Origin of the sequence: Planctobacterium marinum, assembly GCF_020687805.1 — a bacterium.
Classification (GTDB): domain Bacteria; phylum Pseudomonadota; class Gammaproteobacteria; order Enterobacterales; family Alteromonadaceae; genus Planctobacterium; species Planctobacterium marinum.
On record NZ_JAJEWQ010000012.1, the window covers coordinates 1 to 43,372 of the forward strand.

General features: G+C 46.1%; 41 protein-coding genes and 2 pseudogenes. 13 read left to right on the forward strand and 30 right to left on the reverse strand.

The features are described from left to right. Nucleotides 1–300 precede the first annotated feature (300 nt). From LJ740_RS22705 to LJ740_RS22735, 7 genes are all read right to left on the reverse strand, one after another. Nucleotides 301–681, reverse strand: coding sequence for a hypothetical protein (locus tag LJ740_RS22705; protein WP_229531432.1), 381 nt, complete (start codon nt 679–681; stop codon nt 301–303). A 102-nt stretch (nt 682–783) separates the two neighbouring features. Further along, nucleotides 784–1,197 (reverse strand): hypothetical protein, encoded by a 414-nt coding sequence (locus LJ740_RS22710; RefSeq protein ID WP_229531433.1) that lies wholly within the window; start codon nt 1,195–1,197, stop codon nt 784–786. Nucleotides 1,198–1,310: 113 nt separating this feature from the next. After that, on the reverse strand, nt 1,311–1,670 hold the full coding sequence (locus LJ740_RS22715; RefSeq protein ID WP_229531434.1) for a hypothetical protein: 360 nt from the start codon (nt 1,668–1,670) through the stop codon (nt 1,311–1,313). 121 nt (nt 1,671–1,791) lie between these two features. After that, nucleotides 1,792–2,121, reverse strand: coding sequence for a hypothetical protein (locus LJ740_RS22720; protein WP_229531435.1), 330 nt, complete (start codon nt 2,119–2,121; stop codon nt 1,792–1,794). A gap of 424 nt (nt 2,122–2,545) precedes the next feature. Further along, the gene (locus LJ740_RS22725; protein ID WP_229531436.1) at nt 2,546–2,965 is read right to left on the reverse strand and encodes a hypothetical protein; all 420 of its coding nucleotides are present in this window, start codon (nt 2,963–2,965) and stop codon (nt 2,546–2,548) included. Nucleotides 2,966–3,073: 108 nt separating this feature from the next. After that, entirely contained in the window at nt 3,074–3,523 is a 450-nt protein-coding gene (locus LJ740_RS22730; RefSeq protein WP_229531437.1) for a hypothetical protein, read from the reverse strand. Between the two features lie 112 nt (nt 3,524–3,635). Continuing rightward, entirely contained in the window at nt 3,636–3,947 is a 312-nt protein-coding gene (locus tag LJ740_RS22735) for a hypothetical protein (protein WP_229531438.1), read from the reverse strand. A gap of 246 nt (nt 3,948–4,193) precedes the next feature. Here LJ740_RS22735 and LJ740_RS22740 point away from each other — a divergent pair, with 246 nt between their 5' ends. Next, nucleotides 4,194–5,165, forward strand: coding sequence for an integron integrase (locus LJ740_RS22740; protein ID WP_229531439.1), 972 nt, complete (start codon nt 4,194–4,196; stop codon nt 5,163–5,165). A gap of 177 nt (nt 5,166–5,342) precedes the next feature. Here LJ740_RS22740 and LJ740_RS22745 read toward each other — a convergent pair whose 3' ends face one another. After that, the gene (locus LJ740_RS22745) at nt 5,343–5,960 is read right to left on the reverse strand and encodes a hypothetical protein (RefSeq protein WP_229531440.1); all 618 of its coding nucleotides are present in this window, start codon (nt 5,958–5,960) and stop codon (nt 5,343–5,345) included. A 139-nt stretch (nt 5,961–6,099) separates the two neighbouring features. Between LJ740_RS22745 and LJ740_RS22750 the strand changes: the two genes are divergently transcribed. Then, nucleotides 6,100–6,894: a Rossmann-like fold-containing protein gene (locus tag LJ740_RS22750; RefSeq protein WP_229531441.1), complete on the forward strand. Its 795-nt coding sequence runs from the start codon at nt 6,100–6,102 to the stop codon at nt 6,892–6,894. A 12-nt stretch (nt 6,895–6,906) separates the two neighbouring features. Here LJ740_RS22750 and LJ740_RS22755 read toward each other — a convergent pair whose 3' ends face one another. Then, nucleotides 6,907–7,446 carry a hypothetical protein gene (locus LJ740_RS22755; RefSeq protein WP_229531442.1) on the reverse strand — a complete coding sequence of 180 codons (540 nt, stop codon included), beginning with the start codon at nt 7,444–7,446 and terminating at the stop codon, nt 6,907–6,909. Between the two features lie 183 nt (nt 7,447–7,629). Between LJ740_RS22755 and LJ740_RS22760 the strand changes: the two genes are divergently transcribed. Then, the gene (locus LJ740_RS22760; protein ID WP_229531443.1) at nt 7,630–8,160 is read left to right on the forward strand and encodes a DUF3750 domain-containing protein; all 531 of its coding nucleotides are present in this window, start codon (nt 7,630–7,632) and stop codon (nt 8,158–8,160) included. A gap of 61 nt (nt 8,161–8,221) precedes the next feature. On the opposite strand, the gene cspE is transcribed toward LJ740_RS22760, so the two are convergent. The 16 genes and pseudogenes from cspE to LJ740_RS22840 all read right to left on the reverse strand — a co-directional run bounded on the left by cspE (nt 8,222) and on the right by LJ740_RS22840 (nt 24,745). Then, on the reverse strand, nt 8,222–8,431 hold the full coding sequence (cspE, locus tag LJ740_RS22765) for a transcription antiterminator/RNA stability regulator CspE (RefSeq protein WP_229531444.1): 210 nt from the start codon (nt 8,429–8,431) through the stop codon (nt 8,222–8,224). Between the two features lie 282 nt (nt 8,432–8,713). Then, complete coding sequence (locus LJ740_RS22770) at nt 8,714–9,652, reverse strand: Dyp-type peroxidase (protein ID WP_229531445.1); 939 nt, start codon at nt 9,650–9,652, stop codon at nt 8,714–8,716. Nucleotides 9,653–9,726: 74 nt separating this feature from the next. After that, a pseudogene (gene ggt / locus LJ740_RS22775) lies at nt 9,727–11,407 on the reverse strand (gamma-glutamyltransferase). A gap of 298 nt (nt 11,408–11,705) precedes the next feature. Continuing rightward, nucleotides 11,706–12,971 carry an ammonium transporter gene (locus tag LJ740_RS22780; protein ID WP_229531446.1) on the reverse strand — a complete coding sequence of 422 codons (1,266 nt, stop codon included), beginning with the start codon at nt 12,969–12,971 and terminating at the stop codon, nt 11,706–11,708. A gap of 19 nt (nt 12,972–12,990) precedes the next feature. After that, entirely contained in the window at nt 12,991–13,329 is a 339-nt protein-coding gene (gene glnK, locus LJ740_RS22785) for a P-II family nitrogen regulator (RefSeq protein WP_229531447.1), read from the reverse strand. Nucleotides 13,330–13,561: 232 nt separating this feature from the next. Beyond that, nucleotides 13,562–14,590, reverse strand: coding sequence for a M28 family peptidase (locus LJ740_RS22790; RefSeq protein ID WP_229531448.1), 1,029 nt, complete (start codon nt 14,588–14,590; stop codon nt 13,562–13,564). Next, entirely contained in the window at nt 14,577–15,734 is a 1,158-nt protein-coding gene (locus LJ740_RS22795; RefSeq protein ID WP_229531449.1) for a tetratricopeptide repeat protein, read from the reverse strand. The genes LJ740_RS22790 and LJ740_RS22795 overlap by 14 nt, the downstream gene beginning before the upstream one ends. A gap of 95 nt (nt 15,735–15,829) precedes the next feature. Beyond that, complete coding sequence (locus LJ740_RS22800; RefSeq protein ID WP_229531450.1) at nt 15,830–16,336, reverse strand: DUF2244 domain-containing protein; 507 nt, start codon at nt 16,334–16,336, stop codon at nt 15,830–15,832. Beyond that, nucleotides 16,323–20,882: an EAL domain-containing protein gene (locus LJ740_RS22805; protein WP_229531451.1), complete on the reverse strand. Its 4,560-nt coding sequence runs from the start codon at nt 20,880–20,882 to the stop codon at nt 16,323–16,325. The genes LJ740_RS22800 and LJ740_RS22805 overlap by 14 nt, the downstream gene beginning before the upstream one ends. Nucleotides 20,883–20,992: 110 nt before the next feature. Continuing rightward, a complete protein-coding gene (locus LJ740_RS22810; protein WP_229531452.1) occupies nt 20,993–21,244 on the reverse strand; it encodes a S24/S26 family peptidase in 252 nt (83 codons plus the stop codon). A 25-nt stretch (nt 21,245–21,269) separates the two neighbouring features. Further along, nucleotides 21,270–21,770 (reverse strand): superoxide dismutase, Ni, encoded by a 501-nt coding sequence (gene sodN / locus LJ740_RS22815; RefSeq protein ID WP_229531453.1) that lies wholly within the window; start codon nt 21,768–21,770, stop codon nt 21,270–21,272. Next, nucleotides 21,760–21,993, reverse strand: coding sequence for a hypothetical protein (locus LJ740_RS22820; protein ID WP_229531454.1), 234 nt, complete (start codon nt 21,991–21,993; stop codon nt 21,760–21,762). The genes sodN and LJ740_RS22820 overlap by 11 nt, the downstream gene beginning before the upstream one ends. Then, the gene (locus LJ740_RS22825) at nt 21,987–22,469 is read right to left on the reverse strand and encodes a DUF2753 family protein (protein ID WP_229531455.1); all 483 of its coding nucleotides are present in this window, start codon (nt 22,467–22,469) and stop codon (nt 21,987–21,989) included. The genes LJ740_RS22820 and LJ740_RS22825 overlap by 7 nt, the downstream gene beginning before the upstream one ends. A 1-nt stretch (nt 22,470) precedes the next feature. Further along, nucleotides 22,471–23,847 (reverse strand): class II fumarate hydratase, encoded by a 1,377-nt coding sequence (locus tag LJ740_RS22830; RefSeq protein ID WP_229531456.1) that lies wholly within the window; start codon nt 23,845–23,847, stop codon nt 22,471–22,473. Nucleotides 23,848–23,876: 29 nt separating this feature from the next. Further along, the gene (locus LJ740_RS22835) at nt 23,877–24,230 is read right to left on the reverse strand and encodes a hypothetical protein (RefSeq protein ID WP_229531457.1); all 354 of its coding nucleotides are present in this window, start codon (nt 24,228–24,230) and stop codon (nt 23,877–23,879) included. An 11-nt stretch (nt 24,231–24,241) separates the two neighbouring features. Further along, nucleotides 24,242–24,745 carry a hypothetical protein gene (locus LJ740_RS22840; RefSeq protein ID WP_229531458.1) on the reverse strand — a complete coding sequence of 168 codons (504 nt, stop codon included), beginning with the start codon at nt 24,743–24,745 and terminating at the stop codon, nt 24,242–24,244. A 215-nt stretch (nt 24,746–24,960) separates the two neighbouring features. On the opposite strand from LJ740_RS22840, the gene LJ740_RS22845 reads away from it, so the two are divergent. The 4 genes from LJ740_RS22845 to LJ740_RS22860 all read left to right on the forward strand — a co-directional run bounded on the left by LJ740_RS22845 (nt 24,961) and on the right by LJ740_RS22860 (nt 28,540). Continuing rightward, the gene (locus LJ740_RS22845) at nt 24,961–25,770 is read left to right on the forward strand and encodes a ferredoxin--NADP reductase (RefSeq protein WP_229531459.1); all 810 of its coding nucleotides are present in this window, start codon (nt 24,961–24,963) and stop codon (nt 25,768–25,770) included. 75 nt (nt 25,771–25,845) lie between these two features. Beyond that, nucleotides 25,846–26,229 (forward strand): YbaN family protein, encoded by a 384-nt coding sequence (locus tag LJ740_RS22850; RefSeq protein WP_229531460.1) that lies wholly within the window; start codon nt 25,846–25,848, stop codon nt 26,227–26,229. Nucleotides 26,230–26,474: 245 nt separating this feature from the next. Beyond that, entirely contained in the window at nt 26,475–27,191 is a 717-nt protein-coding gene (locus tag LJ740_RS22855) for a response regulator transcription factor (protein WP_229531461.1), read from the forward strand. Further along, on the forward strand, nt 27,188–28,540 hold the full coding sequence (locus tag LJ740_RS22860) for a HAMP domain-containing sensor histidine kinase (RefSeq protein WP_229531462.1): 1,353 nt from the start codon (nt 27,188–27,190) through the stop codon (nt 28,538–28,540). The genes LJ740_RS22855 and LJ740_RS22860 overlap by 4 nt, the downstream gene beginning before the upstream one ends. A gap of 70 nt (nt 28,541–28,610) precedes the next feature. On the opposite strand, the gene LJ740_RS22865 is transcribed toward LJ740_RS22860, so the two are convergent. Next, the gene (locus tag LJ740_RS22865) at nt 28,611–28,997 is read right to left on the reverse strand and encodes a DUF6746 family protein (protein ID WP_229531463.1); all 387 of its coding nucleotides are present in this window, start codon (nt 28,995–28,997) and stop codon (nt 28,611–28,613) included. Between the two features lie 308 nt (nt 28,998–29,305). On the opposite strand from LJ740_RS22865, the gene LJ740_RS22870 reads away from it, so the two are divergent. After that, the gene (locus LJ740_RS22870) at nt 29,306–31,357 is read left to right on the forward strand and encodes a TonB-dependent receptor domain-containing protein (protein WP_229531464.1); all 2,052 of its coding nucleotides are present in this window, start codon (nt 29,306–29,308) and stop codon (nt 31,355–31,357) included. 22 nt (nt 31,358–31,379) lie between these two features. After that, nucleotides 31,380–32,507: a PepSY-associated TM helix domain-containing protein gene (locus tag LJ740_RS22875; RefSeq protein ID WP_229531465.1), complete on the forward strand. Its 1,128-nt coding sequence runs from the start codon at nt 31,380–31,382 to the stop codon at nt 32,505–32,507. Nucleotides 32,508–32,530: 23 nt separating this feature from the next. On the opposite strand, the pseudogene LJ740_RS22880 reads toward LJ740_RS22875, so the two are convergent. The 3 genes and pseudogenes from LJ740_RS22880 to typA all read right to left on the reverse strand — a co-directional run bounded on the left by LJ740_RS22880 (nt 32,531) and on the right by typA (nt 36,794). Next, nucleotides 32,531–34,370 (reverse strand): annotated as a pseudogene (locus LJ740_RS22880) (ABC transporter ATP-binding protein). 19 nt (nt 34,371–34,389) lie between these two features. After that, nucleotides 34,390–34,794, reverse strand: a complete 405-nt coding sequence (locus LJ740_RS22885) for an MAPEG family protein (RefSeq protein WP_229531466.1) — start codon at nt 34,792–34,794, stop codon at nt 34,390–34,392. 155 nt (nt 34,795–34,949) lie between these two features. After that, the gene (typA, locus tag LJ740_RS22890; RefSeq protein ID WP_229531467.1) at nt 34,950–36,794 is read right to left on the reverse strand and encodes a translational GTPase TypA; all 1,845 of its coding nucleotides are present in this window, start codon (nt 36,792–36,794) and stop codon (nt 34,950–34,952) included. Between the two features lie 495 nt (nt 36,795–37,289). Between typA and glnA the strand changes: the two genes are divergently transcribed. From glnA to glnG, 4 genes are all read left to right on the forward strand, one after another. After that, complete coding sequence (glnA, locus tag LJ740_RS22895) at nt 37,290–38,699, forward strand: glutamate--ammonia ligase (protein ID WP_229531468.1); 1,410 nt, start codon at nt 37,290–37,292, stop codon at nt 38,697–38,699. A gap of 164 nt (nt 38,700–38,863) precedes the next feature. Then, nucleotides 38,864–39,358, forward strand: coding sequence for a DUF4124 domain-containing protein (locus tag LJ740_RS22900; RefSeq protein ID WP_324255650.1), 495 nt, complete (start codon nt 38,864–38,866; stop codon nt 39,356–39,358). Nucleotides 39,359–39,439: 81 nt separating this feature from the next. After that, complete coding sequence (gene glnL / locus LJ740_RS22905) at nt 39,440–40,504, forward strand: nitrogen regulation protein NR(II) (RefSeq protein ID WP_229531470.1); 1,065 nt, start codon at nt 39,440–39,442, stop codon at nt 40,502–40,504. After that, nucleotides 40,501–41,910, forward strand: a complete 1,410-nt coding sequence (gene glnG / locus LJ740_RS22910) for a nitrogen regulation protein NR(I) (protein ID WP_229531471.1) — start codon at nt 40,501–40,503, stop codon at nt 41,908–41,910. The genes glnL and glnG overlap by 4 nt, the downstream gene beginning before the upstream one ends. Nucleotides 41,911–42,491: 581 nt before the next feature. Here glnG and tuf read toward each other — a convergent pair. After that, nucleotides 42,492–43,372, reverse strand: an 881-nt coding sequence (tuf, locus tag LJ740_RS22915) for an elongation factor Tu (RefSeq protein WP_229531250.1), incomplete at its 5' end; no start/stop codon positions are given.

Below are 43,372 nucleotides of genomic sequence, written 5' to 3' on the forward strand. Positions count from 1 at the left end.
GGTGTCACGGCGGAACAAGTAAGGTCAGCTCTGCTTATTCAGCGAATAAGTAATCTACGGATACCAGCATGACAACCGACGACATTACTGCCTCATTCGGTGCGTTAGCTCATTTAATTTGAGAAAAAATAAGCTAATTATGGGCCGAGAAAATGCCAAGGAAGCGCTCGGTTCTGATTGACAAAAGGAGTCATACCAACGTCTAAATTAAAGGGCAAATACTTGTTGGCTATACTGCCTGAGGAACGAAGGTCAGCCAACGAGTATTTGTCCATGTTTAAATTTTCTTGTTAGGTGCTTTCACTGAACACACCTTTTAAGCTGCCAATCAGTCAACTGTATCGATTCGTTTTGATTGTGCCTTTCGTAATCGTAGACTTCCCACCCTTTCAGACCTAACGCACTCAAAACTGAAATCGGATGGTTTATCTTGGCTCCAAAGTAATCTTTAAACTCCTCTGGAGTATTTCCTGATATTGGCTGGAAGTCATACCACGTAATAGATTTTTCCTGATCACTCCAAATCGCTGTGAAGTTAACTCTTTTAACTTCATCATCCTTTATTACTGAAGCAGAACTCAAACTTAAGCTGCCGTATTCGAATACTTTACAGCTTTCTGGACCGCTGCAGCCGAATAAGAAGCTACAGGAGAGAGCTAGTAATAAAACCTTGTGATTCATCCTTGCACCTAACACCGCAATAAACGGCGAAAATTTATTGGCTATAATGCCCCAGAAACGAGGGAGCAGCCAATGGATTTTTGTCCGGATTGATTGTATTTGTTATATGCCATTACTTTGCTTATTGAACATAAACCAATAGGTAATCGCCACAATAACTGAACAATAGGCATAGAGAAACAGAACTCCAAACTCAGCTTTCGTCACCAGCAGGATTGTTAATGTGGGGAACAAACTTACGGGCAACAGTAAACTGAGTTTGAATTTATTGATACGTTGCAGCAATAGCGCGATTGGCAAGCCGTAGATAAACGTCAAAACTACAGCAAATATCCAGCCCACAAAAGCCACAATAACCCCAACATCTACTAAGTCAGTTGATGAAACAACTTCATTTGTAGCTAATGCGTAAAAGAATAATAATAGGTACAGAAAAAACACCGCAGGAAAGACAGAAAATGGAGCAATAAGGACCGCTCGAATATTTTTTCGGGTTGTTAGGCTAAATGTCTTCATAGCATATAACGGTTAATTAAAGGGCAAAGACTTGTTGGCTATACTGCCTGAGGAACGAAGGTCAGCCAACGAGTATTTGTCCAAGTTTAAATTTACTTGTTAGGAGTGTGCCTTTAAGTATTGAAATTTACTTTATATCGCTTGCCATTACATCGGAAAAATAGTGTGTCTATTCGCTCTTCTTTTCCTTCATAAATCAATATATGTTTGGCTTGGTATTCTTCTGCGTCTACGTGATTAAGTATATTTTTGACGTCTGTCTTTATCATCGACCAAACATGAGACAGGTTGCAGCTTTCTAAACCAGTTAAAGTTAGCTTAGTCTTGGTATTTTCTTCGATACCCATGAACGTCATTTCTACACCGAGTTTACTTAAATTAGATTTTTCAATTATTTCATCATTGTAAATTATCACGGTAGCCCAAGATTGGAAGAAAAATAAGCAACCCAAGCTTAATAACAACTTTTTCAATGAAGCTCCTAACGGCCCGGTTAAACGAGCATAAAAACGTTGGCTAAACTATGTGAGGCACGAACACAGCCAACGTTTTTGTGTCCGTTTTGAACCGATTGTTAGAGCCAACCACAGTTGATTAGAGAAGCAAGTTTACATAGAAAATTATTAACGCAACAATTAGTGAAAACAAACCTCTGCAAATAAATATTATCGGTTTCTCGGTGAATCTAATCGTTATTCCGAACATAAAATATTCAGCTGTTACAGCTCCTGCAACAAAATCTAAAAAGAAGAGTGCAGCGATCCCTAAGGGAAGCATTTCACTGAAAAAACTATCTCTGTCTAATACTTCAGTAATGTGTAATATTTCACCACAAACCAAAAAAGCAATAAACAAAAGATAAATTACGAATCTACTTCTGTCATTTGTCTTTTGCTTTTCGAAAAAGTCGCTTTCTTCTTTCAAGGTAATTGGCTCTAACGCCCAGCGTACGCGACGCAGTGTAGCAGCGAAGCTGCGAAACGGAGGTCGCGTACCGCTGTTTGTTAGCTGAACTGATTAAGTTAAACACAACCATACCAAACCAATTTACTTTAACAGCCCTCAGGCTGCTGGACCAAATACCCGTTAGCGATAAGCACTACCTACCAACTTTGAACCGTACGTCAGTACGGCACAAGGATCTTGAAATTTGAAATGAGCACCATGATCCATTGTGCTTTTTGGGGAATCCAATTTCGTTGAACCCGCCTTAGCGGGCGCAATTATTTTTGCTTACGCTAAACCATTTTTTGCAGCTAACGCCCCAAGCAGGGGCAAGTACATGCAGGCTAAAATACGGAACGAAATGACGGGAGCCTGTATGTAATTGTCCCGCTGACTTGGTTTGTTATATGCTTTTTGCGCAGCCATTTACAACCAATAATTGATTAAAGTACCTTACCAGCTGCCAGTGTTTTTCTGGGGCACTGTCTAAATGCCCCATACTTGAAACACTAACGTTATTAATTTCGGCTGATAGTTTAAATACCACTCCGTCCATTCTGCCTTCCGAAAAATACTTAGGTTCCCAACTAATGATATCTGCCTCTTTGAAAAACTTTAAAGTGTGAGCAAGCGTATCTTCTGAAATCACACTAGAACACAGAACCGATTCACTTCCATCTTTAAACGCAGTGAGTTTTAGCGAGCTTTCAGAATAGGTAAGTAGTAATTTATCCCTATAAGAACCAATCTCATAGGTAACTTGATCTGCTTGTGTAAAGTACGACGAGCAAGCCAAAATAGGAAGAAGAAGCAATCTTTGCATAGGCATATAACTACTAAATTAAAGGGCAAATACTTGTTGGCTATACTGCCTGAGGAACGAAGGTCAGCCAACGAGTATTTGTCCATGTTTAAATTTTCTTGTTAGCTGCTAGTTAAATTTCAATTCAACTTGTTCTTTTAGCTCTTTCTCAAGGTGAGAATTGACGTAGATATTTTTCAAAAACCATTCACCTGTCGGGGCATACAATGTGAATGAAACTTCAACAGGGCCTGTGTCGTAGTAAAAAGCACTTTTTACGTACTTGTAGTTTGGGCCAAGACTACTTACTGAAAATATTCCGAAACTATGCAACTTACCCTCATTAACCCTAAATGACTTCAAGTTGCTAATTGTGCCGCTCGCTTGTTCTTTAAACTGATCCTCATCAACATCATAACCGAGTATTTTGTAAGCTCTTATCATGGGCTTGACTACAGCGTCTTCTTCTTTGCCCGCTTTAACTTTCTCAAAGAATTCTTTGATTATGATTTCATATTCATTTCCATAACCTGAAGCAGATAAAAGCAGTGCTATTGCGAAAATTATTTTTTTAGTCAAAACATGTTCCTTTTGCAGCTAACTGCCGCAATAAACGGCGAAAATTTATTGGCTATAATGCCTGAGGAACGAAGGTGAGCCAATGAATTTTTGTCCGATTTGATTGCACTTGTTAGGTACTTATTGCCTGAAACTTCCTTTTAGAATTTTCGTAGAGTGCAAACCCCAAAATAGTGCCCACAGGGAAAAAAGGCATAAAACAAAATCCTACAATCCTAGACGCAACCCTTCCCTTATTTGATTTAATTTTGCATGCATAGGCAATTGTAAAATGTAAAGAAGGAAAGATAACTGTAGTAAGAGGTAAATACACTTTTCCTGACTCAGTTAGGTCTGCAGTGAAGGTTGGAATACCAAAAAGAAAAAAGCTTAGTAACCCAAGCCAAAAATGAATTTTTGCTAAAAGAGGATAATTAGCATCCATCAAATAAAGTACCTAACAATTTAATATCGACCCAACGGGTCGTTTTTCTTCCAGCCGCAGGGTCGTTTTCATTCTTTTGCGAATTGATAACAAATTTATCCAAACAATACCAGCTATGGGCTGCAATAAACTTAGCGCTGAGTCAGATTGCGCCCAAAACGACCCGTTGGGTCGTTTTCTTGACTATAGGAGAAAACCATCAATACTGTATATAAATACAGTGCATTTTTTAAAAACTTTAATATCATGAAAACCCGCTCCCCCTATTTAAACCTGGTCGCTGATTTTATGCTGACTAAACAATACTCTTTGCGTTCTATCGATACCTATTTGAAATGGATTAGTGGATTTATCCATTTCCACGATAAGCGTCACCCCACCTCAATGGGCGACAATGAAGTTACTCTATACCTGGATTATTTGGTACTGGAAAAAAATGTGTCGCCAAAAACTCAGGCTACAGCACTAAATGCGCTGTCTTTTTTGTACAAACACATCGTAAAGCAAGAACTTTCGCTGAACTTGTCATTTATCCGCAGTCTACGGCAACCCAAATTACCCATAGTCATGACACCAGATGAAGTCAAATTACTGATGTCTTTTTTAGACAAGCACTACTATTTAATTGCGGGCTTGATGTATGGCAGTGGATTGCGCGTGATGGAAGCTGTGCAATTACGGGTTCAGGATATAGATTTTGATTATAAATGTGTTCGTATCTGGCATGGTAAAGGGCTTAAGCATCGTGTGGTTACACTGGCGGTTGAGCTTATTCCGATGCTCAGGAACCAAATAGTGCAAGCCGATGAGTATTTACAGCTCGATCTTAAAAATGAACACTATGCAGGCGTTTGGATGCCAAACGCACTATCCAGAAAATACCCTGCCGCCAATAAGTCGTTGGCCTGGCAGTATTTGTTTCCTTCAAGACAACTTAGCGCAGACCCTGCAACAGGTGAAATAAGAAGGCACCACTTTCATCCAACAGGTGTCAGAAAAGCCATTAAAAAAGCGGCGGTATTAGCAAACATAGAGAAACCAATTACTCCCCATACGTTGAGGCATTCATTTGCCACCCACCTCCTACAAAGTGGTGCGGACATCAGAACAGTGCAAACACAATTGGGTCATTCAGACGTTAAAACCACACAAATCTACACCCATGTTTTGCAACAAGGTGCAAATGGAGTAACCAGTCCACTGAGTAGAATATTGTAGCTGCAATAGTCAGCTTTAGACATACGCTATTCAAGACTTAATATCTACTTCAGTCGATAGATTACTCTTATAATCAACTGTTCTGCCGAATAAAAACCGTGAATGCATAACAACTTCCGTACACTTTAAATCGTGAACGATCTTGAACAACCAGAAAAACTGTATTTTAACTGTCGCTTATAAACAGGCCAGGCTAATAAAATCTTCTCTGCCAAATAGTTGCTCGTATTTGCTTTGCAGATAGCGCGTTTTTGATATCCATTCATTGGTGAGGCTGAGCAACTTTATCTGTGAAAAGGTGGGGTCATCATTGAATGTTTGCCCGGAGTCAAACAAGGCTTCATTCAGCCGATTAATTACCGGTTGATAACTGTCTTTCTGAAAATCAATAACGGCGCCAATTTCGGTGGCAAGCTCAAAATTGGCGTGTAGCATATAACCCGACTCCGCCGCTAATGACCAGGCAGAGTAACGCAATGATTCCTGCACTAACATTTGCTCCAGATTAGCCAGTGACAGGTTAGCCGCTTCGCCCCGTTGGGTAACCGCCACGACTGCATTGATGCTGGCTAACAAGCCTTTTTGCTTTGGCAAATATCCCCGTTCGATCAGCACCTGGTTAAAGCTCAGTTCCGATTTCACATTGCACATGGCAATCTGTGTTCGTTCTTCGATGTCTTTGGCTTCGTCCCAATCCTGTAACGCAAAGGCCAACAGAATACTGGCGCCGATAAACGCCGACTCTACAAAAATAGCACGCCATTTAATAGATCTTCCTACTTGCAGTTGTAACATGGTCGCATCGACTTCCTTATGACGGTGGTTTTGGCGTTGGGTAATGATAACCGCATTTCGCGATTTAGATAAAATTTTCCATAAGTTGTTATAATCGCTTCCCGGTAATTTTATCTCATGGCAATACAGACTTTTCCTTATGCATATTCAGGCAACATGGCGGGTACTCACCATTGGTGACGGTGATTTGTCTTTTTCGGCGGCACTCGCCAGACGCTGGCCCACCCTTAAGATAACCGCCAGTGTGTTAGATTCGGAACAACAGCTGCGCGACAAGTATCAACTCAATGCCATTGATACACTGCTGGAAGCCGGGCAACGGGTAATGTTTGAAGTTGATATTACTCAACCTGACAGTTTGCGGGATAAATTAAAGGCGTCATTTGACGTTACTATTTTTCAGTTCCCGTTAGTTCCCAATGCCGGGCCTCGTCGCCCCGGTCAAAGCTGGCATCAGGGGGAAGACAGTAACCTGTTAAACCGGAAATTGCTCAACGCCTTTTTACGCTACTCACAACATTATTTGTTGGCATCAAACGGGGCCAGACTGAGCTATATCACGTCAAAAGATGTAAAGCCCTATTGTGACTGGAATATTGAGTGCCTGGCAGAGCCCGGCAGTTTCAGACATATAGGACAGATGCCATTTATACCGGGTGAATTTCCGGGTTACCGTATACGCAATGTCGATCGCGATAAACAGGTTAAAAGTACAGCCGCCATCACCTATGCGTGGTCAGACAGCCCCCAACCACAACTTCATCGATATCTCACAGCACCGCCAGAAGCCGCGCCACAATATTGTGAATTGTGCCATATCGGACCGGTAACAGACGCTCAGGACTGGCAGAACCATCTCAACTCCCGTCAACATCGACGCCGTGCAGGATATCAGCAAGCCTGGCAAGACTATTTAAACGCTACCGACAAATAGCCCCATGAGCACCTATCGCGACGGGGCTGCCGCGAGAAAACGTTCATTGCGCTCACTGCCAATAACGGCTTCCATCGGACGCAATACAATCCAACCATTGATATAGATACCTTCCGGCCGGCTGGCATCATATACGATACCTTCATCCACCCATTGATTGAATTCAGCCCGGCTCACCTGCAGGCTTTCCTTGTTGAAATAATTGTAATTTAACACGGCGTCAAACTGCACATGTTTATCCATAGAAGCGGGTTTATTATGGCCGTAATTACCCCGAACAAAGCTCAACTGGGTTGCTGAGATATTTGTCACCCGTAGTGGCACATAGCGGAATTTGTAATCTGATGCTGGGTTTATTCGGTAATAGTCCACCAAATAAAAGTCATTCACCAGGGGTTGTTGGGCGATTTCCATCCGTTGACTGTGCAGATATTCAGTTATCCCCCAATAGACCAACAGAATAAGCGCAATCACCAAAAAGTCTGAAAATGTCTTAAACCAACTCAACCGATCTGTTTTAGCGTGAGGTGGGTGAACTACCATCGCATTCATGTTTCTCTCCCTGAATATAGTGACCTGTGTTTACTGCTTCACTATAGCTGCTTTTTCACCTGGCACAATCTTTGTACTGTAAACTGACCGTTTTTGGCTGCAGTCTGTCGAGTTTGTCTTGGTGTTTGTAAGCCAATTTGTTACAACGCAACGACACATATTATCTGCAAATGTCGGTGAACGATGAAGTTAAAGCTGATTTTAGTTGTTGCACTATTCGCGCTGTTGTCTTGTTCCGGAAACAACTGGAGGACAGCAAGCCGTGCCCCCGCAGGAATTGCTGTCAATCCGATGTTGCATACTGATGCCGTTATTGAGTTTTACGCCGCCGACGCCTATAGCTGGCGTGGCTGGTTCGCAGTACACAGCTGGATAGCGATAAAAGAAAAAGAAGCAACAGAATATACTGTTTATGAAGTGGTAGGTTGGCGCACCAGACACGGTCAACCGGCATTGCGTCAATACAATACGATTTCTCCGGATCGCTACTGGTATGGCGCAAAACCGGAAAAGTTCTATCATCTGACCGGGGAAAAAGCAGAAACCCTGATCCCTCAAATGCGTGAGGCCATTGCGCAATATCCCTGGGCCAACGAATACACTTTATTTCCAGGTCCAAACAGCAATACCTTCCCGGCCTGGGTGGCTAAGCAGGTACCGGATCTGCAATTGCAAATGCCCTTCAGGGCGATTGGTAGCGGTTACGCAAATTAATCTGCCCCCAAAAACAAAAAACGCAGCCTGTGCTGCGTTTTTTATCAGAATCCGTTACGGATTAAAGTACAACAACTTCTGCTGCCTGAGGACCTTTCTGACCTTCTTGTACTTCAAATTCTACGCGTTGACCTTCAACCAACACTTTGAAGCCTTCAGATTTGATGGCGCGGAAGTGTACGAATACGTCTTTACCGCCTTCTTCTGGAGTAAGGAAACCGTAACCTTTGTCTTCGTTAAACCACTTAACTGAACCTGTCAATTTAGACATAAAAATAAACCTATAAAAATATTAAATTTTGACGCAAATGCGCCGGTAGAGCCTTGTTTAATTACTAATTTGGAATTGCTGAAGGTACATGGTCGCCAAACAATGTTTGACGGGTAAAGCAGAACTTAAGCGGATAACAAAAATATAACTGACCAAAGGCCGACCTTGATAATAGCACTATAAGTACCTGGAAGCGAAGAGAATTTTGTTTAAATATGCACTGCGCGGACCTGCGCATTACTGAACTGCCCGGAAGAATAAATCAACAAGCTGTAATCGCCCCTAAAAATGGGAAGGCGGAATTTTGCCCAGGCGCTTAATAAAATCAACAGAGGGAGCGAAATACGCGGCTCCGGTCTCCGGTGTGGTAAAGTCCAGCAACTTATCGTAAGTACCGGTTTCATCACCGAAGATCATACTTTCCAGCATTTTAGTAAACGGACGGCTACTCTTGCAGCAGGAAACAAAAAACAAACCTTGCACCTTCATGTTGCCGTAAGGCATGCTTTGCCGCAGAATTTCAAGGCTGTTGCCTTCGTCATCCTTAATACTGGTTCGTTTGCTGTGTGCAAAGCGCGCTTTTTTATGCGCCAGGAATTCCACATCATCGGACTTAGTGCGCCCCATGATTTTTTCCTGCTCCTCCACCTGCAACTGATTCCAACGATCCAGGTTGTGCCGGTAACGTTGCACATGAATGTAACTGCCCCCGGTAAAGCTGGGATCTTCATCCCCTACAATAGCCACATCTAACTTTTTCATGCCTTTGGGGTTTTCAGTGCCATCGACAAACCCGGTAAGATCCCGACCATCCAGATAGCGAAAGCCTTTGACCTGCTCCACCAGCTCTACATGCAGTTTTAACAGCTCGTAAACTTCAACGCCAATGGCATGACAAATGTCGGCCCGATCGGCTCTTATCTGGATAAACAGATCACTGGGCACAACCGGTGCGCTGCGATCTTCACAGGACATATCAGGAAACGGAGCCAGTTCCAGCGGTAATTCACCGGGGTAAAGTTCCATCCAGTAATTGCTACCGATGGCGACGACCCCGGAGATCATGGCTTCGTAGTGCTCTTCATCATAATGATTGAAGATATTCAGAATTTTAGCCAACTTTTCACGGATAAGATCGTCTTGTTCGTCAGTAACATTGAACATCAAATACAAGGCGTGCAGATTCGGTTCTGCGCAGATCCCTTTTTGTGCTTGTGGCATTAAAAATCCTGAATAAAAAGCGATAGTTAAGAATATCGCAAAACCGCTGAAGGGTGAACAATTGCTTTAACAGGTTAATAACCTGCGGCCTGTCCATCTTTGCGACTCTCTGACGCACCATAATACACGCCGGTTTTCAGATCTTTCATTATCGCCTGATAGCCGCCAAACCAACCCGAGACTTCCTGCAAAGTATGCCCTTTGCGGATCAACGCTCGTCGTGCCTCAGCAGAAAAACCATTTTCCAGGCTGACAAATCCCCCATCTTTCATCATCTCTCCCGTGGGCTGACTGGAGCCACTGTGCAAGATTCTGGGAGCGTCACCGGCTTCCTGTAAATTCATGCCAAAGTCGATCAGGTTCATGATCACCTGAGCATGCATCTGAGGTTGGGCACCGCCCCCCCATGACACCAAAGCTGATCCAGGGTTTGCCATTACGGGTAACAAACGCCGGAATAATAGTATGAAACGGCCGCTTACCTGGCGCATAGGCATTGAAATGGTCTTCCTGTAAAGCGAAGAGTTCGCCGCGATTTTGCAACACAAATCCCAGGCCGGTTGGCGTCATACCCGAGCCCATACCGCGATAGTTGCTCTGAATTAAAGACACCATGTTGCCGTCTTTATCGGCGGTGGTCAGATAAATGGTATCGCCTTCATACGGACCTGCATCATAGCGTTTTGCCGCTTTATTCATATCAATCAGTTGACGACGCTGCAGACCGTATTCTTTGGAGATCAACATATCAATGGGTTGCTTATTAAAGTCCATATCAGAATAGAATCTGGCACGGTCTTCAAAGGCCAGCTTTTTGGCCTCCACAAAGGCATGAACGTATTCTGGAGTAGCAAAGCCCATTTCTTCAACATCAAACAGTTCCATCACATTCAGGATTTGCAATGCGGCGATCCCCTGGCCATTCGGGGGGAGTTCCCAAACGTCGTAACCGCGATAACTGGTAGACAGCGGCTGCACCCATTCAGACGTGTGCGAGGCTAAATCCTCATACTGTAAAAATCCCCCCTGCTCTTTCATATAGGCCGCAATAATGCGGGCAATATCGCCCTTGTAGAACGCGTCCCGACCACCGGTCGCGATTTTTTCGTAGGTAGCAGCCAACGCCGGATTGGTAAAAATGTCACCTTTTGCCGGGACTGCACCATTGACATGAAAGATATCGTTAAAACCGGGATAATGACCGATTCGGGATTCATTGAGTGCCATGTAATGGGCTATCAGTTCTGTCACCGGGAATCCATTGCGGGCATATTCAATTGCCGGGCTTAGTAATTCGGCCATGGGAAGGGAGCCAAATTTGTCGTGCAATTGATACCACCCATCAACGGCACCGGGCACAGATACCGGTAGTGGTCCAAAAGAAGGAATTTTATCTAATCCCAAAGTTTTAAAGTGACTTAATTCCAGTGATTGCGGTGAACGTCCGGAGGCATTGAGTCCGTGTAACTTTTTGGATTTAGCGTCCCAGACAATCGCAAATAAATCCCCACCGATACCACATCCGGTCGGCTCCACCAGCCCCAGCATGGCATTGGCTGCAATGGCCGCATCAATGGCATTGCCCCCTGCCTTTAAGACATCCAGTGCCACCTGCGTTGCTAACGGCTGACTGGTAGCCACCATGCCATTTTGGGCTATTACCTCTGAACGGCTGGCAAAATGTTTGCCGGTGATCCGGTCAAAACCATGAGCAGTGAAGCTAAAAACAAGCAAAGAAACACAAAATGACAACAATAATCTGGACTTTTTCAAGACAGGCTCCCGAACAGAAGTGAATTGTTTATGGCTATATCAGAGCCTGTTGCGTTTTGCACTATGAGCTTGGGTCAACAGGCACTCATACCATACTACAGGATCTCTGCTTTCAACAATGACCCAAATAAAAAGCCCCGGTAAAACCGGGGCAAAAAGGGCATATAGCATATGAAGCTATTCGGGGATTTTCCCCGGTTCCAATTGGAACGCTGTGAGAGCGATTCGATTTTTTAACGCATCGCTCGAATTTTTATTATTCAGCTTTTGAGCAGTCCGGTTAGCTTTTAACCGTAAAATCTGGGTAAGCTTCTAAGCCACAGTCCACTTTATCCAGACCTTCGTACTCTTCTTCTTCAGAGACACGGATACCCATCACGGTTTTCAGTACAAACCAGACGATGAAGCTGGTAACAAATACCCAGAAGAAAATAGTCAATGCGCCAATGATTTGGCCGCTGAATGTTGCGCCGTCATTAGTCAGAGGTACAACCAACAAACCAAACAGACCCACACTACCGTGAACCGAAATAGCACCTACCGGATCGTCGATTTTTAATTTGTCCAGACCAACGATAGAGAAGACCACAATTAAGCCACCTACTGCGCCAATTAAAGTTGCTTGCAACGCAGATGGTGTTGAAGGCTCAGCGGTAATGGCTACCAGACCAGCCAATGCACCGTTTAGCGCCATCGTCAGGTCAGCTTTCTTGAACAACACTTTCGCCAATAACAAGGCCGCAATTGAACCACCCGCAGCCGCCGCGTTAGTGTTCAAAAACACCATGGCTACAGAGTTAGCGTTAGCGATATCGCCCAACTTCAGTACGGAACCACCGTTAAAACCGAACCAGCCCATCCAAAGAATGAATGTGCCTAAGGTTGCTAACGGCAGGTTAGCACCCGGGATTGCATTAACTTTACCGTCTGCGCTGTATTTACCTTTACGCGCACCTAACAGAATTACACCTGCCAGCGCTGCTGCGGCACCTGCCATGTGAACAATACCTGAGCCGGCAAAGTCAGAGAAACCTAAATCACCCAAGGTGTACAGGCCAAATACAGATTGACCACCCCAGGTCCAGCTACCTTCCATCGGATAGATAAAGCCAGTCATGACGACAGCAAACAGCAAGAATGCCCAGAGCTTCATACGCTCAGCCACTGCACCAGATACGATGGACATGGCTGTGGCAACAAATACAACCTGGAAGAAGAAGTCAGAGGCACCAGAGTAGATTGAACCACCTTCAAAACCATCTTCGCGACTGGCGAAATCAGATAAGGTTGAGGCAACGTCTACATCCTGAATACCGGATAAAAACAGTGAACCGTCATACATGATCATGTAACCACACACCAGATACATGGTGCAGGAGATCGCGAACAATGCGACGTTTTTAGTCAAAATTTCAGTGGTGTTTTTGGCGCGTACTAAACCCGCTTCCAGCATGGCAAAACCGGCTGCCATCCACATAACCAGGGCACCACATACTAGAAAGTAAAAGGTGTCCATTGCATATTGTAAGTGAAATGCTTGTTCCATTATTGTCTCCTGGTGTTATTTAGATAGCATCGCTATCGGTTTCACCGGTACGAATACGAACGGCGTGTTCAAGATCGAAAACAAAGACTTTACCGTCTCCAATTTTCCCGGTTTTAGCAGCGTTAACTATCGCTTCAACCAAGCGTTCTACCTGATCATCTTGTACAGCAATTTCAAGTTTCACTTTCGGCAAAAAATCTACCTGGTATTCGGCACCACGATACAATTCCGTGTGGCCCTTTTGACGTCCAAAACCTTTCACTTCTGTGACGGTAAGGCCGTCTATTCCGATGTCCGAAATGGCTTCCCGGACATCATCAAGCTTGAATGGCTTGATAATGGCACTGACTAATTTCATAAATTTGCTCCCCAATTTTGGCTAATTTAAAGCGGTGTGTTCCACGAAAAGTTGTTATCAAAAGCTATGCCAGAGAAAATATCCTTTAATATTCAATAACATAAACTTAAAGAGGAATAATTATCCCGCCCTATTCGCACCATTTTAGTGCAGCATTATTTTTTAAGATACAGATTGGTGCAAAAATGCAGAGGTAAAAACAGCGGAAAAAGGGACAGTGGGATTGCACGGCTTATTTGGGATGACTGAAGTGACTATCCACTGCCACCACCAGCTGCCACGCGGTTTCCACTACGCCGGTGTAGAATGGCCTGGACAACTTATCGGGGGTGTCGTAAATCGTATGGTAATATTTGAAATCTTTGACGCCAAGATACAACCAGGCGATATCCTGCTGGGCGAACTCCCAATGATCACTGGCTTTGCGCCAGTCAATTCGGTAACTGCGATCATAACTGCGACTTACTCTGTCCATGCCGGTTTCGGCACATATCGGGGCGTTGCCTAACACCCGCTCCACGGCGGGTTTGATCTCCGGAAACCAGCGGGTTCCGGCCACATAGAGCGTCCAGTTGCGACCCGGTTGTGCCAGCATATCCATATTGATGTTCATTAAAATATCCGCATGTTCCGGAATTCCCTGCTGCACAAACGCCGCAGCGCCATACAGTCCGGCTTCTTCATAGTCAGTGGCCAGAAACAGTATCGAATGATGACTGCCCGTCTGACTCAGCTGTTGTGCAATATAAATCAACGCGGCAACCCCAGAGGCATTGTCATTGGCACCAAAGTGTATTTTGCGCCCTTGCTTTCCTAAATGATCATAGTGGGCAGATAACACCAGAAACTTATCCGGCTTATGCTGTCCTTTGATTTGCCCGATAACATTTGCACCTTCGGTACGGGTAAACAACCCCGGAGGGGTAAAGGTATGAAACCAGGAAGCAGTCTCCTCAGAGTTATCCTGGCCTTGTTTCTGTGGCAATGGTACAAGACCCGACTCCTGATAGCGCCGGGCAATGTACTCTCTCGCCAGTTGAGCGCCTTCGGTGCCGCTTTTTCGTCCTTGCATCGCGGCACTGCTCAAATGTACCAGATCCTGCCATAATGCCTGCTGTTGTGGACTAAAACCATTGGCATTGACTCGACTAGTATCAACCCGACAGTCCTGTCCTGCGTTGACCGGCGAAGCCATAATCAACAGTACAAAACAGCCACTGATTGTCCGTTGCAGTAAATTAACCAGATTACAGTTTGGCAAACAAATCCATCTTGTGCTGATAATGATCTTTGAGATCATCAATGTTGGTTTTTCTTCTGGCCCGTTGCAAATAACGCAACGCCTGTTCCACATCCCCCATCAGTGCATGCACTTTTGCCATGCCGAAATAAAACTCGTGATGCGAAGCATCTAATCTGATGGCTTTTTTATAGTGAGACATGGCCGCGTGATAATTACTGGCTTCTAACTCCTGTTCCCCTAAATTGTAATGGTAATACGGATTAGAAAGTCGACGAGTTTCCACTTTTGCCAGCAGTTCTTTGGCTAACGCATAGCGCCCCTGATGTTGGTGCAACACAGCCAGATTTTCCATGATCGTCAGATTGTCCGGATTGAGTTTCAACGCTTCGTGATAGGTATTTTCCGCCCAGTCGTAATGCCCTGTCATGCGGTATAAAATGCCCATGTTTGCCCACGCATCCTGAAACTGCGAGTCAGTACTCACTGCCGCCCTGAAATAGGCGTAGGCCGTCAGATAATCAGATTTCAGTAAGGCATCAGCGCCTTTGTTGTTGTAAAACATGGATAACACGCGGTTTTTCCTGACCGATCTCGACGGGAAGTACTTCTTCGGTGAAAAGGGATCAAAATCCACCACCATGGTATTGCTTTCTGCATAGACAATCGACGACTGCTCTTCCATCTCAGAAATACGCAAATTGATGTGGCCATTTAACAGACTGAAACCATTTTTGCGGGTCCAATATTCGGGGATTTCAATTTCTCTGAAGGTAACGGTAAACCCCGCTTCCCGTGCCAGAGAATAAGTCATGATAGACAATGAAAGGCAGTTCGCACTGCGATTAATAAAGGTTTCCCGCGCGGTTGTATTGGCGCTGTTATCGTAAATCATATTAAAGCTGGACCGGTCAAATATCGCACTGATCAGCTCTTCAATAGAACCGGAGCGATCACGTTTGCTTTGTATATCAAAAACAAAACGTTTGGCTTCGTCGCTCAGCTCAAAGATCTCAGACTCGGTTTCCACCGGTACGCTTTCGTAACCGGAAAAGGATATATCCAGGAAGTGGGGATTTACCTGAACAGCGGATTGTTGCGTGGTCTGGCAACCGCTTACAAACAAGAGAACCAGCACCAACGGCAGAAGATTTAACACGCGCATAGAGCACCTCCTACTTTTTTAACCTTAGTCCAATTCGGTGCTCCTCTCAAGGTTGTTGAACGTATAATTCTCCTGATTCATCGCGTCCAGACACGCTAAAAAGGCATTGAGATTAACGCCTTTTTTTGCCGTAACTGAATACCTTCAGTTCGCATGATTTTAATGAGTTTCGTCAGGTCTTCCAGATTCAGGAACTCGCCCAGCCTGACCTGCTGACGAGCATCTTTGAGAAACAGCGGAAAAACATCTTCCGGATGAGTGGCGGGATATTGAATTAATTCGGCCAATTTTCTGTTGAGCAACAGTTGTCGTTTTACCGACGGAAAACCAGATTGAAACGAAATGTATTCGCTGTTGAGCAAGACAATTTGTCGCTGGTAAGTTGCTCTGGATACCAGATAAGTCAGTGCCAACAACAATCCCACTTCCAGGCCGGCAAACGGCAGAATCAGCCAGGCCCCCAACACAAACCAGACCAGCGCGATACTGAGGCAAAATAGTGCGATCGCAGACACTATGATCAAACTTTGTCGCCAGCTCAGGGAACGGTTAGGCGTTAAGGTGAGCTGCACTGTGCCAGGCAGGCGCTTAAGTTTCACCATGGCTGAGATTAGCTTGCAAATACCCGTCAAACTCGGCCCGGCCCATCGGTCTGGCATAATAGAACCCCTGGAAAAACTGACAGGTACGGGTCCTGAGAAACTCACTGTGCTGCTCGGTTTCTACACCCTCAGCCACCACCTGCAAACCCAGGTTTTGTGCCAGCCCAAGAATCGCCTCCACAATGGTTTCGTCTTTCTTATCGGTTCCAATGCCCGCTACGAAACTGCGGTCCAGTTTGACAATGTTAAGGGGCAAGCGTTTTAAATACGCAAAAGAGGAATAACCCGTACCAAAATCATCCAGCGAAAGTTGCACCCCCAATGCCTGAAAACGCTCCATGGTAGTAATGGCTTTTTCCGGGTGAGACATCAGGGCACTCTCAGTCACTTCAACTTTTAACGCCGAGGCCGGTAAGCCAAACTCATGCAGTAGCGAAACCATGCCTTCCGCCACCCCATCCTGCTCAAAGTGGGTAACGGACAAATTGATAGACAGGTAAAAGTCGGGAATGTTGGTGCGCCAGTGTTGCGTATCTGTCAGTCCGCGTCTTAAGGCGTCGTTAGTCATGGGGATGATCAGGCCAATCTGCTCGGCCATAGGGATAAAGACATTTGGCGGTACAATGCCGTCTTTGGTGACCCAGCGCAGTAACAGTTCTGCCCCCACCACCTGGCCGGTATTCGCGTCTAATATGGGTTGATAATAATTGACGAATTCCTGGCTGGCATGGGCCCGTTTGATCAACGATTCTTTTTGCAGGCGATTGCGCACCTCGGTGTCCATAGACTCAGTATAAAAGTGATAGCATTTCCCGGGGTCCTTTTTAGCGTGGAACATGGCGATATCTGCGTCCCGCAACAAATCTTCCGGTAACCGGGCATCACTGGGATACAAGGCAATACCAATACTGGGCGTAATACTGACACTGTGCTCGCATAACTCGATAGGTTCGGCGATACAGGCACTTAACTCCAAAGCGACTTCGCCGACATGTGATACATTTTGAAAAGACTCCAGCAGCACCACGAATTCGTCGCCACCTAATCGCGCCACAGTATCCTGCTTGCGCACCCGTTCTTTTAAACGATTAGCAACCACCTGCAGCAATTTGTCGCCATAGTCATGTCCCAATGAATCGTTGATCTGTTTGAACCTGTCCAGATCCACAAACAACAATGCCAGGGTGTTGCGATTGCGATCCGCCACCTGAATGGCGTGCTCGATGCGATCCAGTAATAACGTCCGGTTGGGTAACAACGTCAGGGCATCGTAATTGGCCAGCAGTTTGAGTTCTTCCTCTGCATTTTTCTGCTGAGTAATATCGGTAAAAATCACCACATAATGATTTTTTTCTCGATTTTCGATACTGATCAAACTGATATTGATCAGCACCTGGCACCGGCCTTTGTCTCGTACTTCGATACTATCCTCACCGTGCCAATGCTCACCTATCCCCATCTGCTCCATGATCTGCCGGTATTTACGCATCTTGCTGCCCAAACCTCTGAACACGTCATCACCCAACGAGATCTGACTTTCAGGTGCATAGTTAAATGCCTTGTAAAAGGAATTATTCGCCATCACACCGTTAAAATCTGAGTCAATGATTAGCACCCAGTCCTTGGTATTGCGAAAGGCTTCGCCAAACACCAGTGCACTGGCGGCGGCTGTTTGTGCCTCATTCACATCCGTGAACAGCCCGGAAATGAGTCTCGGTTGACCGTTGGGGTTTCTCTCTAAAATTTGGCCAACATTGCGAAACCAGTGATAGCTATTGTCAGCCTGTCGCATGCGATAGGTAAAGGTAAACGCATCAACGGAGGCTGAATCAAACAGCGTTTTCCACTCCCGCATAAATTCTGAGCGATCATCTGGGTGAATTTTCAGACAATGCTGCCGGAAGGTTTGCTCTTGCTTACCTGCGTCGTAACCAACAATCCCTACATAGCGAATTAACCGGTCTTTGTCACTCCATTCCCAGGGTTCGCTCTGACTGGATTTTAACGCCAGTCTCAGGCGCTGCTCACTGTCCACCAGCTCTTTGTTCATCGCCAGAATAACGCGTTGTTTAATGCGTCTGCGATAGATAAAGGCAGCCAGTATGCATAACAGCAACAAAACGTAACTCAATCTGGCCCAGGGCGAATTCCAGGGAGCATAGGCGACATTCAGAACTATTTTACTGGGTCTGGTGGAAAAACCGGTTACCGGTGAGATTGCCCGGACGGTAAATTCGTAGGTGCCGGAAGCCAACTGTGAAAAACGCGCCTCATTGGCGTAGGTGAGTGGATATTCCGTGAGTTCCCTGCCTTGCAGCGAATACTGATACTGCACCTGCTGTTGCTGTTCAAACCCCAGGGTCGAAAAACTGATGTGAATGCCGGCATCATTGTAATCCAGCTCAAACACTTGCTCAGCAAGGTTGCTGAAGGTAACCGGCGTGTCGCGATTTGCGATGTTAAAGTCATCAATTACCACCTGCTTGTGAGGATCTGTCCCCACCCCGATATTATCCGGGTTAAAAAGCGTAATGCCTTTTACACCGCCATACACCATTTGCCCGGAGCGTAGTTTTTTCCAGGCTCCGCCGTTATATTCGAGGGCTGCAAGGCCGTAAGACAAATCAAAGTTCATCAGATGGGCATTGTCCAGGCCCAGATTAAAAATTCCCCGATGCGAGCTAAACCAGACGCGCCGATTGCTGTCCTGCAACAAACCATAGGCCACCCCAATACCGGCAGACTTCAGGTGATTGGTTTGTTTCGCCAAGCTAAAATCTTCGTAATTTAAGGCCACCAACCCCTGGCTGGTAAAACTGAACCAAACCAGTCCGTTTTGTGGGTCCAGCGTCCAGCTGTCCACATAAACAAACTCCTGCGGAGAATAGTTTTCCAGCTCATATATCAGCCGGGGTTCGAAACTTCGGGTATCCACGCCCCAAATTTGCCCTGAAACACTCAATATCATGGTATCAGTACCGGGAATTTCACCGATAAAACCAAAGCTGAAATACGGATTAATCACCACTTTGAGATTCGTTAACTCGGTCAGTGTGCCGCTGTCCGGCATGTACAGGTAAAAAGAGTCCAGAGTGGAAAGCCAGATACGTTCTTTTGAATCCACAAATAAAAACGACTGCTGATCAGCAAATATGGCGCGCTGTTTTTCATCGGCTAACCGCACCGGAATTTGTTGTTTAGCCAGAAAATCAAAGCGTTTGATACCTTCACTGGTAGCCAGCCAAAGTTCATTTTCAGCGCGTTGTTGTATCTGATATACCTGTGACAACAGACCTTCCTGGTCATCCACCATAAACCAAAACTCACTGGTGTTTTGGTTCAGATCCAGGTGAGTCAGGCCATTAGAGGTCCCCAACCAAAGCTGATTAGGCGAGGTCTCTTCAATATCCCAAACCTCGTTACTACTCAGTATTTTTTGACCACGACCACTGTTGTAATAATTGCTAAACGCCTCGGTTTTGGGATTCCATAAATACGCCCCGCGCGCATTGGAGGCTAACCAGTAATTTTGGTTTTTATCTCTGAATAACTTAATGATCCGATCGTTATAAATATCCTGATTGGAATTAGAAAATTGCAGTAACGTCTCCCGTTGTAAACTATCCAGATCAATGGCCAATAACCCTTTGTTTGAAGCGGCAAGGATGCGCTCATCTTCCAGTATCAAATCATGAAACTGCAGATTCGGGACTAAGGGTTTTACGAACAGCTGTTGGCTCTCTCCTTCCCCTGCAGAAAGCAATTGTTCGTTTTCCAGTACGAATAGTCCATTGGCTGTCGCAACCCAAAGGCGGTCGTATTTGTCTTTCACCAGTTGCCGAACCCTTTGCTGGTATACATTGGATTGTGAAGACGAGGCGACAGTGACAAACTCAATAGCCTGAGTACTGCCGTTATTTGCGGAGTATCGCACCAGTCCTTTATTGGTGCCCAGCCAGATATCCCCTGCGATATTGGCACTACTGGTGATAAATTGTTCATCCACAAAATTCTCCAGTTCCTGCGGCTCTTCAGAAAACTGCTGTTGTGCATGCGAATAGCTCAAAATACTGTTTGAAGTAAAAAACCAGGTGCTATTGGTTTCTTCATCGCTATGAAAGGTCAATACATCTCTTTCATAATCTTCAGCACTGGCCCAGTGTAGCTGCAATTCGTTAGTACTGGCATTGAAGCTATAGAGCCCGTGTTCAGAGACTGATATCCAATAAAGGCCGGTTCTATCCTGGGTGACAAAATAAATGTAGGCGCCGTTAAAAGAGGCAGATGAATGTTCAAAAGGGCGCACAGAATAGCCGTTGTAAACGTTAAGCCCCTCGGCTGTGCTCAACCAGATAAACCCCGTTTTATCCTGAAAAAAGTGATTAATTGTGCCCTGGCTTAACCCTTCTGAAGTGGAAATTCGCTGTAACGTCGCTGGTGTTGCTGCGGTAAAATGATGTTGTTCAGAGGCGAAACCTGACAGAGAAGATAACAGCAACCAGGCAGCGGTGAGTTGCCATCGACAAAGCAAACGTTTAAAAACCAAAAGGGGCAATCCTGATATCAAAGAATCTATCAGCAAAGAATAGTAAAAATTTGGCAATTATCCCATTCAATTTAGGTTGATCGCCGGTAAAAGTCACAGGCTATTCCGGCTTACTGTTTTTTAGCAATCCTGAAGAGCAGTTTACCCATGATGTGTTGGCGGGCAACTTTACCGATTTTATCGCTACTGATGCTGCGGGTATCATCGCCTTTGAGCATCACCCCCTGGCTATCAACACTGGCTACGCGTTTAATCAGCATTCCCAGATGTTCATGCTGAATCACCACCACATCATTGATGTTGATCCTGAAAAAATGACGCAAGATAACGATAAAGTCACCGGGTTTACAGGTAGGCGTCATGCTGCTACCTGTCACTTTCAGGATTTTAATCAAGCCTGGGGTACACAACTTGTTCGTTGGGCAGATAAGGCGATGTGGTGATAAAGGTTTCCACACTCTTGGTCTGCCAATACATGGCTGCAAACTGATTCACCAGTTCCAGTAATTTTACGCCATTGTCGCGTTGAATGGATTGTTTACAGGCCGAACCGGCCAGCATGATGCTGTGCACTAACTGATGAACGTTTGGGTGAGCGGTGATTTGTGGTTCTTTAAAATAATCTCCCCAAATCACCACGACTTCGTCCTTCACCTTGGCTGCGTGCAATTCTTTTTCTTGCACCAGGCGGGTCAGCTTTGCCTGCTCATCCAAACTCAGGCTGTCTTTGTCTGACAGTTCGCCAATCAGATCCAAAAATCGAACAACACTGAGAGCGGCAAACTGTGCAATGGCCGGATCATAGACTTTACAGGGAATATCGCAATGGGCTGATACCCGTTCAAAACCGCAAAGCTTGTCGATTAAATCGAGCGTGTTATACAACATGATTTCCCTCCTGAGCATTGCCTCTGGTCTGCACAGATTTTTCCGTGAAGAAGTTGATTAAGCCGAAAAGCACTGCGATCAAAGTAATGAAAAATGTTGCCAACAACGCATAGTGATAGAGATCGGCACTCCAGTGACTATGGTCATGTCCGGCATGCGCAAAAACATGGGGAGCGATAAAAAGCAGGCACAATAAGGACAGCTTTCCGAGGAACTTTAACATAAGAACTCCTTTCGGTATTGATTAGATAATTCCGCCATTTGGTGTAAATGACCAGCTTGAAATGATTGGGGATGCTCCTTTTTATGCAGCATTAATGCTGTATAAGTTCGCCTCGCACCCCAAAAGGCGATGTCCTGGTTCTGCTCCGACTGATGCGATACGGAATGAATCAGTTGCATCATCTTTTCATGAACGCTTAATAACTCGCTGAGACACTGATTTGGTTGTTCCAACGCCAGATAACAATCAGCCAGATTGTGATAGCTGACGATGACGGCCATGATTGCCATTCGAAAATCACTGTAGTTATCCTGCAACCTGGTGGCGAGAGAGATGGCCTGCTGATAGCGCGCAATTGCGATACGGAACTCCTGAGCCTCAAAGTACTCATTGCCTTGTCGTATAACGAATTGCCACTCTTCGTACAATTCCTCCGGGTTCGGATACAATGCTCGCGCTGCAGTCGCCATCATCATCTTAGCCTCCTTTGGTCAGTTTCTTAGGTGATAACATTTCTTGTAATTCAGTTACCGAAAAGTCTGTTTCTTCAGCGGCGACATCGACTACGGGTCGCCCCTGAGCATAGGCTTTCTTGGCAATCTCAGCGGCTTTGTTGTAACCAATAATAGAGTTGAGGGCTGTTACCAAAATGGGATTCCGATCTAGTGCATGATTTAAGTTATCCTCATTTATGGTAAAGCCCTCAATAGCCTTGTCTGCCAGTAATACCGCACTATTACTGAGCAGTTGTATGTTTTGCAGCAGGTTGCTGGCGATCATCGGCAACATCACGTTCAGTTCAAAATTACCCGATTGCCCTCCCACAGTGATCGCGGTGTCATTACCAATAACCTGAGCACAGGCCATGGCCACCGATTCGGGCACCACCGGATTGACCTTGCCCGGCATAATGGAAGAACCCGGTTGCAACGCCGGTAAGGCGATTTCCCCTAAACCGGCGAGGGGGCCAGAATTCATCCAGCGTAAATCATTGGCGAATTTCATCAGCGTGACTGCAATGGACTTAAGAACACCGGAAATGGTCACTACGGTATCTTGTGACGAAATCAGCGGGAAAAAGTTACCCACGGTTTTAAACGCCACATCCGTTTTGGTTTCCAGCAATTGGCAAAACGTTTTGGCAAATTCCGGGTGGGCGTTAATTCCCGTGCCTACTGCTGTGCCCCCCTGCGCTAACTTGTGGAGCGACGGCAATACCGCTTCCAGGTTGCGCAGTTGTTGTTCAACCTGATTTGTCCAGCCAGTTAGCACCTGCCCCATCGTCACCGGCATAGCATCCATTAAGTGCGTTCGGCCAGTTTTACAATGATGCCCCACCTCTTCAGCTTTACTTTTTAAGATACGACGTAAGTGTAATAAAGCGGGTAGTAGTTGATTGTTGATTTCCAGGGCCGCACTGACGTGAATGGTCGTGGGAATGACATCGTTGCTGCTTTGCCCATAATTAACATGGTCATTGGGGTGAATGGCCAACTCCGAGTCAGCACTTGCCACCCTGGCTATTACTTCATTGGCATTCATGTTGCTGCTTGTACCCGAGCCGGTTTGAAACACATCAACGGGAAAATGACTCATTAAATCCGCTTGTGCGAGCAAGCTTAGGCAGGCTTTCTGAATAGCTTCAGCCTGCTTTTCGGTCAAACCACCCAGGCGACCATTGGCCTCCGCCGCCACCTGCTTTACCAACAAAAGCGCTTTGATAAACGGTTCAGGCATCCGGCAACCACTGACCGGAAAATTATTGATCGCTCTTTGGGTTTGCGCGCCGTACAGGGCATCAGCAGGCACTTCAAGTTGGCCCATACTGTCTTTTTCAATGCGTTTACCGCTCATTGAATTACTTCCTTTACACTGTTCATCATTTAACTAAAAAAATACTGTCCGAGGCAGTTTACCTCTCGTTGCAACCTGAGCACCTGACGACGACGTCCTTCGCAATTGGCCAGCTGTTCAAGGGCGAGCATTGGCTTGTAAATCACGTCCAGACAACAATGACGCCAGTGTTCTGCCAGATAGGTATCACAAATGACCTCCAGTAAATTGTCCGCCACCCGGTGCAGGATGTTGATTTTCTGCTGCTGGCAATTTGACTCTTCAACTAATTTATCAGCCATCGCAATGTAAGCGTCCAGCAAGGCAGGGTTGTCAGGCTGCAAGCCGTGTCGAATTTCTTTTTCCATGGCCGAGAACGCCAGGTTGAAACATATTTCAGCCATTGCACATCAACCTAATGCATTGCAACGCTGCGTTGTGAAGCCGGTATAGGCATCAGATAAAATCGGAAGAGTTCCGGTTTTTGCAGTTGTGCAATACACTGACTCACATATTCATAGGCGTCCGATGTCGGATCTAACTGTTCCACTGACGTTTTCAGGGTTTCTACCGCCTGTTTGCAGACATGCTCCGCACATACCTTTTGTTTCAGGCTGCGAAAACAATTGTCGAGCAATACCGTGAGGCAACCAAAGCGGGTAACTAACGTACTGCGCTCCCCTGTATATAACTCTAGCAATATTTCCACGGTTTCCCAGGCGCAACCAATCAGTGGCAACGCTTCCTGATACTTATGATGCTCAAGTAAAAACTCGCCTTTCAATTGCATTTGTTCCAGCGACGCCAGCGCCTCCTGGGAGTTAAAATATACCCAGTCCCGATGATGGGGGCACAAAAAGCGCAACTTTGGATGGCTTTGGTTGTGTGTGTTTTTTTCTGAATAGTCTTCCAGCAACATGGTATTTTTTGCCTTACTTAAAAAGAATCACTTGCTTTGTTAGGTATTATCCTGGATCATTTGGCAACACATTGCAAATGATAACCATTATCATTATTATTTTAAATTGTTATCTATTTGTTAAGTTTAAGCATGAAAAGTTCTTAAAACTCGAATTTGCCCCAATAAGGTGAAAAGGACGTATCAGGAACACTTATTAAAAGAGGACAGGTTGAATGCGGAATATGATCAAGGCTGAAGTTACAAAAGTTCATCACTGGAACGATACATTATTTAGTTTCAACACAACCCGGGACGACGCCCTGACCTTTGAAAATGGCCAATTTGTGATGATTGGACTGGAAGTTGAAGGGAGACCACTATTGCGCGCTTACAGTATTGCCAGTGCCAATTATGCGGAAGAACTGGAATTTTTCTCCATTAAAGTTCCTGATGGCGCTCTCACCTCCCGCTTGCAAAACATTCAACCGGGTGAAGAGATCATGATGACGATTCGCCCAACCGGCACCCTGGTCGCAGGCCATCTGTTGCCGGGCAAACACCTGTATTTACTGTCTACCGGAACCGGATTGGCCCCATTTATGAGTGTGATTCAGGATCCCGACATCTATGAGCAGTTTGACAAGGTTATCCTGGTACACGGTACCCGTTGGATTTCAGAACTGGCCTATCAGGATAAAATCACAAGAGAATTGCCAAACAATGAATATTTTGGCGATATCATTCGGGAAAAACTCGTCTACTACCCGACGGTAACCCGGGAGAATTATCAATTTAACAGCCTGAATATTCCCGGTGGTGAAACCCCTCATGAAGGTCGCATTACGGATTTACTTAGCAGTGGTAAGTTGATGAAGGATATCCATATGCCATCGTTAAATCCGGATACCGACAGGTTTATGCTTTGCGGGAACGACGCCATGTTGCAGGAACTGATGACATTGCTGGACGGCTGGGGATTTAGCAGAGCAACTTCCCGCCGGCAAGGAAGCTATGTGATTGAGCAAGCGTTTATCGAGAAATAATGCCAGGACTCTGTACTTTTTCTCAATTCAATCAGTGATAAACTTAGCGGATGATGGCCACCAGGACCTTTTCACATGCCGGTGCAGAAGCTGAAAAAACTGACTTACATTCTCCTTGGGTGGTTGTGTATCACCCTGGGAGTAGTAGGCGCATTCCTTCCGATTTTACCCACCACGCCCTTTCTGATCCTGGCACTGTGGTTGTTTGATCGCAGCTCTCCCCGCTTTCACAGTATGCTATTGAATAACCGCTGGGTGGGCGGCTCATTGCGCCAGTGGCAAGAAAGTAAAACCATATCCAGCAAAACGCGTGGCAGAGCGATTGCCATGATCCTGCTTACTTTCTCGGTGTCTGTTTACCTGGTAAAACACACCTGGCAATTACAGATTATGCTGATCGCACTCTGTATTCTGCTACTCGTTTTACTCACCCGGATCCGGATTCAGGAACATCAATAGCACGATAAATCACTAAAGACAGCCGCCAATTGCCACAAAAATGCCTGTGTGTTAAATTCAACCTCCAACACAAACATAAATAACAATCATTATCACTTTTTAGCAGGCAGCGTGCTTTTGTCCGCGAAACAGTGTTTTCCCTGGCGACTTCCGTGAATTCCTGATTGATCGGATAGCAGCGATAAAAAGCGTTAGGCGTTGCCGGCTAAACGCAACGATTTTGATAATTTATTTGAGAACACACCATGACTCTGTTACCTACATGCGACGACCTCAACAGAACCACGCCCAAGATTCTGGTGGTAGAGGATGATAAATACCTGAATGATGAGCTGAAGCAATTGCTTTCTGATTCAGCGTACCAGGTGGACCAATGTCATGATGGTGAAGAAGCGCTGAGCAAGGCATTAGGTGAAAGTTACCACCTGGTGTTACTGGATTTAATGCTGCCTGTCAGAGATGGTTTATCTATGCTCAATTTGCTGCGTAAAACCGACACGACGCCTGTAATGATTGTTTCCGCCAGGCACGCAGAGCAGGAACGCATTCAGGGACTAAGTGCCGGAGCCGATGACTACATGGCAAAGCCGTTTAACAAAGAAGAATTGTTGCTCAGGGTGGATGCCATTTTAAGACGCACTATGAGACCAAAAGCTGTTGAAGAGCAGGTGCTTAGCCACCAGAATTTAACCCTGAATAAAGCCCAGCAGCAAGTTGAAATTAATCAGCAATCAGTCACTGTCACCCCAACGGAAATGGGGTTGCTCTACATGCTGATACAAAACCGCGGAGAAGTATTGTCTAAAGCATATCTTTATCAAACCGTGTTTCACCGTCAATACAGTCAATATGACCGCAGCCTGGACATGCACATCAGCAAGCTCCGGCGCAAACTCACCGCGGCTGGCTGGGATGGCAGCTGTTTACAAACGGTACATGGCAAGGGTTATTGTTTGCAATGACGCGCACACTCTTTTGGAAACTGTTTCTGATCATTGGGGCTGGCGTTGTCTGCCTTTTTTACATCATCGATATGGCCATTGCACAGATTGAATATGACATGAGCCTGATTGCGCAACCAGACCGCGAGCAATTACAACAGTGGAGTGAACAAGCGGAAGCCCTGTATATCGAAAATAATATAAATCAACTGCAGGCCTGGCTGGATGAACTACAACATCGGGAAAACACCTGGGCAGCGGTAGCACGGGCTGACATCAGTCATATTGCCGGCAGCACGGCTCGCTACGATGATTACAGTGGATTTAATATGGGCAGAAGTGTTGACTGGAAAATTCACTTATATTTTGACTATAACCCTATCATGGAACTGCCGTTTTCGGACGGGAAAACCAGTCTGCTGGTGCAACTTCCGGTGCGAATGCGGCCCGGATCGTTGTGGAATATTACCCGTATCGCACTGCAGGTGGTGCTGCCACTGGCGATTTTAATCCTGTTGTCGCTGGTACTTTATCGTCACATCATGATCCCGCTTAAGCGTCTGGAATCCGCAACCCGGGCCTTTACCACAGGGCAGTTTCAGGTACGAGTTCGCCAACAATTGGGCAACCGCGATGACGAGTTGGCCCAACTGTCGGAAACCTTTGATAAAATGGCGGATCACATCGGCGAGCTTATTCTTCGGCAACGGCAACTGATTACTGATCTGTCCCACGAACTACGTACGCCCCTTTCCAGGCTGGATATCGCACTGGAAAACCTGACGGTAACACAAGACAACAACGTAAGAAGCAACGAGCGGGTAGCGCGTATTCAGCGAGAATCCCGACACATCCGGAAACTGGTGGACGACACCCTGTCTTTGTCCTGGCTGGAAAACGAGCGCCCAGCGATGCGCAGCGAATCTCTGGACCTGGTGGACCTCATTCATGTGCTGACCGAGGACGGTAAGTTCGAATACCCGGATAGAAACATCGAGGTGTCGATGCCGGAAGCCGCCCTGATCAGTAACAGCAATCATCGCATGTTGGGTCAGGCAATAGAAAATATCCTGCGCAATGCTCTGCGCTACACACCTGCCGGTGGAACCGTAACCATTGCTATGCGGCAACTCACTGCGCATTATGAAATTACCATTGCAGACGAAGGACCTGGTGTCGCAGAACAATTTCTGGAAATGATCTTCAGACCCTTTTTTCGGGTGGATACGTCCCGTCCGGCAGACGGTAACAGCTTTGGATTGGGACTGGCCCTAGCCCGGCGTCAATTGCAAACCATTGATGCAACGGTAACTGCCCGCAATATTGCTACCGGCGGTTTGATAATGGCTGTTGTAGTACCACGGCAATAGATTCGTGTCAGGGCGCCAACACACGAGGCTCAGCATTTCCCGTGCGTTGGCATCATCGCAGGTCTAAAAATTAGCCGCAGTGTTTTGGCGCAAGTATTGGGCTCAGCGCTTTAAGATATGCATTCGCGGATGATTTCACTGTGTCCTGTTGCATTGCTTCTGAACCTTTGTGAGTCTTTTCCAGTTCAGCTGCGATGCCCTCTAAGTCTTGCTGCAAACGCTGTACTGCGTTTTCCAGGGTGTAGGTTAATTCATGTATTTTGAGCATATCCTCAACACCGATCTCAGACTGTTCGACAATACCGGCAAGTCTGGCATTGAACTTGTTCAGATTACACAGCGCGACGGTAGTATCGGGGGCCTCCAGTGAGGGAAAGTGATTGTATTGTTCATCCGCAGACAAACCGGTCATTGTTAACATGGAAACAGAAAGTGTAGTGAGTAGAGTCGTTTTCATTGCCTTACCTGAATAATGCTGGCCATCATCTTATTGATACTCAGCGCCAGTGCTTGTGTGTTTTCATTCTTTTAAAAAACGAAGCGCAAAATGATCTTTCGTCCCGGCTCCGTTTTTGCAGGCAGCCATAATAATACGAACAGTTATTGTTTTCATCTATGTCACACCATCCGTATCAAAAAGAACGAGTTATGCCCAAAATGACCAACTCCCGGCCTTAACGTAAAATTGTAAAAAATGTAAAAGTGCTGTCCCTCACCTTGACCATTAATGATAATCATTATTATTTATTGAGACAAAGGTGCCAAGTGAACAAACTAGTTTTAGCAGGCAGTATCTGCCTCGCGGGTGTTTCATCTTTCGCGGCTGCAGCCGAAGAAGAAACAAAAAGTACAGATTTTGAAAAAATTACCGTCGTAGGTGTTGCGACTAACTCGATTATTACCGCAGAAGAAGTCGAAACCTATCAGGCTAATGACCTGGCTGACGTATTTCGGGCGACCCCCTCGGTCTCCGTTGGTGGCTCAGTCGGTGTTGCTCAAAAAATCTATATTCGCGGTCTGGAAGACTCCCTGCTAAATGTCACTGTAGATGGTGCTCAACAAACCTCTACATTATTCCACCATATCGGCCGGGTAAATATCGACCCTGATCTGTTACAACAAGTGGATGTACAGGCAGGTGCCGGTGAAGCCACCAGCGGCCCGGGCGCTATTGGCGGCTCTATCCGTTTCAAAACAAAAGACGCCAACGACCTGCTGGGCGCAGATCAGCAATTTGGTGGTAAATTAAAGTGGAGCGAATTCACCAATGATGGCCGTCGGGTCAGTGGTAGTTTATACGGAAAGCTCAGTGACTCATGGGGACTTTTAGGCTACTACAGCGACGTAGAACGCAACAATTTTGAAGACGGTGACGGCAACGAAGTGTTGGGTACAGCTGCAGAGCAGGACATGGCCTTTGTTAAGCTGAGCGGTAACATCACAGATCGCCAATATCTGAGCGTCAGCTATGAAAAGCGTGACGAAGAGGGACAATTCAGTGCCCGCCCCAACTGGGAAGTTCCTGAAGGTGCGCCTTTATATCCGAGCCAGGCTGAAAGAGAAACTGTGGTGGCCAACTATAGTTACGCCCATAGCGAATTAGTCAACCTGGAAGTCACCGCGTATCAAACAGAATCTGCATTTCGCGGTGGTCGTTTTGACTGGCTCGCCACCATAGACACCTTCGGACTGGATATTCGCAACACCAGTGAAGTCGGAAATCACATTTTTATCTATGGTGTCGACTATCGTGATGACTCAGTAGAAAGTGGCTATGCTATTCCCCAGGCGGAAGAAAATCACGCCGAGGAAGGCAGTGTTACAGGCTGGTACTTCCAGGGTTATACCGACGTCACCGATGCATTGCGTCTGAGTTATGGTGCCCGCTATGATCAGTATGAATATGATCAAAAAATCCTGCTGGACGATTATTACGGCACTCCCATTACCGAAGCGCCAGCCCAACAAGATGATAACGAGCTGAGTATTAATGCCGGTTTGTCATACGCTTTGACCGACAAATGGACATTTGGTCTGGGTTACGCAGAAGCGGCACGCGGCAAGGAAATTGGTGATGGTTTTACCATTGATGGTTATTTGTATGATGGCTCTGAAGAACCCGTTACCGGCAGCAATCTGGTACCGGAAACTGTAGCCAACATCGAAGCCTCTTTGCAGTACAGCGACAACAACCTGAATGCCAGAATCGCGGTGTATGATTCGCAACTGGACGATGTGATTTTTAATCGCCTGTACGGTGATGCACTGTTTGAAAACATCGGTACCATTGAGACTCAGGGTTTCGAATTTGACGTGGCTTATCGTTGGGGTGAATTTGACTTCTTCGTTGGTTTTTCCAGCAACGACTCTGAACTGGACCCTCGCGCAGATCTGTATACGACGGAATACAGTAATATTGCCATTAATGGTTATGAGTTTAACGGTTTAGGTAACTCTCGTGGCGACACCTGGGTATTAGGCTTAGATTATACGCCGCACGCCGATGTGCAGATTGGCTTTAATGTAACACGGGTGAACTCCATCACTTTCGATACATTGCATCAGGATCACGATCTGGGCTGGGTAGACAGCTTGTATGCCTTAACTAAGCCCAGCTACACCACAGTCGACCTGTACGGCGAATGGCAAGCCACTGCCGACCTGAGTTTTAATCTGGCAGTCACTAATGCGTTCGATAAACTGTATCGCGATCAATCCAGTGTTGGTGACTTTAGTGCTGTACCTGGTTATGAGTTAGTGGTCGGCCCCTATGAAGCTGGTCGTGATATTCGACTGACTGTAGCTTATACCTTTTAACCTGTAGGAAGTCTGGCACCTGATGTTTCGCAAAATTATTTTCTGGTCGCATCTGGTGCTTGGCGTCAGTGGTGGCGTGATTATTTTTATCATGTCAGCCACTGGCGTTGTGCTGACTTATGAGCGACAGATCCTGGAATGGCAGGAATCCCGTTTTACTGTTGTTGAAAGTCATGGTGCAAGCCGCCTGACAACCGATCAGGCGTTGTCTGTGGTCCGGCAAAAACACCCTGACGAACACCACTTTTACCTCAGACAAGTTAATCGTCCGGGCGCAGCCATTCCGGTCTGGGCAGGACGAGACAGTTATCTGCTTCACCCTTATACCGGCGAAATTTTACTAACCGGCCCCACTACCCTGAGTGGATTTTTTCGCTGGAACGAAAACCTGCATCGTTGGCTGTTAGCTGACGGTAGCTTAAGGCCCATTACCAAAAACATCACGGCCTACAGTAATCTGGTGTTTTTGTTCCTCATTATCACCGGTCTGTATCTCTGGTTGCCGAAAAATATGCGCTGGAAAGTGGTCAAACAAAGTTTGTTGTTTCGCCGCCAACATAACTCCCGTCGGTCTCGCTATTTAAACTGGCACAAGGTGTTTGGCGTCTGGACGTTAATACCACTATTTTTTATTGTTTGCACCGCCACTATTTTTCATTTTCCGTGGGCAAATAAGCTGCTTTACAGCGCCTACGGTGAAGTGATTCCCGCACGCGAGCAACACCCGGAACTGGAACATCTTGAAGATGGCAAACAAAGCTACGAAACACTGTTTCGGATTGCGCAACAACACAGCAATCTGCACAGTCATCGTCCCTGGTACTCCATGTGGATGGAAGTAGGTGAAACGGCCGGTGAGGTACGCTTTTTTATCGATGCTACAATTGGTCTGCACCCGGAACACGCCTATTCCTTGTACCTGGATGCGGATACCGGTGATGTTGTTAAAGCCAAGACCCAGGCGGACTGGTCAAAAGGAGATCGGGCATGGGATGTAGCGCGGTATCTGCACACCGGGGAATATTTCGGGTTGCCGGGGCAAACTATCGCCGGGCTGGCCTCACTGGCCGCCTGTATTCTGGTGTTTACCGGTTTTTTCTTATCCTGGAAACGGCTCATTACACCTCGCCTTAAAGCCCGGCTGACATAGCAAATTACGGCGGGCAGCGGCTGTTACTCCAGTCCCAAAAACCCGCCGGTTTGATGCTGCCAAAGACGCGCATACTGCCCCCCTTTGGCCAGTAACTCCTGATGCGTTCCCATCTCTACGACCTTGCCTTTGTCCAGTACGATAAGTCTGTCCATTGCTGCAATGGTGGACAAACGATGAGCGATGGCCAGGACCGTTTTATTCGCCATGATTTTATTCAGACTTTCCTGAATGGCGACCTCAACTTCTGAGTCCAGCGCCGACGTCGCTTCGTCTAATACCAAAATGGGCGCATCTTTTAACAGTACTCTGGCAATGGCAATGCGCTGCCGTTGTCCGCCTGAGAGCTTGACCCCCCCGCTCTCCTACCATGGCATCGTAGCCACGCTGGCCCTGTTGATCAGTGAGCGATAAAATAAATTCGTGAGCTTCCGCCTGTCTGGCAGCAGTAATCACTTCCTGTTCACTGGCATCCGGTTTGCCATACAAAATGTTTTCTCTGATTGAGCGGTGCAACAGGGAAGTATCCTGTGTCACCATGCTGATATTGGCGCGTAAACTTTCCTGACTGACCCGGCTAATATCCTGACCGTCAATGCTGATGGTACCTTTCCCGACGTCATAAAAGCGCAACAGCAGGTTCACCAGGGTAGACTTTCCCGCGCCCGATTTACCCACAATACCCACTTTCTCACCGGCCTGGATAGATAGTTTCAGGCCGTCGAACACCGCAATGTTGTCAGCAACACTCTTGTAATCAAAGGTAATGTTGTCGAACTGAATCGCGCCTTGTTTAACCTGCAAAAATGGAGCGTTAGCCACATCCTTCACTTCCGTTGGCAGCGACAGGGTATCAATGCCGTCCTGTACCATACCAATGTTTTCAAATAGTCCGGAAAATTCCCACATTATCCACTGTGACATGCTGTTTAGGCGCATTGCCAGTGCCACTGAAATTGCGATATCACCTGCGGTGACCGTACCCACTTGCCAGTAAAAAAGTCCCAGTGCAACAACGGCAAACACCAGCAATGCGTTGCTTAACCAAACGCAACCATCCAGTACGGTTACCAGACGCATCTGTGGATATACTGTTTTCAGAAACGCCTGCATACTGGAGCGGGCATATTCGGTTTCCTGGGTACTGTGAGAAAACAGTTTAACTGTCTGAATATTGGTATAACTGTCCACAATCCTGCCAGTCATGGTAGAACGGGCATCAGCTTGCTTTTGCGACACTGACTTTAATCTGGGAACGAAATACCGAAGTATGAGTACATACACCACAAACCAGGCAGCAAAAGGCACTGCAAGGCTGAGGTCCATGGTCATCACCAGAATCACAATGCTGAAAAAGTACACAGACACATAAACCATGAGATCCATCATCTTCAGCACGGTTTCGCGAACTGACAACGCAGTTTGCATGACTTTGGTGGCAATTCTGCCGGCAAAATCATTGTAGAAAAACGACAAACTCTGATGAATCAGATACTGGTGAGCAGACCAGCGAATGCGCATCGGAAAATTACCCAGTAACGACTGGTGTGAAAACAATGCCTGCAGGACCACAGCCGTTGGCAGACCGATAACCAGCAGTCCCGCCATCCAGTACAGTGTGCTTCTATGTTGCTGAAAATACTGCTCCGGGTTCCCGGCGGCCACGGCATCAACCAGGGTTCCCAGGTAACCAAATAAATACACCTCCAGCACTGCAATTGTACCGCTGAGTAAAGACATCATTAGCAGCGCTGGCCACATACCTTTGCAATAATGCATACAAAACGCCAGCAGGGTTGCAGGCGGCTTACCTGACTCAGTTTCCGGAAACGGCTGAGTCAGGCTTTCAAAAAACCTAAAGATCATAGATAAATTAGAAAGCTTAAAAAATAATTGAGAAAACCCAGTAGAGGCAAATAACGATTTGCACCAGGAAGAGTACCAGTCTTAATTGTACCGCAATAATAGAGGTTGAGAGAAGGTGTACACAGGACTGAGCCAGGCGAGCGGCAAATACTACCAACGCCAAACCGTTAGTCAGCTCTTGTTGACCGGTTGCCAACGCCAACAATAGTGTTCCACCTACAATGGGAAAGCTTTCCACACAATTTGCCTGGGCACGGGTTAATCGCGAGCCAAACGGGGACACGTCTTCGCCACTGGCGTTAAACTGATTGGCCGCTTTTTCCCCTTTGACGACCACAATCGATCGAAAAACAATCAGGGCAATGAGCAAAACTATCGTCCAGGCAATATAACCCGCTAACGCAATAACAGTGGCAGACATAATAACTCCAACTAATGAATGTCATTACAAGACCCAGAAAGAGAAAATAAAATTCCTGAGCCTCTTCAGTGTATTGCAAGAAGAAACATTTCGAAAGTTATACAACGGGAATAAAAAAGGCTCCGCAATGGAGCCTTTGTGCCTATTGGAAGTAATTAAGCTTCTTTTGACTTTTCACGAGAAGCGCGTTTACGATCATTCTCGGTTAACAGCTTCTTACGGATACGGATGCTGATTGGTGTTACTTCTACCAGCTCATCATCGTCAATAAATTCCAGGGCCTGCTCCAATGACATTACGATTGGTGGCACCAGGTTTTGCGCTTCATCAGTACCGGAAGCGCGCACGTTAGTTAACTGCTTGCCTTTAAGTGCGTTTACGGTCAGGTCGTTATCACGGCTGTGAATACCAATGACCATACCTTCATACACTTCAACGCCGTGTCCGATAAACAGACGACCACGGTCCTGCAAATTAAACAGGGCGTTAGTCAGGGCCTTACCAGGTGCGTTAGCAATCAATACCCCGTTCTTGCGTTGACCGATGTTACCACCTTTGTGGTTAGCGTAATGATCAAACGTGTGGTACAACAAACCCGAACCTGAGGTCAGAGTCATAAATTCAGTCTGGAAACCTATCAAACCACGGCTTGGGATCACAAAGTCCATGCGCACCCGGCCTTTTCCGCCCGGAGACATATCGGTTAATTCACCTTTACGCAGGCCAATTTGTTCCATAATTGAACCCTGGTGCTCTTCCTGACAGTCAATCGTCAGTGTTTCGAACGGTTCTTGTAGCTGACCGTCAATTTCCTTAAGAATAACTTCAGGACGAGATACAGCCAGTTCGTATCCTTCGCGACGCATGTTTTCAATCAGAATGCCCAGGTGCAATTCACCACGACCAGATACCCGGAATTTATCAGGGTTGTCCGTTTCGTTGACGCGCAAAGCCACGTTGTGCACCAATTCAGCTTTCAAACGATCCAGGATATTACGCGAGGTGACGAATTTACCTTCTTTACCGGAAAACGGTGACGTATTGACCTGGAAAGTCATGGTAACGGTAGGCTCATCAACCGACAGCGGAGGCAAAGCCTCAACCTTGTTCACGTCACAGATGGTGTCTGAAATTTTCAGCTCACCCAGACCGGTTACCGCGATAATGTCGCCAGCGTAACCAGCGTCCACTTCATGTCGCTGCAGGCCCATATAGCCCAGTATCTGGCCTACTTTGCCATTGCGTTTTTTGCCATCCGCCGTCACAACAGTAACCTGTTGATTCAGTTTAACGCTACCGCGGGTAACACGACCAACACCGATTACACCTACATAAGAGTTATAATCAAGCTGCGAAATCTGCATCTGGAGAGGACCATCTATATCTGCATCAGGTGGTGATACCTGATCTACAATGGTCTGAAATAGTGCCGTCATATCTTCAGCAGGCTGGTCAGAATCTAACGACGCCCAACCGTTTAGCGCTGAAGCGTAAACCACCTGGAAGTCCAACTGCTCGTCAGTTGCCCCCAGGTTGTCGAACAAATCAAATACCTGGTCCATTACCCAGTCAGGACGTGCGCCCGGCTTGTCGATTTTGTTAATCACAACAATCGGCTTTAATCCCTGAGCAAAGGCTTTTTGAGTAACAAAACGCGTTTGCGGCATTGGGCCTTCCTGCGCATCAACCAGCAACAGTACAGAGTCAGCCATTGACATTACACGCTCTACTTCACCACCGAAATCGGCGTGTCCGGGCGTGTCAACGATATTGATACGGTAATCGTTCCATTTAATCGCTGTATTTTTCGCCAGGATAGTAATACCACGTTCTTTTTCAATGTCATTGGAGTCCATGACACGTTCTTCAGTCTCACCCCGGCTTTCAAGGGTTCCTGACTGCTGCAGAAGTTTGTCTACCAGGGTTGTTTTCCCGTGGTCAACGTGGGCTATAATGGCGATATTACGCAACTTTTCTATGGCTACCGGATTGGCTGTCATTTAATGATTTCTCTGTAACTTATTAAAACGATGGCGGACGTCTTCGTCAGCACGCTCAGGTGCTCGGTTTTTAACCGGATGAGGTCAGCGAGGCGCGGATTTTACAGGGTTATCAGAAAATAAGCGATTGAAATCTAAACTTTCTTCAGAATATTCACTGGATTGTCATATTTACAGGTTCAGTTTATTTATTTAACGCATTATTAGACTATGTCTTTGCACCAATATGGATATAGACTAGTGTTTTAACTGATAAACGCCAATACATTGCACTATTTTGGATCGTTATGCACCATACTGGTGCCTGCGGATATAAAAACAGTAACACTGACAAACAGGTGTTTAATATAACCCTATGTTTTATATCGACTTTTATTAAATATTAAGATGGCATGAAAATAGCTAAATACACAAGCTATAGATATAAGCTATGATTTCAGGAATTTTTAAGGTGTTTCCTGACACCAACTATGACCTACTCAACCGGAGGACAATATGTCAGTAGAATCGGCTTTAGCCTTGATTGCAGAAAGTGAAGCAAAGTTTGTTGATCTGAGATTTACCGATACAAAAGGTAAAGAGCAGCACGTTTCTATCCCTGCAGGGCTTATCGACGAAGAGTTTTTTGAAGAAGGTAAAATGTTTGATGGCTCTTCAATCGCAGGATGGAAAGGAATCAACGAATCAGACATGATTTTGATGCCAGATCCCGCTACTGCTGTATTAGATCCTTTTGCTGAAGAGGCACAGGTTAACATTCGCTGTGGTATCGTTGAACCTTCTACTATGCAAGGCTACGACCGCGACCCTCGCTCAATTGCAGCTCGCGCTGAAGAGTATCTAAAATCAACAGGTATCGGTGATACCGCTTACTTCGGTCCAGAGCCAGAGTTCTTCTTGTTTGATGACATCCGCTTCCACACTGAAATGGGCGAGTCTTACTACATGATCGACTCATCAGAAGCCAAGTGGAACTCAGGTGCAGAGTTTGAAGGCGGTAACCTGGGTCACCGTCCTGGCGTAAAAGGCGGTTACTTCCCGGTACCTCCGGTTGACTCTGCTCATGACATTCGTACCGCAATGTGTCTGGTTATGGAAGAAATGGGCCTGACAGTTGAAGCTCACCACCACGAAGTAGCCACAGCGGGTCAGAACGAAATCGCATGTCAATTTAATACTATCGTTAATAAAGCAGACGAAATCCAAATCTACAAATATGTAGTTCACAACGTTGCTGATGCCTACGGTAAATCTGCCACCTTTATGCCTAAGCCACTGGTAGGTGACAACGGTTCTGGTATGCACTGCCACCAGTCTATCAGTAAAGATGGTCAAAACATCTTTGCCGGTGATAAGTACGGCGGTTTGTCTGAAGAAGCCTTGTATTACATCGGTGGTATCATCAAGCACGCGCGTGCCATTAATGCCTTCGCAAATGCTTCTACTAACTCCTATAAGCGTTTAGTACCTGGTTTTGAAGCTCCGGTAATGCTGGCCTATTCAGCGCGCAACCGTTCTGCTTCTATCCGTATTCCTTACGTAACCAGCGCGAAAGCACGTCGTATCGAAGTACGTTTCCCTGATCCAACTGCCAACCCTTATCTGGCCTTTACAGCCATGTTAATGGCCGGTATCGACGGTATCAAAAACAAGATCCACCCTGGCGATGCAATGGATAAAGACTTGTACGACCTGCCAGCAGAAGAAGCCGCTGAAATCCCAACTGTTGCCAGTTCACTGGAAATGGCGTTACAGGCACTGGACAACGACCGTGACTTCCTGAAAGCGGGTGGCGTAATGAGCGATGACATGATTGACGCCTACATCGCACTTAAAGCTGATGAAGTAGAAAAACTTAACATGACTACTGCACCAGTCGAATTTGACATGTACTACAGCGTATAAACCGCAGGTACAAGGTTAATCTGATAAAAACCCGCTTAATAGCGGGTTTTTTTGTGAACATTTTCACTTTTACTATTGAGAAATCCCCCCGGGCAGACAACACTTACAGAGTCTTCCCACTAAATCATTGTGCTATGTCCTGTAAATTCGCCACTTTATTAATGATGTTGTGCCTCTGTGTGAACGCATTGGCGACAACAAAAATATACAAAGTAGTGAAAGCGGATGGCAGCATAGTCTATACCGATAAACCACCGGCTAACGCCCAGGAATATAAACTGGAGGTAAAACCCAACATTATCGCTACACCTACGCACAAAAATAGCGCAACAACGATCCCGGCGAGCAATTCCGCACCATCACCAGACTATAGCGTAACGATCACTTCTCCCGCCAATGAAGCTACTGTGCGCAATAATGCCGGCACTGTCACTATCAGTGTGAATGTATCACCGGAAGTCAAAGGATTGTACAGGCTCATTGTTAATGGTGAGCCCACTGCTCAACAGGCTTCCCCGGTTTTTGAACTTCAGGAACTGAACAGAGGTGAGTATAAAATAAAAATCGAACTTCTTGACCAGTCAGGCAAGCTACTTGCATCTTCTCCGTTAAGCACCTTTTATCTACATAAAGCATCTGCACTAATCAATGCAAACTAGATAATTCAAGGGGTTAGAAAGCAGCGCTTTTAATCCTAAATTTTTTATTGCACTATAATAGTGCATTGCAGTTCTAAATTTATGAGTGAAGATATCAAACTAAATAATTTGCTGGATAATCTTTCAACAGCGATTCTATTGCTTGACGAAAATATGCATATTCAATTTGCTAACCTTTCGTCTGAATCCCTGTTTGAGCATTCCCGCAATCAACTCATCAATCACACCCTGACCGAGTTTCTCATTGGCGACTGTATCAAGATAGAGCGTTTCTACAGCGCACTGCAAAACAGAGACAGTTTCTCGGAAAACGAGATCCAGCTTATTTTCAAGGACGGGCGCCACAGTCTGGCATCAATGATAGTGACCTATTACGAGTCTGCTGAACGGAAGATGTTGGCGCTTGAAATCAACCCGATTGACCAGATCAAAAAGCTCAATCAGGAAAGCCATCAATGGGCGGTACAGCAAGCATCCAGAGATCTGATAAGAGGCCTGGCGCATGAAATAAAGAATCCGTTGGGAGGTATCAGAGGGGCAGCGCAACTACTTGAACGGGAGTTGCAGGACACAAACCTCACTGAATTTACGCAATTGATTATCGAGCAATCCGATCGATTGCGAAACCTGGTTGACAGATTACTGGGGCCAAATAAGCCGCCAGATTTCCAATGGGTTAATGTTCATAGGGTGATCGAAAAAATCCGAACCCTGTTAACTATCGAACACGACAGCATTATTATTGAACGAGATTACGATCCCTCTATCCCGGATATGTATATCGACCAGGATATGTTACAACAGGCAATTTTGAACATTGCCCGCAATTCCGTGCAAGCCATGAATGGCAATGGCACATTAAAGTTTTATACCCGAATTCAACGGCAATCCACCATACACGGCACCCGATTTCCTTTGTGCGCCCAGATCAAAATTATCGATGATGGTCCGGGTATTCCAGATACCATTAAAGACACCTTATTTTATCCTATGGTGACTTCAAAAATTGATGGTACCGGCCTGGGTTTATCCATATCCCAGTCACTAATCAATCACCATAAAGGCAAAATTGAAGTAGATAGCTGGCCCGGACGTACCGAATTCACAATCTTAATTCCCATTGCTAAGAAGGAAGACATCAGATGAGTAATGCTCCTGTATGGATTGTTGACGACGACAGTTCAATTCGCTGGGTTCTGCAAAAAGCATTACAAGGCGCCAATATAGAATGTTTTAGCTTCGAAAACCCCGAGGATTTGCTGTTACAGTTAGACTCAGGTCAGGCACCAGAGGTCATCATATCGGACATCAGAATGCCGCAAATGGATGGTATGCAATTGCTGGAAACCGTACACCAGCAACATCCTGATATTCCCTTTATTATCATGACAGCGCACTCTGATTTAGACAGTGCGGTGAACGCCTATAAACAAGGGGCGTTTGAATATCTCCCCAAGCCCTTTGACATTGATGAAGCTATTACTCTGGTGCAAAAAGCACTTACCAAAGCCAGAGAAAACAATACTAAATCCGGCAACAATGACCCCAGGGTTAAAACTGAAATCATCGGCGAAGCACCTGCTATGCAGGAAGTGTTTAGGGCGATTGGTCGATTATCCCGGTCCAGCATCAGTGTCCTGATAAATGGGGAATCAGGAACCGGCAAAGAGCTTGTTGCACAAGCACTGCATAAGCACAGCCCCAGAGCGGATAAAACCTTTATTCCCCTGAATATGGCAGCTATTCCTGGCGACCTCATCGAATCGGAATTATTCGGGCATGAAAAAGGGGCGTTTACCGGCGCTCAAACCACTCGTGTGGGACGCTTTGAACAGGCTAATGGTGGCACCCTTTTTCTGGATGAAATCGGAGACATGCCCATTGATGTACAAACCAGATTACTCAGAGTGCTGGCCGACGGACAGTTTTATCGCGTCGGTGGTCACGAACCGGTAAAAGTGGACGTGCGTATCATCGCCGCTACCCATCAGGATTTGGAAAAACGGGTCAGTGACGGTAAATTCAGAGAAGATTTATACCACCGACTCAATGTTATTAAAATCCACCTTCCCAAATTGAGTGACCGCAGTGAAGATATCGTACCTCTGGCCCATCACTTCCTGGCATTGGCAGCCAGAGAACTGCAGGTTGAAGCTAAGATTCTCGGGAAAGAAAGCCAGAAAATTCTCAGCAACCTGCCCTGGCCCGGAAACGTCAGACAATTAGAAAACATTTGTCGTTGGCTGACCGTGATGGCGAGCAGTAAAGAAATCCAGCCCGAAGATTTACCGCCAGAAATCCACAAGCAACAGGTATTTACCTCTCAGGAATCATCCCAGGCCACCTGGCAAGAGTTGTTGTCTTTGTGGGCAGACTCACAGTTGCGCTCCGGAAAAAACGATATTTTGAATGAAGCCACTATGGAATTTGAAAGAATACTCCTCGATCGTGCGTTAAATCATACTCACGGGCATAAACAAGATGCAGCAAAACGTCTTGGCTGGGGCAGAAATACCTTAACCAGAAAGCTCAAAGAGTTAAATTACAAATAAGCTGGAACAAGCTGATTTTTTAAAACTGCTTGCAGATAATATACAAAAACTCAGCATACCACGGACTTTTGCTTGTCCTGGTGGCTGACGGCGATGGCATTGGCAGATTGGAACAAACAGCGAAGCGTTACCGCTGTGAAGTTTAAAGCTACAAGGAAGTGTTTGTTTTCCCAATCGTTCCAAATAGGCGCTGTCATCAGTGATGCGCTTTTCCTGTTCAATTGGCAGAGCCCCCCTCTTTGAGTTTAGCCGTGGTGTACTGTTCAAAGACTAAGGTGTTGCAACCATGTTCATACACCGGGCTGAGAGAAACAAGTAACCTGATGGTACCTTACACGCCTCCATCAGAAAGCCAGTTTGTGCTGTGATACGATTGCAATGCGATATCATCAGCGCGCTCTAATCGCCGCCATTTCCAAACGGAATCTTCACCATACAATTCATGCAGCGTCTGGTTAAACTCCGCGCTAAAAAGTTATTCAGCGAGCACACCCCACTGTTTGTCATTAAATTGGAAATCAACAGATACAAAAAAGGCCGCTTGCGCGACCTTCTTTTGGGATGGGTTGTAATCGTCGATATTAGTCGATGATTTTAGCTACAACACCAGCACCTACTGTACGACCACCTTCACGGATTGCGAAGCGCAGACCTTCGTCCATCGCGATAGGAGCAATCAGTTCTACTACGAACTTCAGGTTGTCACCCGGCATTACCATTTCTACGCCTTCTGGCAGCTCAACAGCACCTGTTACGTCAGTTGTACGGAAGTAGAACTGTGGACGGTAACCTTTGAAGAACGGAGTGTGGCGACCACCTTCGTCTTTGCTCAGTACGTATACTTCTGCTTCAAACTTAGTGTGTGGGTTGATTGAACCCGGCTTAGCCAGTACCTGACCACGCTCAACTTCGTCACGCTTAGTACCACGAAGCAGAACACCAACGTTCTCACCTGCACGACCTTCGTCAAGCAGCTTACGGAACATCTCAACACCAGTACAGGTAGTCGTAGTCGTTTCTTTGATACCTACGATTTCTACTTCTTCACCAACTTTGATGATACCTTGCTCAACACGGCCAGTTACTACTGTACCACGACCTGAGATGGAGAATACGTCTTCGATTGGCAGAATGAACGGCTTGTCGATTGCACGCTCTGGCTCAGGAATGTAAGAATCCAAAGCTTCGCCCAGCTCGATGATTTTCTTTTCCCACTCTGCGTCGCCTTCCAGCGCCTTAAGAGCAGAACCCTGGATAACGGGTAAGTCATCACCTGGGAATTCATATTCAGTCAGAAGTTCACGAACTTCCATTTCTACCAGCTCTAACAGCTCTTCATCGTCAACCATGTCACACTTGTTCATGAATACGATGATGTAAGGTACGCCAACCTGACGACCTAACAGGATGTGCTCACGAGTCTGAGGCATAGGGCCGTCAGTCGCAGCTACTACCAGGATTG

Coding starts and splice junctions, on each gene's coding strand:
- LJ740_RS22760 (WP_229531443.1), top strand. CDS start 7,630: ATGAAGTTAAAGCTGATTTTAGTTGTTGCACTATTCGCGCTGTTGTCT.
- LJ740_RS22875 (WP_229531465.1), top strand. CDS start 31,380: ATGTTTCGCAAAATTATTTTCTGGTCGCATCTGGTGCTTGGCGTCAGT.
- LJ740_RS22755 (WP_229531442.1), bottom strand. CDS start 7,446: ATGAATGCGATGGTAGTTCACCCACCTCACGCTAAAACAGATCGGTTG.
- LJ740_RS22820 (WP_229531454.1), bottom strand. CDS start 21,993: ATGTTAAAGTTCCTCGGAAAGCTGTCCTTATTGTGCCTGCTTTTTATC.
- glnK (WP_229531447.1), bottom strand. CDS start 13,329: ATGAAATTAGTCAGTGCCATTATCAAGCCATTCAAGCTTGATGATGTC.
- LJ740_RS22745 (WP_229531440.1), bottom strand. CDS start 5,960: ATGTTACAACTGCAAGTAGGAAGATCTATTAAATGGCGTGCTATTTTT.
- LJ740_RS22855 (WP_229531461.1), top strand. CDS start 26,475: ATGACTCTGTTACCTACATGCGACGACCTCAACAGAACCACGCCCAAG.
- cspE (WP_229531444.1), bottom strand. CDS start 8,431: ATGTCTAAATTGACAGGTTCAGTTAAGTGGTTTAACGAAGACAAAGGT.
- LJ740_RS22900 (WP_324255650.1), top strand. CDS start 38,864: ATGTTGTGCCTCTGTGTGAACGCATTGGCGACAACAAAAATATACAAA.
- LJ740_RS22885 (WP_229531466.1), bottom strand. CDS start 34,794: ATGTCTGCCACTGTTATTGCGTTAGCGGGTTATATTGCCTGGACGATA.
- glnG (WP_229531471.1), top strand. CDS start 40,501: ATGAGTAATGCTCCTGTATGGATTGTTGACGACGACAGTTCAATTCGC.
- LJ740_RS22825 (WP_229531455.1), bottom strand. CDS start 22,469: ATGATGATGGCGACTGCAGCGCGAGCATTGTATCCGAACCCGGAGGAA.
- LJ740_RS22735 (WP_229531438.1), bottom strand. CDS start 3,947: ATGGATGCTAATTATCCTCTTTTAGCAAAAATTCATTTTTGGCTTGGG.
- LJ740_RS22840 (WP_229531458.1), bottom strand. CDS start 24,745: ATGTTGCTGGAAGACTATTCAGAAAAAAACACACACAACCAAAGCCAT.
- LJ740_RS22770 (WP_229531445.1), bottom strand. CDS start 9,652: ATGCCACAAGCACAAAAAGGGATCTGCGCAGAACCGAATCTGCACGCC.
- glnL (WP_229531470.1), top strand. CDS start 39,440: ATGAGTGAAGATATCAAACTAAATAATTTGCTGGATAATCTTTCAACA.
- typA (WP_229531467.1), bottom strand. CDS start 36,794: ATGACAGCCAATCCGGTAGCCATAGAAAAGTTGCGTAATATCGCCATT.
- LJ740_RS22710 (WP_229531433.1), bottom strand. CDS start 1,197: ATGAAGACATTTAGCCTAACAACCCGAAAAAATATTCGAGCGGTCCTT.
- LJ740_RS22835 (WP_229531457.1), bottom strand. CDS start 24,230: ATGGCTGAAATATGTTTCAACCTGGCGTTCTCGGCCATGGAAAAAGAA.
- LJ740_RS22860 (WP_229531462.1), top strand. CDS start 27,188: ATGACGCGCACACTCTTTTGGAAACTGTTTCTGATCATTGGGGCTGGC.
- LJ740_RS22865 (WP_229531463.1), bottom strand. CDS start 28,997: ATGAAAACGACTCTACTCACTACACTTTCTGTTTCCATGTTAACAATG.
- LJ740_RS22740 (WP_229531439.1), top strand. CDS start 4,194: ATGAAAACCCGCTCCCCCTATTTAAACCTGGTCGCTGATTTTATGCTG.
- glnA (WP_229531468.1), top strand. CDS start 37,290: ATGTCAGTAGAATCGGCTTTAGCCTTGATTGCAGAAAGTGAAGCAAAG.
- sodN (WP_229531453.1), bottom strand. CDS start 21,770: ATGTTGTATAACACGCTCGATTTAATCGACAAGCTTTGCGGTTTTGAA.
- LJ740_RS22795 (WP_229531449.1), bottom strand. CDS start 15,734: ATGCGCGTGTTAAATCTTCTGCCGTTGGTGCTGGTTCTCTTGTTTGTA.
- LJ740_RS22725 (WP_229531436.1), bottom strand. CDS start 2,965: ATGCAAAGATTGCTTCTTCTTCCTATTTTGGCTTGCTCGTCGTACTTT.
- LJ740_RS22850 (WP_229531460.1), top strand. CDS start 25,846: ATGCCGGTGCAGAAGCTGAAAAAACTGACTTACATTCTCCTTGGGTGG.
- LJ740_RS22705 (WP_229531432.1), bottom strand. CDS start 681: ATGAATCACAAGGTTTTATTACTAGCTCTCTCCTGTAGCTTCTTATTC.
- LJ740_RS22750 (WP_229531441.1), top strand. CDS start 6,100: ATGCATATTCAGGCAACATGGCGGGTACTCACCATTGGTGACGGTGAT.
- LJ740_RS22810 (WP_229531452.1), bottom strand. CDS start 21,244: ATGACGCCTACCTGTAAACCCGGTGACTTTATCGTTATCTTGCGTCAT.
- LJ740_RS22845 (WP_229531459.1), top strand. CDS start 24,961: ATGCGGAATATGATCAAGGCTGAAGTTACAAAAGTTCATCACTGGAAC.
- LJ740_RS22780 (WP_229531446.1), bottom strand. CDS start 12,971: ATGGAACAAGCATTTCACTTACAATATGCAATGGACACCTTTTACTTT.
- LJ740_RS22800 (WP_229531450.1), bottom strand. CDS start 16,336: ATGGTGAAACTTAAGCGCCTGCCTGGCACAGTGCAGCTCACCTTAACG.
- LJ740_RS22830 (WP_229531456.1), bottom strand. CDS start 23,847: ATGAGCGGTAAACGCATTGAAAAAGACAGTATGGGCCAACTTGAAGTG.